At 34.6% G+C, this 57,671-nt stretch carries 51 protein-coding genes, 2 tRNA genes and 1 pseudogene (2 of these 54 running past the window's edge); 32 read left to right on the top strand and 22 right to left on the bottom strand.

Going from position 1 to position 57,671, the window contains the following annotated elements; genetic code table 11:
• Both HNQ00_RS05190 and alaS read right to left on the bottom strand, forming a co-directional pair.
• On the bottom strand, nt 1-662 hold the 5' portion of the coding sequence (locus HNQ00_RS05190) for a hypothetical protein (RefSeq protein WP_173837263.1). Its footprint begins 124 nt before the window's first position; only the first 662 of its 786 coding nucleotides appear in the window; it begins with the start codon at nt 660-662; the stop codon falls past the left edge of the window.
• Nucleotides 663-777: 115 nt separating this feature from the next.
• Nucleotides 778-3,414: an alanine--tRNA ligase gene (alaS, locus tag HNQ00_RS05195; protein WP_173837264.1), complete on the bottom strand. Its 2,637-nt coding sequence runs from the start codon at nt 3,412-3,414 to the stop codon at nt 778-780.
• 332 nt (nt 3,415-3,746) lie between these two features.
• On the opposite strand from alaS, the gene HNQ00_RS05200 reads away from it, so the two are divergent.
• The 5 genes from HNQ00_RS05200 to HNQ00_RS05220 all read left to right on the top strand — a co-directional run bounded on the left by HNQ00_RS05200 (nt 3,747) and on the right by HNQ00_RS05220 (nt 7,461).
• Entirely contained in the window at nt 3,747-4,724 is a 978-nt protein-coding gene (locus HNQ00_RS05200; RefSeq protein WP_173837265.1) for a M23 family metallopeptidase, read from the top strand.
• Nucleotides 4,725-5,107: 383 nt separating this feature from the next.
• The gene (locus HNQ00_RS05205; RefSeq protein ID WP_173837266.1) at nt 5,108-5,440 is read left to right on the top strand and encodes a MerR family transcriptional regulator; all 333 of its coding nucleotides are present in this window, start codon (nt 5,108-5,110) and stop codon (nt 5,438-5,440) included.
• A 63-nt stretch (nt 5,441-5,503) separates the two neighbouring features.
• Nucleotides 5,504-6,091, top strand: coding sequence for a LemA family protein (locus HNQ00_RS05210; RefSeq protein WP_173837267.1), 588 nt, complete (start codon nt 5,504-5,506; stop codon nt 6,089-6,091).
• A 121-nt stretch (nt 6,092-6,212) separates the two neighbouring features.
• Nucleotides 6,213-6,650 (top strand): TPM domain-containing protein, encoded by a 438-nt coding sequence (locus HNQ00_RS05215; RefSeq protein ID WP_173837268.1) that lies wholly within the window; start codon nt 6,213-6,215, stop codon nt 6,648-6,650.
• Nucleotides 6,631-7,461: a TPM domain-containing protein gene (locus HNQ00_RS05220; RefSeq protein ID WP_371738867.1), complete on the top strand. Its 831-nt coding sequence runs from the start codon at nt 6,631-6,633 to the stop codon at nt 7,459-7,461. The genes HNQ00_RS05215 and HNQ00_RS05220 overlap by 20 nt, the downstream gene beginning before the upstream one ends.
• A gap of 293 nt (nt 7,462-7,754) precedes the next feature.
• Here HNQ00_RS05220 and der read toward each other — a convergent pair whose 3' ends face one another.
• Nucleotides 7,755-9,062 (bottom strand): ribosome biogenesis GTPase Der, encoded by a 1,308-nt coding sequence (gene der, locus HNQ00_RS05225; protein ID WP_026708974.1) that lies wholly within the window; start codon nt 9,060-9,062, stop codon nt 7,755-7,757.
• A gap of 106 nt (nt 9,063-9,168) precedes the next feature.
• Here der and HNQ00_RS05230 point away from each other — a divergent pair, with 106 nt between their 5' ends.
• Nucleotides 9,169-9,666: a hypothetical protein gene (locus HNQ00_RS05230; protein ID WP_173837269.1), complete on the top strand. Its 498-nt coding sequence runs from the start codon at nt 9,169-9,171 to the stop codon at nt 9,664-9,666.
• Between the two features lie 271 nt (nt 9,667-9,937).
• On the opposite strand, the gene era is transcribed toward HNQ00_RS05230, so the two are convergent.
• Nucleotides 9,938-10,819 (bottom strand): GTPase Era, encoded by an 882-nt coding sequence (era, locus tag HNQ00_RS05235; RefSeq protein WP_173837270.1) that lies wholly within the window; start codon nt 10,817-10,819, stop codon nt 9,938-9,940.
• A 117-nt stretch (nt 10,820-10,936) separates the two neighbouring features.
• Here era and HNQ00_RS05240 point away from each other — a divergent pair.
• Both HNQ00_RS05240 and HNQ00_RS05245 read left to right on the top strand, forming a co-directional pair.
• Nucleotides 10,937-11,009: transfer RNA gene (locus tag HNQ00_RS05240), tRNA-Met, on the top strand.
• A gap of 34 nt (nt 11,010-11,043) precedes the next feature.
• A tRNA-Met gene (locus HNQ00_RS05245) sits at nt 11,044-11,116 on the top strand.
• A 157-nt stretch (nt 11,117-11,273) separates the two neighbouring features.
• On the opposite strand, the gene HNQ00_RS05250 is transcribed toward HNQ00_RS05245, so the two are convergent.
• Together HNQ00_RS05250 and HNQ00_RS05255 are read right to left on the bottom strand one after the other, a co-directional pair.
• Complete coding sequence (locus HNQ00_RS05250; RefSeq protein ID WP_173837271.1) at nt 11,274-13,289, bottom strand: M13 family metallopeptidase; 2,016 nt, start codon at nt 13,287-13,289, stop codon at nt 11,274-11,276.
• A 479-nt stretch (nt 13,290-13,768) separates the two neighbouring features.
• Nucleotides 13,769-14,623 carry a leucine-rich repeat domain-containing protein gene (locus HNQ00_RS05255; RefSeq protein ID WP_173837272.1) on the bottom strand — a complete coding sequence of 285 codons (855 nt, stop codon included), beginning with the start codon at nt 14,621-14,623 and terminating at the stop codon, nt 13,769-13,771.
• A 522-nt stretch (nt 14,624-15,145) separates the two neighbouring features.
• On the opposite strand from HNQ00_RS05255, the gene HNQ00_RS05260 reads away from it, so the two are divergent.
• Nucleotides 15,146-16,162: a GNAT family N-acetyltransferase gene (locus HNQ00_RS05260; protein ID WP_254598445.1), complete on the top strand. Its 1,017-nt coding sequence runs from the start codon at nt 15,146-15,148 to the stop codon at nt 16,160-16,162.
• Here HNQ00_RS05260 and HNQ00_RS05265 read toward each other — a convergent pair.
• A complete protein-coding gene (locus tag HNQ00_RS05265; RefSeq protein WP_217425250.1) occupies nt 16,152-17,024 on the bottom strand; it encodes a diacylglycerol/lipid kinase family protein in 873 nt (290 codons plus the stop codon). The two genes, HNQ00_RS05260 and HNQ00_RS05265, sit on opposite strands and share 11 nt — an antisense overlap.
• Nucleotides 17,025-17,084: 60 nt before the next feature.
• On the opposite strand from HNQ00_RS05265, the gene HNQ00_RS05270 reads away from it, so the two are divergent.
• Nucleotides 17,085-18,053, top strand: a complete 969-nt coding sequence (locus HNQ00_RS05270) for an App1 family protein (protein WP_173837407.1) — start codon at nt 17,085-17,087, stop codon at nt 18,051-18,053.
• Nucleotides 18,054-18,197: 144 nt separating this feature from the next.
• Here the strand turns inward: HNQ00_RS05270 and HNQ00_RS05275 are convergent, their stop codons facing one another.
• Entirely contained in the window at nt 18,198-20,105 is a 1,908-nt protein-coding gene (locus HNQ00_RS05275; protein WP_173837273.1) for an ABC transporter ATP-binding protein, read from the bottom strand.
• Between the two features lie 65 nt (nt 20,106-20,170).
• On the opposite strand from HNQ00_RS05275, the gene HNQ00_RS05280 reads away from it, so the two are divergent.
• On the top strand, nt 20,171-20,557 hold the full coding sequence (locus tag HNQ00_RS05280; RefSeq protein WP_173837274.1) for a DUF983 domain-containing protein: 387 nt from the start codon (nt 20,171-20,173) through the stop codon (nt 20,555-20,557).
• Here the strand turns inward: HNQ00_RS05280 and HNQ00_RS05285 are convergent, their stop codons facing one another.
• The 8 genes from HNQ00_RS05285 to HNQ00_RS05320 form a co-directional block, all read right to left on the bottom strand.
• Nucleotides 20,558-21,613: an NAD(P)/FAD-dependent oxidoreductase gene (locus tag HNQ00_RS05285; RefSeq protein WP_173837275.1), complete on the bottom strand. Its 1,056-nt coding sequence runs from the start codon at nt 21,611-21,613 to the stop codon at nt 20,558-20,560.
• Nucleotides 21,614-21,704: 91 nt separating this feature from the next.
• Nucleotides 21,705-22,595, bottom strand: coding sequence for a type IX secretion system ring subunit PorN/GldN (gene porN, locus HNQ00_RS05290; protein ID WP_173837408.1), 891 nt, complete (start codon nt 22,593-22,595; stop codon nt 21,705-21,707).
• 44 nt (nt 22,596-22,639) lie between these two features.
• Nucleotides 22,640-24,181, bottom strand: coding sequence for a type IX secretion system motor protein PorM/GldM (gene porM / locus HNQ00_RS05295; RefSeq protein WP_173837276.1), 1,542 nt, complete (start codon nt 24,179-24,181; stop codon nt 22,640-22,642).
• Between the two features lie 41 nt (nt 24,182-24,222).
• Nucleotides 24,223-24,870: a type IX secretion system motor protein PorL/GldL gene (gene porL / locus HNQ00_RS05300; protein WP_173837277.1), complete on the bottom strand. Its 648-nt coding sequence runs from the start codon at nt 24,868-24,870 to the stop codon at nt 24,223-24,225.
• Between the two features lie 49 nt (nt 24,871-24,919).
• Nucleotides 24,920-26,311, bottom strand: coding sequence for a T9SS ring complex lipoprotein PorK/GldK (porK, locus tag HNQ00_RS05305; RefSeq protein WP_173837278.1), 1,392 nt, complete (start codon nt 26,309-26,311; stop codon nt 24,920-24,922).
• Between the two features lie 204 nt (nt 26,312-26,515).
• Nucleotides 26,516-27,667, bottom strand: a complete 1,152-nt coding sequence (locus HNQ00_RS05310) for a formimidoylglutamase (RefSeq protein WP_173837279.1) — start codon at nt 27,665-27,667, stop codon at nt 26,516-26,518.
• A 4-nt stretch (nt 27,668-27,671) separates the two neighbouring features.
• Nucleotides 27,672-30,218, bottom strand: coding sequence for a type I DNA topoisomerase (gene topA / locus HNQ00_RS05315; RefSeq protein WP_173837280.1), 2,547 nt, complete (start codon nt 30,216-30,218; stop codon nt 27,672-27,674).
• Nucleotides 30,219-30,387: 169 nt separating this feature from the next.
• Nucleotides 30,388-31,158, bottom strand: a complete 771-nt coding sequence (locus tag HNQ00_RS05320) for a DeoR/GlpR family DNA-binding transcription regulator (protein ID WP_173837281.1) — start codon at nt 31,156-31,158, stop codon at nt 30,388-30,390.
• Between the two features lie 153 nt (nt 31,159-31,311).
• Between HNQ00_RS05320 and HNQ00_RS05325 the strand changes: the two genes are divergently transcribed.
• From HNQ00_RS05325 to groL, 11 genes and pseudogenes are all read left to right on the top strand, one after another.
• Nucleotides 31,312-32,895 carry a glycerol-3-phosphate dehydrogenase/oxidase gene (locus HNQ00_RS05325; RefSeq protein WP_173837282.1) on the top strand — a complete coding sequence of 528 codons (1,584 nt, stop codon included), beginning with the start codon at nt 31,312-31,314 and terminating at the stop codon, nt 32,893-32,895.
• Nucleotides 32,896-32,918: 23 nt separating this feature from the next.
• Complete coding sequence (glpK, locus tag HNQ00_RS05330; RefSeq protein ID WP_173837283.1) at nt 32,919-34,415, top strand: glycerol kinase GlpK; 1,497 nt, start codon at nt 32,919-32,921, stop codon at nt 34,413-34,415.
• Nucleotides 34,416-34,430: 15 nt separating this feature from the next.
• Nucleotides 34,431-35,162: pseudogene (locus HNQ00_RS05335) on the top strand (MIP/aquaporin family protein); the annotation flags it as partial.
• A gap of 28 nt (nt 35,163-35,190) precedes the next feature.
• Complete coding sequence (locus tag HNQ00_RS05340) at nt 35,191-35,982, top strand: hypothetical protein (RefSeq protein WP_173837285.1); 792 nt, start codon at nt 35,191-35,193, stop codon at nt 35,980-35,982.
• 341 nt (nt 35,983-36,323) lie between these two features.
• Nucleotides 36,324-37,769 carry a tRNA (N6-isopentenyl adenosine(37)-C2)-methylthiotransferase MiaB gene (miaB, locus tag HNQ00_RS05345; protein WP_173837286.1) on the top strand — a complete coding sequence of 482 codons (1,446 nt, stop codon included), beginning with the start codon at nt 36,324-36,326 and terminating at the stop codon, nt 37,767-37,769.
• A gap of 78 nt (nt 37,770-37,847) precedes the next feature.
• Nucleotides 37,848-39,104, top strand: coding sequence for a sigma-54 interaction domain-containing protein (locus HNQ00_RS05350; RefSeq protein WP_173837287.1), 1,257 nt, complete (start codon nt 37,848-37,850; stop codon nt 39,102-39,104).
• A gap of 59 nt (nt 39,105-39,163) precedes the next feature.
• On the top strand, nt 39,164-39,667 hold the full coding sequence (locus HNQ00_RS05355) for an LptE family protein (protein WP_173837288.1): 504 nt from the start codon (nt 39,164-39,166) through the stop codon (nt 39,665-39,667).
• Between the two features lie 23 nt (nt 39,668-39,690).
• A complete protein-coding gene (locus tag HNQ00_RS05360) occupies nt 39,691-40,548 on the top strand; it encodes a tetratricopeptide repeat protein (RefSeq protein ID WP_173837289.1) in 858 nt (285 codons plus the stop codon).
• Nucleotides 40,549-40,551: 3 nt separating this feature from the next.
• Nucleotides 40,552-40,893 carry a preprotein translocase subunit SecG gene (gene secG / locus HNQ00_RS05365; protein ID WP_173837290.1) on the top strand — a complete coding sequence of 114 codons (342 nt, stop codon included), beginning with the start codon at nt 40,552-40,554 and terminating at the stop codon, nt 40,891-40,893.
• Between the two features lie 141 nt (nt 40,894-41,034).
• Nucleotides 41,035-41,310, top strand: a complete 276-nt coding sequence (locus HNQ00_RS05370) for a co-chaperone GroES (RefSeq protein ID WP_173837291.1) — start codon at nt 41,035-41,037, stop codon at nt 41,308-41,310.
• Nucleotides 41,311-41,462: 152 nt separating this feature from the next.
• Nucleotides 41,463-43,094 carry a chaperonin GroEL gene (groL, locus tag HNQ00_RS05375; RefSeq protein ID WP_173837292.1) on the top strand — a complete coding sequence of 544 codons (1,632 nt, stop codon included), beginning with the start codon at nt 41,463-41,465 and terminating at the stop codon, nt 43,092-43,094.
• Nucleotides 43,095-43,216: 122 nt separating this feature from the next.
• On the opposite strand, the gene HNQ00_RS05380 is transcribed toward groL, so the two are convergent.
• Nucleotides 43,217-43,900, bottom strand: a complete 684-nt coding sequence (locus tag HNQ00_RS05380; RefSeq protein ID WP_173837293.1) for a DedA family protein — start codon at nt 43,898-43,900, stop codon at nt 43,217-43,219.
• 396 nt (nt 43,901-44,296) lie between these two features.
• Here HNQ00_RS05380 and HNQ00_RS05385 point away from each other — a divergent pair, with 396 nt between their 5' ends.
• From HNQ00_RS05385 to HNQ00_RS05400, 4 genes are all read left to right on the top strand, one after another.
• Nucleotides 44,297-44,761, top strand: coding sequence for a GAF domain-containing protein (locus HNQ00_RS05385; protein ID WP_173837294.1), 465 nt, complete (start codon nt 44,297-44,299; stop codon nt 44,759-44,761).
• Nucleotides 44,762-44,785: 24 nt separating this feature from the next.
• Nucleotides 44,786-45,754: an energy transducer TonB gene (locus HNQ00_RS05390; protein ID WP_173837295.1), complete on the top strand. Its 969-nt coding sequence runs from the start codon at nt 44,786-44,788 to the stop codon at nt 45,752-45,754.
• Nucleotides 45,755-45,883: 129 nt separating this feature from the next.
• A complete protein-coding gene (gene rpsO, locus HNQ00_RS05395) occupies nt 45,884-46,150 on the top strand; it encodes a 30S ribosomal protein S15 (protein ID WP_026707725.1) in 267 nt (88 codons plus the stop codon).
• A gap of 233 nt (nt 46,151-46,383) precedes the next feature.
• Complete coding sequence (locus tag HNQ00_RS05400) at nt 46,384-48,525, top strand: polyribonucleotide nucleotidyltransferase (protein WP_173837296.1); 2,142 nt, start codon at nt 46,384-46,386, stop codon at nt 48,523-48,525.
• Nucleotides 48,526-49,059: 534 nt separating this feature from the next.
• Here HNQ00_RS05400 and HNQ00_RS05405 read toward each other — a convergent pair.
• The 5 genes from HNQ00_RS05405 to HNQ00_RS05425 form a co-directional block, all read right to left on the bottom strand.
• A complete protein-coding gene (locus HNQ00_RS05405) occupies nt 49,060-49,890 on the bottom strand; it encodes a GIN domain-containing protein (protein ID WP_173837297.1) in 831 nt (276 codons plus the stop codon).
• Nucleotides 49,891-49,923: 33 nt separating this feature from the next.
• Nucleotides 49,924-50,751: a mechanosensitive ion channel family protein gene (locus HNQ00_RS05410; RefSeq protein WP_173837298.1), complete on the bottom strand. Its 828-nt coding sequence runs from the start codon at nt 50,749-50,751 to the stop codon at nt 49,924-49,926.
• A gap of 3 nt (nt 50,752-50,754) precedes the next feature.
• On the bottom strand, nt 50,755-50,958 hold the full coding sequence (locus HNQ00_RS05415; protein ID WP_173837299.1) for a hypothetical protein: 204 nt from the start codon (nt 50,956-50,958) through the stop codon (nt 50,755-50,757).
• Nucleotides 50,958-51,521, bottom strand: a complete 564-nt coding sequence (locus tag HNQ00_RS05420; RefSeq protein WP_371738876.1) for an RNA polymerase sigma factor — start codon at nt 51,519-51,521, stop codon at nt 50,958-50,960. Before HNQ00_RS05420 ends, HNQ00_RS05415 begins: the two co-directional genes overlap by 1 nt.
• Before the next feature lie 62 nt (nt 51,522-51,583).
• The gene (locus tag HNQ00_RS05425; protein ID WP_173837300.1) at nt 51,584-52,597 is read right to left on the bottom strand and encodes an OmpA family protein; all 1,014 of its coding nucleotides are present in this window, start codon (nt 52,595-52,597) and stop codon (nt 51,584-51,586) included.
• A gap of 200 nt (nt 52,598-52,797) precedes the next feature.
• On the opposite strand from HNQ00_RS05425, the gene HNQ00_RS05430 reads away from it, so the two are divergent.
• The 6 genes from HNQ00_RS05430 to HNQ00_RS05455 form a co-directional block, all read left to right on the top strand.
• Nucleotides 52,798-53,718 carry a hypothetical protein gene (locus HNQ00_RS05430; RefSeq protein ID WP_173837301.1) on the top strand — a complete coding sequence of 307 codons (921 nt, stop codon included), beginning with the start codon at nt 52,798-52,800 and terminating at the stop codon, nt 53,716-53,718.
• Between the two features lie 2 nt (nt 53,719-53,720).
• Nucleotides 53,721-54,155, top strand: a complete 435-nt coding sequence (locus tag HNQ00_RS05435) for a hypothetical protein (RefSeq protein WP_173837302.1) — start codon at nt 53,721-53,723, stop codon at nt 54,153-54,155.
• Between the two features lie 48 nt (nt 54,156-54,203).
• Complete coding sequence (locus HNQ00_RS05440) at nt 54,204-54,485, top strand: hypothetical protein (RefSeq protein WP_173837303.1); 282 nt, start codon at nt 54,204-54,206, stop codon at nt 54,483-54,485.
• 20 nt (nt 54,486-54,505) lie between these two features.
• Nucleotides 54,506-56,380 carry a TonB-dependent receptor gene (locus HNQ00_RS05445; RefSeq protein ID WP_173837304.1) on the top strand — a complete coding sequence of 625 codons (1,875 nt, stop codon included), beginning with the start codon at nt 54,506-54,508 and terminating at the stop codon, nt 56,378-56,380.
• 92 nt (nt 56,381-56,472) lie between these two features.
• Nucleotides 56,473-57,126 (top strand): hypothetical protein, encoded by a 654-nt coding sequence (locus HNQ00_RS05450; protein WP_173837305.1) that lies wholly within the window; start codon nt 56,473-56,475, stop codon nt 57,124-57,126.
• Nucleotides 57,127-57,476: 350 nt separating this feature from the next.
• Nucleotides 57,477-57,671, top strand: partial view of a sigma-70 family RNA polymerase sigma factor gene (locus HNQ00_RS05455; RefSeq protein WP_026707723.1) — the 5' portion only. 669 nt of this gene lie beyond the right edge of the window; the window shows 195 of its 864 coding nt (coding positions 1-195); it begins with the start codon at nt 57,477-57,479; its stop codon lies off the right edge, out of view.

The following is a 57,671-nucleotide window of genomic DNA, read 5'->3' on the forward strand; positions in this document are numbered from 1 at the left end:
AAATTTGCAGCAGAAATCTCTTGATCTCCCTCTTTTTTGCTATTTGTAACCGCAATAATAGTAACATTATTTGCCGAAGCTATTTCCTTATAATCTAATAAATTTACAAATCCTTTTGCTGCTGCTAATGGATTAACCTTATCATCATATTCATAGTCTACCGTTTCTTTCTCAACTGTTTTACCATCATTAGAAACCGTTGTGCGTTCCTCCTTTGCAAGATTGCCTTTTTCAAAAATCAACAATCCGGTAAACAGCACTTTTTGTTTGTTATCTGCATCAAGATCATAGTGCTCAAAACTAATAGTGTCTTTACCCTTTTGCGTATATATTACCCCATTAGATGCTGTTTTAGCCTCTAATAATTGGTCTTTATCATACGTATAGGTCGTAATTACAGTTTTTTTGCTTTTTTTATCTAGAACTGATTTTTTTGTAATTAAATCCTGTGTATAAGTAAAAGTAGTCAAAGTGGCTACCGCATCTATCGTTTTGATAAGGTCGCCCTCATAAGTGTAAACAGTAGCTGTTTCTTTCCCGTCTTCAGTAGTTTCTACCACTTTTTTAACCAAGCTAGCTTCAGATTGATTCTCTCCAGAGCAGGCAAAAATTAAACTTATGAACACGATAAACAAACCAATAACTCCTTTACTTTTCTTCATCTTTTTTTTAAATTTTTTTCATGCTTTATACCTTTATAATGCAACAACCATGCTACGCTACGCAGGCAAATTTACTTTAACTACTAAAACTATAGTGACGCAATACATTAAATTATTAGTCCAAAAAATCTTTGGCCTTAGCTAATGCTTCTGGAATCCCCTCTGCTTTTTTACCACCAGCAGTTGCAAAGAACGGTTGTCCTCCTCCTCCACCTTGAATGAATTTACCTAATTCACGAACGACAAGTCCGGCGTTTAAGTTTTTATCAGCCACTAATTCTTTAGAAATATAACAACTCAACATTGGTTTTCCTTCTTCGGCTGTAGCCAAAACTAAAAACATATTGGTTCCTAATGTTCCTAATTCGTACGCCAAATCTTTAGCCCCTTCAGGATTTAAGTCTACTTGTTTTGCTAAAAATTGCACGCCGTTGATTTCTTGGATTTCTTTAGCTAAGTCGCCTTTCATATTTTTAGCCTTGTCTTTCAACAAACTTTCTAATTGCTTTTTCAATTTTGCATTATCGTCTTGCAAAGCCACAACTGCTTTTAAAGCGTCTTGTGGATTTTTAAGCGACAATTTAATTTCGTTTAACAATACCTCTTGGTTGGCATAATGCTTTTTCACAGCATCAGAAGTTATCGCTTCAATACGACGAATTCCTGCTGCAACTGCACCTTCAGATACAATCTTGAAAGACCAAATTTCAGCGGTATTGTTTACGTGAATTCCTCCACACAATTCCATGCTGTCTCCAAATTTGATGGCACGAACAGAATCTCCATATTTTTCACCAAATAAAGCCATAGCACCTTCTGCTACCGCTTGCGCAAAAGGAATGTCTCTGCGTTCAATTAACGGTAATTGCTCTTGGATTCTTGCGTTTACAAAATCTTCGACTTGCTTTAATTCTTCATCAGTTACTTTAGCAAAATGCGAAAAGTCAAAACGCAAGTTATTTGGCGTTACCAATGATCCTTTTTGCTCAACATGCGTTCCTAAAACGGTACGTAAAGCCAAATGCATCAAGTGTGTTGCTGAGTGATTCTTAGCAGATGCTGCTCTTAAATCAGTATTTACTTTTGCTACAAAACTTGCATTTACATTTTCAGGTAACTGCTTCGCCAGTAATAATATTAAGTTATTCTCTTTTTTAGTATCTATAATTTGGATGGTCTCATTTGCCGAAACCAATGTTCCTTTATCTCCTACTTGCCCTCCTCCTTCTGGATAGAACGGACTATTATCAACAACGATTTGGTACAAAACACCATCTTTCTTAGAATCTACTTTTCTAATACGAGTAATTTTTACATCAGCTTCGGTTTGATCGTACCCTACAAATGTTTCTACATTACCAGGAACTAATACAGACCAATCTTCAGTTGAAACCTCAGATGCTGCGCGAGAACGTGCTTTTTGTTCTTGCATTGCTACATCAAATCCAGCTTCGTCTAACGCTAATCCTCTTTCTCTTAAAATTAAGGCTGTTAAATCTTTTGGAAAACCAAAAGTATCATAAAGTTCAAAAGCTTTCGCTCCGGCTACCTCTTCAGATTTTGTTTCGCTAATTACATTTTCAAGCAATTGCAATCCTTGATCTAATGTTCTTAAGAAAGAAGCTTCTTCCTCACGAATTACATTAGTCACTAAGTTTTGCTGCGATTTGATTTCTGGGAAAAATTCGCCCATTTGATCTGCTAGAACAGCAACCAACTTATAAATAAAAGGTTCTTTAGTATCTAAAAATGTGAATCCGTAACGGATGGCACGACGCAATATACGACGAATCACATAACCCGCACCAGTATTAGATGGCAATTGACCATCGGCAATGGCAAAAGCCACCGCACGTACGTGATCTACAATGACACGAATTGCAATATTGGTTTTATCTTGCTCTTCCGAAATGTTCTTAATCTCGTTTGAAGTATATTTCAGCCCTGTAATCTCCTCTACTTTAGCGATAAGCGGTGTAAAAACATCGGTATCGTAATTTGAAGTTACGTTTTGAATGGCCATACACAAACGCTCAAATCCCATTCCAGTATCTACGTGTTGTGCTGGTAATTTCTCAAGTGATCCATCTGCTTTACGGTTGAATTCCATAAATACGTTATTCCATATCTCTACAACTTGAGGATGATCAGCATTGACTAAACTGCGTCCTGAAACGGCAGCTCTTTCAGCATCTGTACGTAAATCAATATGTATTTCAGAACAAGGTCCGCATGGTCCTTGATCTCCCATTTCCCAAAAGTTGTCTTTTTTGTTTCCAAGGATAATGCGATCTTCAGGAACAAATTGTTTCCAAATATCAAATGCTTCTTGGTCAAAAGGGACATTCTCTGCTTCGTTTCCTTCGAAAACAGAAACATACAAACGGTCTTTATCTAATTTCAAAACCTCTGTTAGAAATTCCCATGCAAATGGTAGTGCTTCTTTCTTGAAATAATCTCCAAAAGACCAATTCCCCAACATTTCAAACATGGTATGGTGATAGGTATCAAAACCTACATCCTCTAGATCGTTATGTTTTCCTGAAACACGAAGACATTTTTGCGTATCGGCAATTCTATTACTTTTTGGCGTGGCATTTCCTAAAAAATACTCTTTAAACTGTGCCATTCCTGAATTGTTAAACATCAATGTAGGATCGTCTTTAAGGACAATTGGCGCAGACGGTACTATTAAATGCCCTTTGCTTTGAAAAAAATCTAGAAATTGTTTACGTACGTCTTGTGATTTCATTATTTATTTTAGTTTAAAGTTTGAGGTGTAAAGTCAATTAGACCTGAAACTATCTCATTTTACTATTACATTTCTTGCCCCAGATAGTAGTGAAAAGCTTTAAAGTTTTAAAATCTATTTTTTCTAGGGAAAGTAGCACATGTCCCGAACCTTCGGGAGAAGCTCCTACTAGCGCAGTAGAAAAAATGATTTCAAGACGAGAACTTGAAACGGATAGCTGGAATAGGCACTTTATTAATTTATTCTTAAAAAAGGACGTCCCCAAATGAAACATTTATTAAATTTGTTGTCCTAACCTTTTTATAAGGTGCAAAAATAGGGTATTTTAAAGTATGGCGAAAGTAAAATATTATTACGATTCTGAAAATCTAGCATATCGAAAAATTAAGGTAAAAAAAAGGAGGAAATTTGGCTACATCGTTTTGTTTCTGGTTGCTTCTGCCTTATTTGGTTTCTTGAGTTTTGTAGTTTTATTAAACACACCGTACTTCAAGACCCCAAAAGACCTAATTCAAGAACGAGAGATTGGGAATTTAAAATTAAATTATGCCGTTTTAAATAAAAAGATGGACCAGTTTGATAATGTCTTGAGTGCTATTGAAGATCGTGACAATAATTTATACCGTACCTATTTTAATACCGCTGCAATAACAACGGAAGCTCGCAAATCTGGTTTTGGAAAATTAGAAAGCTACGCAGCATTAGAGGGATACAACAACTCACAGTTGGTTTTAAACACAACAAAACGTGTTGATGGTTTATCAAAGGAATTGGCGATACAATCAAAATCATTAGATTACATTTTGAAATTAGCCAAAGAGAAAAACAAACTATTGGCAGCTATTCCTGCCATTCAGCCAGTAAAGAATGAAAATTTAAAACGTATGGCTTCTGGTTTTGGATACCGAACAGATCCCTTTACCAAGGCTCGTAAAATGCATGAGGGAATGGACTTTACAGCAAATACTGGCTCTCCCATTTATGCAACCGGTGATGGCGTAGTGGCACGAGCAGACAATACGGCATCGGGTTACGGAAATCATGTTGTAATTAGGCATGGTTATGGATACGAAACATTGTATGCACACATGAGCAAATACAATTGCAGAGCAGGACAAAGAGTGAAACGAGGTGACATAATAGGTTATGTAGGAAGTACAGGGAGATCTGAAGGGCCGCATTGCCATTACGAAGTACATAAAGATGGAAAAGTAGTGAATCCTTTGAATTTTTATTACGGTAATATTTCGGCTGTTGAATATGTAGCGATAGCGCAAATTGCAAATCAAGAGAATCAGTCTTTGGATTAATTTAAAGCGGGGTTTGAGTGGGCGGTCTCGGGGTGCGTTGATAGTAGGCAGTCTCTGTTTGCAGTTTTCAGGCTTTGATTGCGGGGTTTAAGTTCGCAGTCTCGGTTTGCAGTTTTCAGGGTTTGATTGCGTTGATAGTCTCAGTTGGCAGTCTCAGTTTGCGGGGTTTAAGTTTGCAGTCTCGGTTTGCAGTCTCAGTTTGCAGTTTTCAGGCTTTGATTGCGTTGATAGTCTCAGTTTGCAGTCTCAGTTTTCAGTTTGCAGGCTTTGATTGCGGGTGTTTCTCAGCAAAATATATCTTTGAATGCTAACGAATGCCAAAATTAAAAGAAGATAAAATTGGTTTTCAAAATCAGTTTTTAATATAAATTATAATAAATCATATGCATATAGAGCTTTCTAAAGATAAAAGGTATTACAGTATAGGAGAGATTGCGAAGGCTTTTAATGTGAATGCATCATTGATTCGGTTTTGGGATAGTGAATTTGATATTCTTAAACCTAAGAAGAATGCTAAGGGAAATCGTATGTTCACTCCTGAAGATGTAACCAACTTACAATTAATCTATCACTTAGTGAAAGAAAGAGGCTTTACTCTTGAGGGTGCAAAAACTCATCTCAAGGAGGGTCAGAAAAAAACTTTAGATAAGTTTGAAATTATTCGAAAATTAGAAACTATTCGAACACAATTAACTAATATAAAAAACGAACTGTAATCGTAATGGCAGTTTAAAACATTACAAACAATCAAATAACAAATCAATTTAAAAAGCACACACATGAAAAAGTTTTTACCATGGATTATTTTAGCCGTAGTTGTCATAGGAATGTACAGCTGGGTGAAAGGAATTAACAATACAGCTGTAGAATTAAATCAAAACGTAGAGCAATCTTGGGGAGATGTACAAACGGCTTATCAAAGACGTAATGACTTAATAGGAAACTTGGTTAACACTGTGAAAGGTGCAGCTGAGTTTGAAAAAAGCACTTTAACGGCAGTTATTGAGGCACGTGCAAAAGCAACTCAAGTTACTATCGATCCTACAAATATTACTCCTGAGCAATTGGCTGCCTTTAATTCAGCACAATCTGGTGTTAGTAGCTCTTTATCTCGTTTACTTGTTTCTGTAGAAAGATATCCTGAGTTGAAGGCAAATCAGAACTTCTTGAAATTACAAGATGAGCTGGCTAGTACTGAAAACCAAATTTTAACATCAAGAACTCGTTTTAACGAGTCGGTTAAACCATATAACACGCACATTAAGACTTTCCCTAATAGCCTTTTTGCAGGAATGTTTGGTTTCCAAGAAAAAGCGTATTTCAATGCAGTTGAAGGTGCCGACAAACCGGTTGAAGTAAAATTCTAAAACAATTCAACAAAAAAGGATTTAAAATAAACCATTAAGAAATTTAGATTATTAAGAAATAATGAATCTTGTTTCTTAATGGTTTATTGTTTTAAATTAATTGTAACATAAAAAGTAACTCATGTCTAAAGTAGAAGATTTTTTAACGCAAGCAGAAGAACAGGAAATTGTTGAAGCGATACGTATCGCCGAGACAAATACTTCTGGAGAAATAAGAGTCCATCTTGAACAAACAACACAGTTAGATCCTTATGATCGCGCATTAGAAGTTTTTAACGAATTGAAAATGGATGAAACACAGTTAAAAAATGGTGTTTTAATCTATCTGGCTGTAGCCGATAAGACATTTGTTATTTGTGGAGATCAAGGAATCAACGATATTGTTACCAGTGATTTCTGGGATAGCACGAGAGACATAATGGTTGCTCATTTTAAAAACGGGAATTTCAAGCAAGGTTTAATAGATGGGATTTTAAGAGCTGGAGAAGAGTTAAAAAAACATTTTCCCTGGTCTGAAGATGATACAAATGAATTATCAAATGAAATATCTAAAGGATAATATGATTTTACAAAAAAAGAATACAACGTACTTTTTGCACATACTAATTTGTCTTTTTATTACAAATTTAGGATTTGCACAATTTACAATTCCTCCCAAACCGGAATTCCAAACGAGCGTATATGATTATGCTAAGGTACTTAGTGCGTCAGAAAAGGCACAACTAGAGCAAAAATTAATTCAGTATGCTGATACTACGACGACTCAAATTGTAATTATTACTATCGAAAGTTTAAAAGGTGAAGACATAGGAATTCTAACTCCAAAATGGGGACATGAATGGGGAGTTGGTGGCACACAAAAGGACGATAATGGTGTGCTTATATTATTAGCAAAAGCGGAAAGAAAAATATGGATTTCAGCTGGGTACGGACTCGAAGATCGTTTAACAGCAGGAATTGGTGGGGAAATAACTAGAAATATAATCTTGCCCGAATTTAGAGCTGGTAGTTATTACAACGGTTTAGACAAAGGCACCGATGCGCTTTTTGATGTTTTTAAAGGAAAATACAAAGGCAAAAGAAAGGCTGCAGAAGGCAACGATTTCCCGCTCCTACCTCTTATAATTATTATCGTAATCATAATAGCACTAGCATCAAGAAATAAAGGCGGAGGAAACTCAGGCAATCGCGGTGGCGGCGGCCCTAGCTTACTTGACGTTATTATTTTAAGTAGTCTTGGCCGTGGCGGCGGAGGTGGCGGTTTCGGCGGAGGTTCATCAGGTGGTGGATTTGGCGGCGGAGGCGGTGGTTTTGGTGGCGGATTCGGTGGAGGTGGATTCTCTGGTGGAGGATCTGGCGGAGGCTGGTAAGCAAATTGAAACTTTAAAAAAAGCTGCTGTATAGCAGCTTTTTTTTAAGCACCACAAGTATCAAAATAAATTCGCTTATCTCATATAGGGAATCTTGCGAAAAGCTAAAGACAACACGCACCATAGAAGCATAACAAGCTTATTTATCTTACATGAAATAAAATGTGATAATAGAAATAGTTTTCGACTTCGCTCTAATTGAAATAAGAACTATTTTATAAAAGCTAGTAACACATTATTTTAAAAACAGCTTTAACTAAAAAAATCCCGATTCACATCGGGATTTTTCACTTTTATTTTTCTCTAATATAAATATCTATCGGAACTCCTGAGAAATCCCAGTTGTCTCTAATTTTATTTTCAAGGTAACGCTTGTACGGTTCTTTTACATATTGTGGCATGTTAGCAAAAAACACAAACTGAGGTGTTGGCGTAGGCAACTGCATACAATATTTAATTTTCACATACTTCCCTTTAGTAGCTGGCGGCGGGTAGGCTTCAATCACTTTCAACATGTATTCGTTGAATTTTGAAGTTGCAATACGTTGTTGTCTACTTTCGTATACTTTTACCGTAGCTTCTAGAGCTTTTAACAAACGTTGTTTTGTCAAAGCAGATACAAAAAGAATAGGCACATCAGTAAATGGCATTAATTCTTGTCTAATTTTCTCTTCGTAATCTCTAGTAGACATCGTCTCTTTTTCGACTAAATCCCATTTGTTTACTAAGATTACAACTCCTTTACGGTTTTTTTCAGCTAACCAAAATATACTTTGATCTTGCCCTTCAAATCCACGAGTTGCATCAATAATCAAGATACAAATATCAGCATGTTCAATAGCACGCACAGAACGCATTACCGAGTAAAACTCTAAATCTTCCTTTACCTTAGCTTTACGACGAATTCCCGCAGTATCCACTAAGTTAAATTCGAAACCAAAACGGTCAAATTTTGTATCGATAGAATCACGAGTAGTACCCGCAATATCAGTTACTATATAACGATCTTTACCAATTAATGCATTGATAAAACTTGATTTTCCAGCATTAGGACGCCCTACAACTGCAAAACGTGGCAAATCAGAAACTTCTTCTACAACTGGTTTCTCTGGGAAAGCAGTAATTAAAGCGTCTAATAAATCTCCCGTTCCACTTCCTGAAATACTTGCAAAAGTATAGTACTCCCCTAAACCAAGGTTGTAAAACTCCACTGCATCTTTCTCACGCATAGCGTTATCTACTTTATTCACAGCAAGAAGTACTGGCTTAGTTACCTTACGTAACAACTTAGCCACAGTATCATCCATAGGGGTAATTCCTTCTTCTACATCAACGACAAAAATGATTACATCAGCCTCATCAATCGCAAGTTCGACTTGCTTACGGATCTCTCCTTCAAAAACGTCATCAGATCCACGGATGTATCCACCGGTATCAATCACAGAAAACTCTTTTCCGTTCCACTCGCTTTTACCGTAGTTTCTATCTCTGGTAACTCCAGAAACCGAATCAACGATCGCTTCTCTTCTTTGTATCAGCCTATTGAAAAGGGTTGATTTCCCCACATTAGGTCTTCCTACTATCGCAACAATGTTATTCATAATTCTAATTTGAAATATTTGGCAAAGGTAGTGCAAAAAGCATGAATATCAATATTTTTGATATATTAGCACTTTCACTCATATTTAACTCTAAAAAATGGTACTTATGGAAGTCGATAATGAAATAAGATTACTGCTTCGTTTTTATAAAGACGTACCCGAAAAAACGGATTTATTATTGGCTAAATTCAAGCATTTTGCACAAATTAAAGACGATAACTACCACATTAAAGTTAGCGGAAATCATGTGTGGTTACATATTATAGGAGTACAAAAAAAATATCATTCTCCTCACCTTCACTTAGAATTACAAACCCCTACTAAAAACCAGACCCATATTCGAGGTTTGTTTGGCCCTGATCCTGTGTTGTGGAGTTTTTTTATGTTTCTACATTTTATAGTAGCAGGTGTTTTTTTAATCTTCCTAGGAATACTTTATTCTGATTACGTGTTGAAAAACGCACTCACCACAGATTTACTAGTGCTTTCATTAATGTTTGTTGCTTGGTTTTTATTATATTTTGTCGCTCGCCAAATAAGACATAACGGGAACAATCAAATGAAAGAGTTGGAAGTTTTATTCGAAAAAATCATCGCTTCATGATTCCTAAAATTAAAATCTATTGCGGTTTTGTGTAAGGGATAGCAGTGAAAATCCTTTTTTAAGGCTGTTTTTTAAGCTTTAAAAAGATTGAAACGAATAGCCCGACCCCGATAGCTATCGGTGCGGGTTACGTCCAAATACTTTTTTGCACAATCATTACTTCCTTGGCACAACACCCTATTACTATAATAGTTCAGACCATAAAAAAACAGCATTCAATTTAAGCTTGAATGCTGTTTTATTAAGATAACTAAATAGTTAACAGAAGATGTTATTGATTGTAGCCAAAACGTTTTAACATGTTGGCGTTGCTTCTCCAGTTTTTATTTACTTTCACAACTAGTTCTATGTGAATTTGTTTACCAAAGAATTTCTCTAAATCCTCACGAGCCTCAGTACCTACTTTTTTAAGAGCAGCTCCCTTATGACCTATGATAATTCCTTTTTGAGTTTCGCGTTCAACCATTATTAGGGAACGAATACGAATTATTTTTTCATCCTCAAAAAACTCCTCAGTAACGATTTCAACTGCATATGGAATTTCTTTACTGTAATTCAATAGGATTTTTTCACGAATAGTCTCATTAACAAAGAAACGCTCTGGCTTGTCTGTTAATTGATCCTTTGGGTAATATGCGGGTGATTCAGGCAAAAGCGAAATGATACGCTGAAAAACCTCAGGCACATTAAAGTTCTTCAACGCTGATATTGGGTAGATCTCTGCATTAGGCACTTTTTCTGCCCAGAAAGCCACTTGCTGCTCTAATTGTTCTTGATTAGAGTTATCGATTTTATTCAATAATAATAGAACCGGAATTTTAGAATGGATAATCTTATTAAAAAAAGCTTCATCTTTTAAATCCTGCTCCCCTATTTCGACCATGTAAATCAGAATATCAGCATCTTCAAAAGCTGACTTTACGAAATTCATCATCGATTCTTGCATTTCATACGCCGGTTTTATAATACCTGGAGTATCTGATAAGATCATTTGGAAATCCTCACCATTTACAATTCCAAGAATTCTGTGACGTGTTGTTTGTGCTTTGGACGTAATGATTGATAATCGTTCTCCAACAAAGGCATTCATTAATGTTGATTTCCCAACATTAGGATTCCCTATAATATTTACAAAACCTGCTTTATGTGACATTTAATATACTATTTATTTTGCAAAGGTAGTTATATCAACTCAATAGATAAAATAAAACATTTTTTTAAATTTTTGTTGCAAATGCCGAATTTCGTTGTATCTTTGCACCCGAAACAACGCGGGATAGAGCAGTAGGCAGCTCGTCGGGCTCATAACCCGAAGGTCACAGGTTCGAGTCCTGTTCCCGCTACTAAGTAGCCTTATTGAGATTACAAAACGCACATCGCGGGATAGAGCAGTAGGCAGCTCGTCGGGCTCATAACCCGAAGGTCACAGGTTCGAGTCCTGTTCCCGCTACTAGAAAAGCTTCAGAGAAATCTGAGGCTTTTTTTTTGTGCTATAAATGTAAATTATAAACCTTATCAAAAGTTACAATTTATAGCAAACAAAAACTGCGCAACGTATATAATTACATTTGCGCAGCGTTTAATTAAAACGTACTAATGTGTATAAATTACCAAATCGTTATTCTATCTTTTTGGGGTAAAAACATTTTATCGCCTTCCTTAACATTAAAAGCATTGTAAAAAGGAGTTGTATTCATTAGCGGCCCATTAACACGCCAGTTTGGTGGAGAATGTGGGTTATTATTTATCCATAAACGTAGGTATTCGTCTTTCATTTTTACTCTCCATATTTTTGCAAGAGAGATAAAGAAACGCTGATCTGGCGTAAAGCCATCAATTTTAGTATTTCCTTTTCCTTCCTCCGTCATCTTGAAGGCATCATAAGCAACTGCAATACCAGCAATATCAGCGGTATTTTCTCCTACGGTTAACGCACCATTAACGTGCACATCTCCTAGAACAGTAAACGTACTATATTCATCAGTAACTTGCTGTATTCTCGCTTTAAACTGTGCATAATCTTCTTTTGTCCACCAGTTTTTCAAATTACCATATTTGTCATATTGAGCGCCTTGATCATCAAACGTATGGGTTATTTCGTGACCTATAACCATTCCGATACCTCCATAGTTCAAAGCATCATCTGCATTATTATCAAAGTAAGGCGGTTGTAAAATACCTGCTGGAAAAACGATTTCGTTTGCAGTAGGATTATTATACGCAGTAACTGTTGGAGTTGTAGTATACCACTCTGATTTATCGACTCTTTTACCTAATTTATTCAATTGAAATTGATAAGCAGCTGTGGCAGCAGAAACCATATTTTCAAAATAAGTATCTCTAGCCACGCTCACATTACTGTAGTCTCTCCATTTATCAGGATAACCAATTTTTTTAGTGATAGCAAATAGCTTTTCTTTAGCTTTTTGTTTTGTTACTGGACTCATCCATTCTAAATTGTCAATTCTCTTAGCGTAGGCCTTTTGTACATTATTAACCAAAGTTAACATGCGATTTTTAGCCTCCCTTGAAAAGTATTTCTTTACATATAATTCCCCCAATGCTTCACCTAAATAACCATCGACGACGTTTGCCATTTTTTCGCCACGCGTTTTTTGAACTGCTTGACCCGACAGCACTTTGGTGTACTCAAAGGAAGCATCCACAAAAGCTTTGCTCAAATCATCAGCATATCTTTCTAAAGAATTTGCTTTTAAATAAGTTTTCCAATTAGTAATTGATGTTTTCTTCAACAATTTATCTAAAGCATCATAATATTGAGGTTGACCAACGTTGATTGAATCTGTTTTTGCTCCTACATTATTTAAGAATGCGGTCCAATCTATGTTTGGATGTCTTTTAACTAAATCCACTACAGCTATTTTATTATAATTAGCCTGTACATCCCGAAGAGCAACTTTTGTTTTATGTGCAGTAGCAAGTTGTTTATCGATGCTAAATACTACCTCTGCATTTTGTTTCGCTTCTTGAGAGCTACTGCCCGTTAGTTCAAACAATGTAGATAGATACTTTTTATAAGCTTGTTGTATAGCAATTGTTGACGCATCTGATTTGAAATAATAATCTCTATCTGGTAATCCTAGTCCCGTTTGATAAAGTTGTGCACTATTCATAGTACTATTTTTCTCGTCAGAGGAAACACCAAAACCTATCATTGTAGGGTTATCCACCGTTACCTGCTTACCAACAAAATTCATCAATGAGGGCAAATCTTTTATAGCATCAATTTGAACAAGTAATGGCTTAATAGGTGTAAATCCGCGTTTTTCTATTGTCACAGTATCCATACCTGCAGCATAAAAGTTACCCACCTTTTCTGCCACACTCCCCGACGAATTCTCACTTCGAGAAATACTATCTAAAATCCCTTGCAAGCGCATTCTCTGGGGGTAATTCATAAACATATAAGCACCAACTCCAAATTGTGAAGCAGGAATTGCTACAGAATCGTACCATTTCCCGTTTACATATTTAAAAAAATCGTTACCAGGCCTTAAAGTAGAATCAATTCCTGTTATTGCAACTGATTTTTGTTCATGGTTTTTTTTTGAGCATGCCGTGATAGCTAAAATAGCAACTACAAGTGTCAAAGATTTTTTCATAATAAATTTTTTTTCTAATAATATGGATACGGGATTATGTAAGGTTAGCGCGCAGAATACGCAAATAATTGCGCTACCCTATTTTAATAGAACAAGATACAAATATGATTTAATATCCTTGAAATTAATACTAAATAATTATAGGCAAGCTATTTAAAAGTAACAAAGAATCATTAACGACAAAATTGCATCCTACTAATAGCTAATAGCCACCACAAAATGATTAAGAAAACATCTTGTTATATTACCATTAAATCACAAAGAATTTGCTTTTAAAAAGGAATTACCCCGTAGTAATTGTGAAAAAACAACAAATAGAATTTAAAAATATAGTTTTAAAACAGCAGCGTACTAGATGCAATACTATTTTAATTTTTAAGCATAAAAAAACCCATGAAACGAAAACATGGGTTTGATTAAAAAAATTAATTTAAAACAACTACTTAAATAATTAAAAAACCAAAAAAAGTTAACCAAAACTAATCTTCAGAAACCAAAGGTCTCTCTACTTCCATTGCAACATTTAAAGTCATTGCAACGCCTTTATCGTTAATCATTGTCATGTGTAGCGTATCTAAAACCGCTAACCTACTTGATGTCAATCCGCTAAATTGATTAAAAGAGATGTTCATTTCTTTCAAGTTATTTAGTTTCTCAATGTCAAATGGAACTTGACCTTGTAATTTATTTTCGAAAAGACTTAAATTTTCTAATTTAGTTAAGTTGGCGATATCCATACTTAATCTCCCTGAAAGCTTGTTACTATTTAATAGTAATTTTTTTAAAGAAGCTAGTCTGTACAGTGATGTTGGTAATTGACCTTCTAACTGATTATTAAACGCTACAAATACTTCCAATCTAGTTAAATTTCCAATTTGCGACGGTAATTCACCAGATAAATTATTCATGTATAATTGTAAATTTCTTAAATTTTCCATTTCGCAAATGGCTGCTGGAATTGCACCTACTAATTTATTAAATGATAAATCTAATGTTCTTAAATTTTTTAAATTCCCAACAGTAGTTGGAATACTACCTTTAAGACCGTTTCTATGCAAGTTCAAAATTTGAAGATCTGTTAAAGAGGCTAAATCTGCTGGAAGTTCGCCCACAAGATTATTTGAAGACAAATTCAATGAAACAACTTTATCGCCTATTAGCTTAACACCATACCAAGTAGCTACTGGAGCATTAAGATCCCATTTGTTTGTCCAGTTTTCTCCATTTGTAGCCGAATATAAATTCAACAAAACCGTTTTATCTGATGGAGACACCTCTGCTACCATTGAAAATGTAGCAAAAACCGTTAGTAAAAGTGTGATTATATTTTTCATAGCAGAAGTATTTGATCTTAATATTAACATAAAAGTACAGCAGATTTAGTTTATCGACAAAAATAATCGACGAACTACACTATTTAATAATTTAAATGAGTATATTTCCTACGAAATATTAAGAAGCAATTAACAACTCTGATTGCAGTTAGTGAATAGTTAACTAAAAAACGATTGATTTTAAAAAGTAGAAGATATTATTAACCTGTTTTAAACTGTTTCATAATAAGACTATATTCCTACTGCTTGAATATCGCTGCAAATTTTGACCGATTTTTCACGAATGAATCGCTTATAATCTCTGGATTGCTGTATATAAAATCGTAACGCTTAATTGCTATTCTGAGTTTATATAGTATTTTTGCCCCATCAAAAATTAATTTAATTTCAACGGCTATTTACACTTTTAAAATTTATTCTGCTGTATCTGAGCTCCCTGCTAATTGGGATGCTTTAGCCGGTAACAACATATTTTTATCGCAATCCTACCTTTCAGTATTAGAAAATTCTGGACCTATAAACATGATATTCCACTTTATAGGTATTTTTAACAAAGATGACTTAGTAGGAGTTGCCGTTTCTCAATTCTTGGATCTAAGTGCGATTGCATCCTTTGGAGAAAGAGATCATCGTTTTAAAACTTATATTCGTAGTTATGTCTTTCAAAACATTAGTTCGAGAGTATTAGTTATAGGTAATAACATGCTCACCGGTCAAAATGGCTACAGCTTTAGTAAAGAATTAGATAAAGCCACTGCTTTTGTCGTTTTAAAAGATGCTACAAATACTATTCAATTGTTATTAGCTAAAAGAAACTTAAAGCCACAGCTAATAATTTTTAAAGACTACTCTAAAGAAGCCGTTTCTTTGTTTGACAAGAAAATCTTTAAATCCTATTTTACTTTCACTACACAACCCAATATGATTTTCAAAATTTCAGATAACTGGAATAGCTTTGATGATTACCTGGCTAGCTTGAGTAAAAAATACCGAGATCAATACAAAAGAAGCAGGAAAAAAGCAGAGGCTGTATCAAAGAGAAAGTTATCCTTAGATGAAATCGAAAGTGATACAGAGCGCATTCACGAATTATACTTGAATGTAGCTAGAAATGCCCCTTTTAATACGTTCTACTTGAGTGAAAATCATTTTGAAATATTCAAAAAAACACTCAAGGATAATTTCTTGTTTTATGGTTACTTTATTGACGACAAACTAATTGGATTCAATACGTTAATAAAAAACGGATCTGATATTGATACTTATTTTTTAGGCTACGACCAGGAATTTCAAAAAGAAAAAATGTTGTATTTGAATATGTTGTATGACATGATAGCCTATTCGATTAATAAAAAATATAAGAGAATCATTTTTGCACGCACGGCTTTAGAAATAAAAAGTTCAGTAGGGGCTACCGCTGTCGATACCTACGGAATGATGAAACACAGTAACCCACTGCTAAATCTTTTTATAGGCCGATTCTTCCGATACTTTGAACCAAAATCAGATTGGCAAGTGCGTAATCCATTTAAGGAATAGCAACTTTCATTTTAGCAGCCGCCAGGGCAATACTTAAATTAGATTGTGTACCACAATATTCTCCATCAATTTGAAAACTCACCGGCCGATTTGTAGTTATCATTGCCTTATCAGTTGTAATAATTTCAACATCTTCTGCTTCTATAGGCATGTTCCCAGTAATGATTTTTCCAAAAACCATAAGATCTAAATTCTTCAAAATAATTAGTTCGAATTTTCCATCATCCATCAATCCAGTTGGGTTTATCACAACACCCGTACCGTACTTTTTTGAATTTGCTATGACAATCATTTGAGCCTCGCACTCAATTGTAGTATCGTTAACTTCGATTGTAGCTATAAAAGGAGCTTCTTTCTCCACTAATGTAGTGACAGCTTGCAAGGCATAGCCTAACTTACCTCTTACGGAGCTATTCTCATAATTCTTTATTAGGTCAGCATTTAATCCCAAGTCACTAAGGTGTAAGCTTTTTTTACCATTGATCATAATCATATCGATAGCAAGATGCTTCTCACGAAATGATATTATCAAGCACTCCTGAATAGCATTAGGCAAACCCAAATCTGTAGCTAAGCCATTTGCTGAACCTGCTGGTAAGATTCCAAAAATTACATCTTCCTCTTCTAGTGCTTCTGCTACTAATTTTATTGTGCCATCGCCGCCCGCAATTAGTACACGCTCAGGATCAAACTTAGCATATAAATCTTGAATTTTTAAAATATCATTATTGCCAGACGTTTCATATAATACTAAATTCTTTTGCAAGCCGTTTACAAAATCTGTGGCTGTTTCTATAATTTCAGATTTCTCTACACCACCAGAAATAGGGTTCACGATTAACAAGACATTCTTTTTCACCATTTGCTTCGTTAAGTGGTTTTTAATAATTAAATTTCGCTTTTGTCAAAAGTATTAAATAAAATGAAACCTATTTTAAAATTATATCGCGGTTACGCAAATGAGCAGGAGTTAATTGTAATGGGACATGTTTTTAAGCCGACAAACATGAAAGATTATGATTTTCTTTCTACTAATTTTAAAAATGCTGGTTCAGTAATCAACATGTACCGCATTAAAACTGACGCTAATGCTAGTGTGTACTTAAATTACAAGGGTACCGAAATACACACGAAGACTTTACACGACGGCTATTTTAAATTTTGTATTCCCATCGAATCATCCTCAAATTATGGCTGGATGGACTATGAGGTTAGTATCATTTATAATAATGAGAGAATTGTAAGTACTGCGAGCTATATTAAACCCTATAAAGGTGATATAGGAATCATCTCAGACATAGATGATACTTTTTTAGTTTCTTACACCTTGAATCCTTTAAAAAAGCTGTACCATCTTTTGTTTAGAAATGTAAATTCGAGAAAAATTTTTGCAGATGTTACCGCACATTATCAAGCACTAAGTGAGGCTGGGCGCACCAACAGTTCTGAGAAGAATGCTTTTTTTTATGTATCGAGTAGTGAATGGAATTTGTATCGGTTTTTAGTGAAGTTTACTGAAATCCATAATCTACCTAAAGCGGTATTATTATTAAAAGACATCAAAACTAGTCTCAGCAATTTTTTATGGTCTGGAAGAGGAGAACACAATCATAAATTTGAAAAGATTAAACACATCCTTGAATTTTATCCCGACTTAGAATATGTCCTTCTAGGAGATGATTCACAACACGACACGTATTTATATGAATCAATCAGTAAGATTTTCCCTTTAACTGTAAAAGCAATATATATTAGACAAACCGGTAAAAAGAAAAAGAAAAAAGTTATCGATTCGTTAGAAAATATTGCATCCTTGAACGTGTCTGTCTGCTATTTTGAATCTAGTGCTACCGCAATTGCACATTCTAAGAAAATAGGTCTTATTAAATAAGTTAATAGCCCAGATAGCAGTGAAAATCCTTTGCATAAAAAAATCTCTTTTTACCACTCTTAAAGAGCGACTGTAAGAAGCTCCTTGAAGAGTGAAGTAAAAAAAGATTGTTTATGTAAAGATTGAAACGAATAGCTGGATTAGCTACGCATTATCAATCTCCTCTTGAACGATTTCCCAATCCAATAGCAGTTGCTCTAAATCGGCTTTTTTCTTGTTATAAGCGGTAAAAAATTTAGCATCCTCAACGTGCTTGTCGTAGTTAGTCGCTAGCATTTTGTCGTCATGCTGTATGTCTCTTTCAAGCTGCTTTATCTGACTTTCAATTTTACTTAACTTATTATTAAGCGCTTTATTTTTCTTCTGGTCTTCATAAGATGCTTTGTTACTTTCCTTAGGAGCAATTGCTTTTTCGGCATCTTTTTTCTCAACCTCACGCATGTTTTCAAGGTTGCGCTGTTCTAAGAAATAATTGATATCCCCTAAATATTCTTTTATTTTTTGGTCTTTAAATTCGTACACTAAATTAGACATACCTTGTAAAAAATCTCTATCGTGAGATACTAGAAGTAGGGTTCCTCCAAATTTTTGCAGGGCCGCTTTCAATACATTCTTAGATTTAATATCCAAGTGATTGGTAGGCTCATCCATCAATAAAACGTTGATAGGTTGCAACAGCAATTTACAAAGAGCAAGACGATTACGCTCTCCCCCTGAAAGGACCTTTACTTTTTTATCTACATCATCACCTCTAAACAAGAATGACCCTAGCATGTCACGCACTTTCATTCTATTAGTATCTGCGGCTGCATCCTCCATTGTTTGCAACAATGTGATTTCGCCATCAAGATATTCTGCTTGATTTTGTGCAAAGTAACCTAACTGTACATTATGTCCTAACTTGATTGTACCTTGATACTCAAATTCGTCAACGATCGCTTTTATAAAAGTAGATTTTCCTTGACCATTTTGACCTACAAACGCGATTTTACTTCCACGTTCTACTAGCAAATTAATGTCTTTTAAAATAGTTTTATCACCATAACTTTTAGTTACGTGCTCTGCTTCGACCACTACTCTACCAGGCTCTTTTGAAACAGGAAAAGAGATATTCATTACTGAGTTATCGTCTTCATCAACTTCGATACGTTCTACTTTATCTAATTTCTTGATTAGCGATTGTGCCATTGAGGCCTTAGAGGCTTTAGCACGGAATTTCTCAATTAACTTTTCAGTTTCTTCAATTTTCTTGCTTTGATTTTTTTGCGTCGCCAATTGCTTTTCGCGAATTTCATGACGCAACTCTAAATATTGAGAATACGGCTTATTGAAATCGTATGCTTTACCTAGGGAGATTTCGATTGTTCTATTAGTAACATTATCAAGGAACATTTTATCATGTGATACGATTACCACAACTCCTATATAATTTCGTAAAAAACTCTCTAACCAAATGATACTCTCTATATCCAAGTGATTGGTAGGCTCATCGAGTAGTAATACATCATTAGCTTGTAACAATAATTTTGCTAACTCTATACGCATCCTCCAACCTCCAGAGAAGGTTTCTGTTTGGTTATTGAAAACATCTCTTTTAAAACCTAAACCAAGTAGAATTTTTTCAGTGTCTCCTACATAATTGTATCCACCTAATAAATCAAAACGATGGGTATAGTCTGATAAATCTTCAATGATTTTAGAATATTCTTCACTTTCATAATCAGTACGGGTAACTAATTGATGATTGATTTCTTCTAATTTTTTCTCTACAATTTTTATATCAACAAATGCTTCATAAGCTTCCTCTAATACCGTTCTACCTTGCTCAAAATCGATGTCTTGACGTAAGAATCCCATGCGAACATCTTTTTCCTGAGAGATGACTCCAGAATCTGGTTTGAAATCTCCAGCTAGCATTTTTAGCATTGTTGATTTTCCTGCACCATTCTTTCCAACTAGACCAACTCGATCCCCAGCTCCCAAACGAAATGTTACTTCTTCAAATAAATAAGTACCTCCGAACGAAACGGATAAATTGTGTATATTAAGCATATTTTGTGACTAAAGTTACTTAGGCAGCAATCCTAAAATTGTACCTTTGTTAAAAATTTATGCAAATGTTAAAAAAAGGATCCAAACTAAATAGTATTTTAACAGGAACTTGTCCGAAATGTCAAAATGAGAGCATGTATGAAGACAAAAATCCTTTACATCTAACGAAAGTTTTGAAAATGAATGAAAACTGCAGTCATTGTGGTTTACATTATCAAATCGAACCATCGTTTTTTTACGGTGCCATGTATGTAAGTTACGGCTTAAATGTAGCAGTAGGAGTTGCTGCTTTTATAATCTCGTTTTTATTTATAGGGTCTACATTAAAAACAGCGTTTATAAGTATTATAGTAGCTTTAATTGTTTCGTTTCCATTTGTATTGCGATTGGCTCGAAACATCTACATAAATATGTTTGTTTCTTACGACCCTAATTTTAAAGAGAAAAAATAATTAGTATCTATAATTTTTAGGTTTAACACGATTGATGTTAATCTCTTTATCAATTATTTTACCATTTTCTATTTTGTCGAATAGTTCTTTTGCCATAGCAGGACCAAGCATAACTCCACGAGTTCCTAGGCCGTTTAAGACATGCATATTATTGTAATCAAAATGAGTGCCTATTAACGGGCGACGATCGTAAACAGTAGGTCTGACGCCTGCAAAATGCGCTACGATTTTAAAATCGCAATCGATTATTTCTCTAATACGCTCAAGCAATTCTTGCTTACCTTCTTCGGTAGGCAAATCTGTCTTATCTTTCCAGTTGTACGTTGCACCTACTTTGTAGCGATTCCATCCTAGTGGTAAGATAAAAACGCTTGTATTGAGTATAACGTTTAAATCAAGTTCGTCAGATTCAATAATAAACAATTCCCCTTTTGTACCGTCTACAGGTAAATAACCAAAGAAAGGATTTTGATGAATACCAAATCCCTCTGCAAACACGATGTGCTTCGCTACTATACCTTTGTAAGAGATCGTATCAGACTCCAATAGTAAAGCACCATAGTCAAATGATTCATACCTGATACTATTAATAGATTCTAAATACTTACGATACGAAAATAGCAATAGCTCAGTATCCACATAACCAGTGTGTAAAACTTCACCATAATTATAAGCCGACGTTATACCTGAATATTTTTTAGTAATAAGAACAGGAGATAAAAAAGGCGCTAATCCCTTTTTATCAGAAGCAGCAAACCAATTATTCTGTTCTTCAATCGAAAAAAACTTACGCAGTATAGGCTTAGGAAAATCAAATTGCGAAGCTAACTTTGCCTCCAGCTTTTTGTAAAATTCTTTCATTTCGACTAGCTGCTCTTCGGCCTTCCAAACCTCACTAAACCTTTTTAAAATAACTGGGTTATATAAGCCACCTGCAATTAGTGATGATTTTTGAGAATCATTATCAAAGACTGCAATCGTTTTATCATTGTTTAAAGCTTGTTCAGCAAATGAAATCCCTGCAAGTCCGCAGCCTACAATTATGTAATCAACCATAAGGTAATAAAATAAATTTAGTATACTATGCTAATAAAAAAGACTCTTAACGTTGCGATAAGAGTCTTCTTTTTATAGGTAATAATTGTAATTAGTAGTTCCACATATCTGATTCAAAATCACGAATCTTTTCTTTGATACGCATAGATTCTAACAATTGATTTTGTGAATTATCTTTCATGTAATCATCAATCGCTCTATCTCCATAAACGTTTTCTTCCTTGTAAATTACACTATTAAAACGTCGTGAATTAAGGATTTGATCGAATGAAATAGGCATAGCAGAGTTGTTGTCATTAAATGCCTTTGCTTTATGCAACACCTCTCTAGCTGATGGAAAGAAAATCCAGAATAACTCAATATAATCTTTTTGCTCACTATTCATAGAATACACATCTGGAGTGATTGGACAAATTCCAAGTAAACGATATTTCATTTCGCTTTGTCTCTTGTCAAAATACCAGTATCCCTTGATGTAATATTTAGCAACATCTTGAGCTGTCAAATCTGACCTTAAGATATACTCTTCAGATACTCTTTGTCCAGCATTAACTTGTTCTCTACCTACATCAGTGGTATCCACTCTACTTAAAGATGATTCGATATCATTGTAAGATTTTTTAGTATTAAAATAACTATCAGAATACACCTCAGTAATTTCTCCACTTCTAATTGCTGCTGTTAAAACATCATACAAAGATCTTCTATCAGGTCCTATATTAGCTGCATCGATAGGAAAATATAAAGGAAAATTGATTTTTTCATTCAAATCAATAACCTCCCATACCGTTTTCCCCATCAAGATATCCCTATCGTGAACGTAACCATACGACAAAGGCTTATCATTGTCCGCAATAAGTTGCGCTGCACTTTTAAGGCCTATTTCCTCAGGTGTTTTTGCGTTAAGCAAATTAGATTGTGCAGAAGAAGCAAAACTTCCACCAACAGAAATAACAACAATTAAAAAATTTCTTAAATTCATCATGGTATAATATAAAATATTGACTGCTATATTAGCAATTGGTATTATTGTATTTCAAAAATTACTGGAGCAGTTCTAGGTAATAAATAACTACCAGCACCCACTAATTTAGTTCTAATCTCTGAAATGGTAACTTGGTCACCTCTACCTGCTTTTGACAGGACAGCTTTACATTGTGCATTTAATCTATTACCAGAAACTACAACGGTAGCTTGACCTGATATTTTTAAATTAAATCCAACAACATCTAAACCTACTTCAAAATCAAAATCTTCTAATTTGGCTCCAATTGTTGCAATTTCTAAATTCGATTTAGGACCTTTTACAATACCTGTTTCTCCTCTAATTGTACCTGTTGGACCAGGGATTCCTTTAATTCTAAATACTTTTCTATCTGAAGCTACTTTACCATCGCTCATTTTTCCTGAAACGTTGATTACAACTTCTGATCCACCACCAGGAGTCATAACGTATCTTCCATTTCCTACCTTAGACAAACCAGGTGCCGAAGCATTAACTTGATTATCTGCGATACCTGCAAAGGAAATTGTCATTGGGTTTTGAACACCTCTATAAACAACATTCATTTTATCAGCAGAAATAGTAGCTGAATTAGGTCTAGGAACAACCACATACTTTCCAGTAAAAGGCAATGGAATTGTTTTACCATCTTCTAGAAATGTAAACTTTCCATTAAAACTTTGCTCACCTACATTACCAGCAGTCATACCAATTACGGCTTGACCATTAATAATTTTACCAGGACCCGAGAAAGAAGTTGGTGTTGTGTTAGCATCATAACGTCCTAAAACAACCTTCCCTGTAACTTGCTCCCCTTGAAAATAAGCATTTTTATTTAAAACTACGATAGCTTCATAATTACTGTAAGATGCAGCAGCTACAGCCGCTTTCCCTAGTAAAGTATTATAGATATCCGTTTCTGTTTTCTTAACATCATTTTGCCATGCTGATAATTTTGCTAATGAAGCAACAGCAGGAAATCCTTTGAAATGATAATCTAAATAAGGAATATTGATTCCGTCTTTATTTTTAACATCTGTTAAATCAAACTTTGTAGTAATTTCAGATACGATAGGTGCTAATTTCTTGTTATCACCTAAAGCAGCTTTCATATCTGCTTTATACTTTTCGACAGTACTAATAACTTCTTGCCCTTTTTGAGAATATCCCGAAGAATTAAACCAAGCATTATCTAAGTTATCTGCCTTGTCCATTTCCTCATAAGGAAGTTTACCAGTTTCAGGATCAACTTCAATTCCAGCAACCACCTCAGATTTTAAACCTCCAATATATGCGTAAAATGTTTTTGTAATTCCTTCCACCTTATGAGCGGTAACTGAAGCTGCATTAAATTCTCCTCCTGCCTCAGCAGCTTTAGCATCTAACCCCATCAACATTTGGTTATTAGATTGCTCAGCAGATATATTTGATCCTTCAAATTTTTCATTCATTAATCCAAAAGCTGATAAAACTTCTTTGGACATATTAAGTGCTAACATCGCGATAAAAACCAAGTACATTAGGTTTATCATCTTCTGTCTAGGTGTTTGTTTTCCTCCAGCCATATTCTTTAAATTAGTTTATTAATGATAGTTTAAGAAACCAATTATTTAGTACCCATTGCTGATAACATACCACCGTAAACATTGTTCAATGAAGACAAGTTAGTTGTAAGTGATTGCATTTGCTCTTTTAACTTCAAGTTGTTTTCAGCAACTTCCTCATTAATTTGAGCATTTTTAGCTGCAGATTGTAACTGTATTTTATATAAGCTATTTAAAGACTCCATTTGAGCTGCTGCCAATGTCAATTCTTCACTATATTTTTTAGTAGAAGCAATTGAATCAACTGTAGGTGCAATTCCTTTAGCTGCAGATTCGAAATTTTTAATACTATTTCCTAGACTTGCCATTAATGCGCCATCAATTTTAGCATCTTTCAACATTGCGTCTAATTTTTGAGAAAGCATCCCTTGCGTTTCTGCAGGTGCTGCTTCCACTTTTACAACTTGTTTTCTAGCTTGACCATTTTTTAATTCAGGGTAAACTAAAGCCCAGTCATACTCTTCATCTACTGGCTCAAATGCTGATAATGCAAAGATAAGTGCTTCAACTACTAGGCCAATTGTTAACATTCTGTTCCCTGTAATAGGACCAAACTCAATATGTGTAATTTTGAATAACGCTCCAATGATTACAACCGCTGCACCCATTCCGTATGCGAAATTCATTGCTTTTTTGCCTAGTACTGCCATAATTCGAATTTTAAGGTTTTGATAAAAATTTTATAGATTTGGATTAATTTTATTTTCTTTTTGATGTTGATTGAACTGACATATAATCTTGTACTGTTCTAAAACCGATAAAGCTTCTAGCAGAATCAGCATATTCAAAATCTCTTGTACTCACCTGTAAAAAGTAAGCAACATCTTTCCAAGATCCACCACGTACAACTTTACGTTTATTTGATGCATCTAAGACATTTGGATTCATTGAGGATACATATTCGTAAGCATTAGGATTATAAGAAGAGTCCGTCCACTCTGCTACGTTTCCTGCCATGTTATATAAGTTATAGCCATTAGGAGCATACGATTTTGCTTCTACAGTGTACAGAGCGTCATCTGCAGCATAATCTCCTCTATTAGGTTTAAAATTAGCTAAGAAACAACCTTTATCATCTCTTGTATATGGACCACCCCAAGGATAAGATGCTGATTCCAGCCCTCCTCTTGCAGAATATTCCCACTCTGCTTCAGTAGGTAATCTAAATGAGTTGATTTGATCGCGACCTTTTTTCTTAGATTTAATATATGAGTTTTTATACAACGTTCTCCAAGCACAAAATGCTTTAGCCTGTGTCCATTTTACACCAACTACTGGATAATCTCCATACGCCTTATGCCAGAAATAATCATTATGCATAGGTTCATTATACGAGTAGGTAAAATCTTTTATCCATACCGTCGTATCAGGATAAATCTTAACCTCTTCATTTCTAACAAAATCTCTTCTTTCTCCTATTTTAGCTTTAGCTGCAGCTTGAATATCCATCCAAGAATAACGAAATTTCAATTTATTAACGTCAATAGTTCTCAAACCATTGTATGAAGACTCTATAGGTAGGTACATTGAATCCATAACCTCAGTGTAATATTCGTCTGGGTATTGCTGCGGATCTTTGATTAATTTAATTTTTTTATTCAATCTTCTACCAGCATAAGGATCATCATCTGTCCCTAAACTATAATAGTTATCATTCATGTACTTATCGTACACACTCATTTTATCAGGATTTGAATCATCAAAAGCATAGTCACCTATACTACCACCTTTGCTACCTTTACCACTAGAAGCAGTTAAACCATAACTATCCGCTAGAACAGCTAATTTAACGCGTATTGTAGAATCCTTAACCCAGTCAACAAATTGACGGTATTCACTATTTGTAATTTCCGTTTCATCCATGTAAAATGAACGTACAGTAACCGTTTTTGTTGGCGCATCTTGAACATTAGCAATATCTTGATCAGATTTACCCATAATGTAAGATCCCCCAGGAACTAAAGTCATTCCATAAGGTTTCTCAGGGTGCCATTTACCACCGTTAGTTCCTACTAACTCCCCTCTGTCTCCTGCATTACCACAGCTATTTAATAATGTCAAAATTGCAACAAACGCAACGAGATTCTTCATATAATTCAGATTATAAATTCATTATAATTATAGGATTAAAACTACTATAGCAATCTTCTATTCCTATTTCAAAAAAATATTTTGCAAAGGTTATTTAACAAAATATTAGTTCTTTCGTACAAACGTAAATAATTATTTCAAATAAAAAAAACATTTTATCCTAGCAACATTAAGTAAATTGTACTTATACCTAAAATAACAACGCTATAGAATGTTTTTTCTTTGTGCTTTCCACCATCGCTCTGGTAGTTCCTGATTACAGGCCGCTAAATATTCTTCATGTGAACAAGGTAATAACGTATTTCTTTTTAACTTATTGTTGCTATTAGAAACAAATGGTATTTCAATCCACCATCTCTCCGTTTTATCGCTTTTAAAAAATATTAACACTTCTTCGTCGATTGGCACGATATATTTAATGTAGTTATCTCGGGTCCCAAAAGGATATTCATTAGATCGATAATGAAAACCTTCGATAAAATACCATACAATTTGAGCAATTAGCGCCGATTCTTGAACAGTGCTATTGTGATTAAAAATCCCAAACATAGAAACCTTATCACTAATTCCCGCATAGCGTGCTAAAGAACAAATTTCCTTACCATTAAAACCGTTTGGTGCAAAATTCACGAAATTACCCGAATCAGATGATTTTACTGCTGTTAGATCCAGACTTACAATATCAGCATCTCTAAAAACTGGTTCAGCTAAAGCGATATTATGAGAAACCTCTCCTAATCGATAGGCATCGAAGAATAATTTTTCGATTAAATCTATTTCCTCTTGAGAATTATAATAGGTTTGGTATCCTATGTTACAGTAATTAAATAAATTATTTGGTTCGTCAATGATCATTTTCGTCAGATAGGAACCCGCAAGTGCACCACCATCTTCTTTTCCAAAATCAAATTTACTATCTACCGCTACTAAATTGACCATCTGCTCTAATTCATCATAGGCTCTATACAAAGCATAAGTCAAATCTTGAGAACCTCCAATAACGATAGGAACTACTTTATTTTTAATTAATGTCGCAGCCACTTTTCGAAGTGCATAATAAGTATCAGTGGTTGCATCACCAGCTACAATATCACCAAGATCTGCAATTGATGCATCCCAATTTCCTGGAAACATGCTATACAGTTCTTTCCTTATTGCAACTAAATCCGCATCTGTACTAACTGTTTCTGCACCTCTATTTTCCAATACACCAATTACTGCAATAGTAATTTTACTTAAATCTGGAAACTGATCTGCCGTATGAAAAACCACTTTACTACCAAATTGTTGTGAAGAAAACGTTGCTAACGTTTCTAAAACATCTTCTTGAATAGGTCTTAAAAAATCAAATTCCATTTTATTACTTTTTAGCCGCTGGTTTTTTTACCGCTGCTTTTTTTGTTGTAGTTGCTTTTTTTGCTACTGCCTTTTTTACTGGTGCTTTTTTTGCTGCAGTTTTCTTAGCAGGCGTTTTTGCTGCAATCATTTCTTGAACTTGCTCCAGTGTAAGCTTAGCCGCTTCAACATCTTTACCTAATTCAATTTTGATTTTTCCTTTTGTAATTGTCGAGCGTCCCCATCTGGCTTTTTCCACAAGAATACCTTCCTCTTCCCAATTGTGAATCACTTTATCAATGTTTTTTTGGATCTTATCTTCGATTAAAGTTTCGATATCAGTTTGAGAAAGATTATCAAAATCATATTTTTTATTCACATTGATAAACATCCCATCCCACTTGATAAAAGGACCAAAACGCCCTGTACCTTTTTGAACTCCTTCGCCTTTATAAACAGCTATAGGAGCATCTGCAAGCGCTTTCTCATCAATAAGTTCTTTAGCTCTATCAAAGTCAACATCTAATGGATTCTCCCCTTTAGGCAAGGAAACAAATGCTGCACCGTGACGTATATACGGACCATAGCGACCGTTACTAACCTCAACTTCTTCTTCTTTATAAACTCCCAAATTTTTAGGAAGTAAAAAAAGATTAAGCGCTTCTTCTAGATTGATATTCCCTATGTTTTGATCTGCCATTAAACTAGCAAATTTCTTATCCTCGTCATCTGCAGCACCAATTTGTGCCATAGGTCCAAATTTACCCAAACGTACAGAAACAGGTTTACCAGTATTAGGATCTGTTCCTAGAATACGTTCTCCACTTTCTCTTTCAGCGTTTGCTTCAACATCTTTTACTGTAGGATGAAATTGGTCATAGAACTCTTTCATCATAATGGCCCAATCAACATTTCCTTCAGCGATTTCGTCAAAATCCTGCTCCACCTTTGCTGTAAAATTGTAATCTAATATATTTCCAAAATTCTTAACTAAGAAATCAGTTACGATTGTTCCAATATCCGTAGGTACTAACTTCCCTTTATCAGACCCAGTATTTTCTTTTAGTAATTTTTCGTCTACTTTATTTGCTTGTAAAATCAATTGTGTATAATTACGCTCTTGACCGTCTAAATTTCCTTTTTCGACATAATTTCTGTTGATAATTGTCGAAATTGTAGGCGCATAAGTAGAAGGACGCCCAATACCTAACTCCTCTAATTTCTTCACTAAAGAAGCCTCTGTATAGCGAGCTGGCGGCCTTGTATATCTCTCTGTAGCAGTAATATAATTATTAAGTAACTTCTCGTTCACCTTCATCGCAGGAAGCATTCCTTCTTGCTCCTCTTCGTCATCATCGTGACCTTCTAAGTATACTTTTAAGAAACCTTCAAAAAGCAATACTTCACCAGAAGCTGTAAATAACTCTCCGTGATTATTAGCTTCAATCTTCACATTAGTTCTTTCTAATTGCGCATCGCTCATTTGAGAAGCTAATGTTCTTTTCCAGATTAAATCGTACAAACGCGCTTGATCCCTATCGATATTCACGGTATGTCGCGACATATCTGTAGGGCGAATTGCCTCGTGCGCCTCTTGAGCACCTTTACTTTTATTAGTAAATGTTCTAGGTTTAGAAAATTCCTTACCATACGACTTGATAATTTCTGCCTGAGCAGCATCCATCGCATCTTTTGATAAGTTCACACTATCTGTTCTCATGTACGTTATCAATCCCGCCTCGTATAATCGCTGCGCTAATTGCATGGTAATCCCTACTGGTAAATACAATTTACGCGCCGCTTCTTGCTGTAGAGTCGAAGTCGTAAATGGCCCTGTAGGTGATTTTTTTGTAGGCTTTGTTTCTAAGTCAGAAACCTTATATGTAGACCCAATGTTCTTACTTAAAAAATCTTCAGCTTCTTTTTTAGTTGTAAAATTTTTAGGCAATTTTGCTTTAAATGATTTTCCTGCTTCATTAGTAAACTCAGCAACAACTGAGTAACTAGCGACAGCATTAAAATTTTGGATATCGCGTTCCCTTTCAACAATCAACCGCACAGATACTGACTGTACACGCCCTGCCGAAAGTCCGCCCTTGATTTTCCTCCATAATACTGGAGATAATTCATACCCTACAAGTCTGTCTAATACACGACGTGCTTGCTGTGCATTAACTAAGTTATAATCAATTTCTCTAGGATTATCTATCGCTTTTAAAATCGCGGTTTTTGTAATCTCATGAAAAACGATACGTTTTGTTTTTTTAACGTCTAATTTTAATTCTTCAAATAAATGCCAAGAAATAGCCTCACCCTCGCGATCCTCATCACTTGCTAACCAAACCATTTCGGCTTTCTTAGCTAGACCTTTCAATTTGGTAACTAAAGCTTTTTTATCAGGTGAAACTTCGTACTTAGGTTTAAAATCATTTTCGACGTCTACACCTATTTCTTTCGAAGGTAAGTCGGCTATGTGACCATAACTTGACTCTACTTGATAATCACTACCAAGAAATTTCTCGATTGTTTTTGCTTTTGCCGGGGACTCAACTATTACTAAATTCTTTGCCATTGCTCTATTTTTCTCGGACAAAAGTAGAAGTTTTTTTTAAATATTGTGCTTTTGAAAAATTTTAAAATATTTTTAGAACAAAAAATCAATTAATAAAGAGAGGAAATATCATTTTCGAAAATAATAAAACAGCAATATCACAAGGCATATATATTAAGGTATAGCAGTATTATATTGCAGCTACAATTACATCAATGCCCAGTTCCTCTAATTTTAATTTTGTATCACTATCAATACCGCTATCAGTAATTAGAATATCAATTTTAGTCAATTCGCAAATTTTTCCAAAACCTCTAACATTCATTTTTGTAGAGTCTGCTAGCACGATCACCATTTCTGCAACGTCAATCATTGCCTTATTTAAATGTGCTTCTAAAGCATTTGAAGTACTTAAACCAAACTCCAAATCAACTCCATCTGCACCTAAAAATAATTTATTACAAGAAAACTGACCTAAAGTAGCCTCAGCGATAGGCCCAACTGCCGATGTAGAACTGTTTCGAATATCTCCACCCAATTGAATAGTATCTACATTAAGTTCTTTACACAATTCTAGAGAAACCTTTAAAGAAGGCGTTAAGACAGTCAATTTTTGGAATCCTTTAATAATTCGAGATAAGTAATGAATATTTGACCCTGAGCCTAAAATAATATAATCATTATTAGAAATATACTTTAAAGCTTCACTTGCTATTTCTTTCTTTTGTTCCACCTGCAAGGTTTCTTTATCATTTACATCTCTTTCGTAAGCATATATTGGCTGCTGACTAGCCCCACCATGCGTGCGATGCAGTAACTTTTGGCTTTCTAAAAAATTCAAATCCTTTCGAATGGTTACGGTTGAAACATTATGAGTTTCACATAAATCAACAACATTAACGTATCCCTTTTGGTTTAACTCTTTTAGTATATCTTCCTGTCTTCTATTGATTATAGCCATATTGTTGCCTAAGTATTAATTTTGCTTGGATTTAAAGGTACAAAAATAAATTTCAATAAATTATTTCATTTTATTTTATTTGGTTTCGTTTTATTTCATTATGTTTGTTATTCGAAAGAGAATGAAGGCATTAAACACATTATACAACACACAATGAAACTATCTGAACAATTATCAAAACTAAAACAAACTCCAGAATGGGATGTAATCATTATTGGTGGAGGCGCTAGTGGTCTTGGAACCGCATTAGATGCAGCTAGTAGAGGATACAAAACAATTTTGGTTGAAGCAGTAGATTTCGCAAAAGGAACCTCTAGCCGAAGCACAAAATTAGTACACGGAGGCGTGCGCTATTTAGAGCAAGGTGATGTTTCACTTGTTAGAGAAGCATTAAAAGAAAGAGGTTTGCTAGCAGAAAATGCCGGCCACCTGGTTAAAAACCAATCTTTTGTTATTCCTAACTACAATTGGTGGGGTGGTTACTTCTACACTGTCGGACTAACAATCTACGACATGCTAGCAGGTAGATTAAGTTTAGGAAAATCTAAATATATTTCGAAAAAGAAAACAATAGAATTACTACCTACAGTAGAACCTAAAGGCTTAGTAAGCGGTGTAGTATATCAAGACGGACAATTTGACGATTCTCGTTTAGCAATCAACATCGCACAAACAGCTGTTGAAAAAGGTGCATGTTTACTAAACTACACTAAGGTTGTGAATCTACTAAAAGACAATAACAACCAAGTTACAGGTGTCCAGATTAAAGATCAAGAAACCGGAGAATTACATGACTTAAAAGGAAAAGTAATCATTAACGCTACTGGAGTATTCACCAATGCAATAATGAAACTAAACGATACCGTTTATAAAAAATACATTGTACCAAGTCAAGGTATCCACTTGGTATTTGACAAATCATTTTTACCTAGCGATCATGCTTTAATGATTCCTAAAACAAGTGATGGACGTGTATTGTTTGCTGTGCCGTGGCACGATAAAATTGTAGTGGGAACAACAGATACTTTGATAAAAAGCCACAGTCTTGAACCTATTGCATTAGAAAAAGAAATAGAATTTGTACTAGAAACAGCGCAAAGATTCTTAGCTAAAAAACCAACACGTGCAGATGTTTTATCTGTTTTTGCAGGGCTAAGACCTCTTGCAGCACCAGAAAAAGAAGGCAAAAGCACTAAAGAAGTTTCTAGAAGCCATAAAATTATAGTTTCGGATACTGGTTTGATTACGATTACTGGAGGAAAATGGACGACTTATAGAAAAATTGCTGAAGACATTATTGACAAAGCGATATCAGAGAAAAAATTACCGAAAAAAGAATGCAAGACAGAACACATTGCCATTCACGGTAACCAACCTACAACAACACTTGATCGTGAAAACCACTTATATATTTATGGAACTGATATTCCTAAAATTGTGGCATTGCAAAATGAAAGTCCTGCAATGAAAGAAAAGCTTCATCCTGACTACGATTATACTGTTGCAGAAGTAGTATGGGCAGTACGTCATGAAATGGCAAGAACAATCGATGACGTACTATCTAGAAGAGTACGTTTACTATTTTTAGATGCACGTGCTGCGGTGTCTAGTGCCGAAAAAGTAGCTAAAATCATAGCTCAAGAATTAGGACATGAGGATACATGGGTTCAAAATCAAGTAGCAGAATTTAAAGCTTTAGCCAACGGGTTTTTATTAACCGAATTCAAATTAAATTAATTAACCACCACATATACTAAATCATGAAAGACAAATTAATCTTAGCACTTGATCAAGGTACGACTTCATCAAGAGCCATTGTGTTTAATCACAAAGGAGAAATTGTAAAAATTTCTCAAAAACCGTTTGAACAAATTTTTCCTAAACCAGGATGGGTAGAACATGATCCTAACGAAATCTGGTCTTCACAAATTAGTGTTGCAGCAGAGGTTATTGCTAAAACCGGAATCAATGGTAAAGAGATTGCTGCTATAGGGATTACTAATCAGAGAGAAACAACAATCGTTTGGGATAGAGAAACAAGCGAACCTATATACAACGCTATCGTGTGGCAAGACCGCAGAACGGCTAAATATTGTGACGAACTTAAAGCACAAGGACATGCTGAGATGATCCAAAAGAAGACAGGTTTAATTCTTGACGCCTATTTTTCTGGAACTAAAGTGAAATGGATTCTTGACAATGTTCCTGGAGCTCGTGAAAAAGCAGAACAAGGAAAATTATGTTTTGGAACTGTAGATACTTGGTTGATTTGGAAACTTACACGTGGAGCTATGTTCATGACAGATGTTTCTAACGCAAGTAGAACTTTATTATTGAACATACATACACTTGAGTGGGACGAAGAGCTATTGCAGTTATTTGATATCCCTAGAGCAATGCTACCAGAAGTAAAACAAAGTAGTGAAATATATGGGGAAACATGTACAACACTTTTTGCAACTAAAATTCCAATTGCAGGTGTAGCTGGAGACCAGCAAGCAGCACTTTTTGGACAATTATGCACAGAGCCAGGAATGGTTAAAAACACTTACGGAACAGGATGTTTTATGTTAATGAACACAGGAGACAAACCTGTTTATTCTAAAAACAACTTACTTACAACAGTAGCTTGGAAAATCAACGGTAAAACCACATACGCACTTGAAGGAAGTGTATTTGTAGGTGGTGCAGCAGTACAATGGTTGCGTGACGGAGCTAAAATGATTGAAAAATCAGAAGATGTAGAAAAATTAGCACTACAAGTACCTGATAACGGCGGAGTCTACTTTGTTCCAGCTTTAACAGGTTTAGGAGCACCGCACTGGGATCAATATGCCAGAGGAGCCATTGTAGGAATCACTAGAGGAACTACAAACGCACATATTGCACGTGCTACACTAGAAGGAATCGCTTACCAAGTTTATGATTTAGTAAAAGCAATGGAAGGTGATTTTGGAAAAAAAGGAAAAGAGCTACGCGTAGATGGAGGAGCTGTTTCAAATGATTTACTAATGCAATTTCAGTCAGATTTGTTTGACTTCAATGTAATTAGACCTAAAACACTGGAGACAACTGCACTAGGAGCTGCTTATTTAGCTGGTTTAGCTATAGGATACTGGGACAGCATTGACGACTTACAGCAACAATGGTCAGTTGACCGCGAGTTTAAACCTGAAATGTCTCGCGAAGATGTTGATAAACTAGTGCACAATTGGGACAGAGCTGTAGGACGTGCATCAAACTGGATCGAAGATTAACTAACCAAATATAAAAATATGACACCATTTATTGCAGAGATTATAGGTACAATGTTAATGATTTTACTAGGTAACGGAGTCGTTGCCAATGTTGTACTAACGGGTACAAAAGGACACAATTCAGGATGGATTGTAATTACCTCAGCTTGGGCTTTTGCCGTATTTGTAGGAGTAGTCGTTGCCGGACCAGTAAGTGGTGCCCACTTAAACCCTATCGTAACTCTAGGACTAGCTTTAGTTGGAAAATTTGCTTGGAGCCAAGTAGCATCTTACATATTAGCGCAAATGATTGGAGCTATGATAGGAGCGTTTTTAGTATGGCTTTCACATAAAGATCATTTTGCCGCAACTGAAGATGAAGGCGGAATACTAGCTTGTTTTAGTACCGGTCCTGCTATTCGTAATTACAGTTCGAATTTGATAAGTGAAATTATTGGGACTTTTGTTTTAATATTTGTGATTTTTTACCTTTCAGGTCCAGATTTAAGTATTGCAGCCGCTGCAGATGCTAAAATAGGATTAGGATCTATAGGAGCGCTACCAGTAGCAGTGCTTGTATGGGCAGTAGGATTAAGCTTAGGTGGAACGACAGGGTATGCAATTAATCCTGCTAGGGATTTAGGACCCCGTCTTGTACACAGTATTTTATTTAAATCTAGCAGTGACTGGAGCTATGCTTGGGTACCTATTGTAGGACCTATCATAGGATCTTCATTAGCTGCACTTTGCTACATATTGCTAACCTAAAACCCCCAATAACTAACATACCTAAATCATGAAAAATCAAATTATTGCCGCTGTAATGCTACTTACAGGGTTAACAAACTACGCTCAAAGCTCAACTGCTATAGACACCGTGTCTGTGGTTGGTAAAGAAATAAAACCGTCAAGATTAGACTTTAATGTAGGTCTAGAAACTAGCCATTTATGGAGAGGACTTGTAATAAACGACGGGATGACAGCAACAGGAAATATACACTACGCCTTAAATGAAAGCCAAACATTTAAAGTTGGTTTCTGGGGCGGTGCTGGATTTGATGGTAACTACCGCGAAATCAATTATTATGTGCAGTATTCAAAAAACAACCTAACAATTGGGATTTGGGACTTATTCAATACGACTGGAATTGCAACTCCGAAGGTTTTTAACTACGACAAGTTAACCACCACACATATTATTGATTTAAGGACTTCGTATCGTTTTCCAGAATCTTTCCCGTTAAGGATTGAAGCAGATGTATTGTTGTACAGCGGCTTAAACGATCGCGATTTAAATAGTGATAGCGATTTTCAAAGTCGCCACTCTACTTATGTTGAGTTAAGCTACCCATTAATTAGAGATCAAAAGGTCAACTTGAATGCTTTTATAGGAGCTGCTTTCCCATTAAATGGAAGCAAACACTTATTTACAAACAAGGTTGCTAGCGACTTTGATGTTGTAAACACAGGAATCAAAGCGACAAAAGACATTGAAATATTTAATTACCATTTGCCTGTTTCGGCAACCGCAATGTGGAATCCGTCTAACAAAATTGCAAGAATCCAACTCGATGTGAGTTTGTTCTAACACTTAGTTATTTTAATTTGTTATTTGAAAGCACCCTACATTCTAGGGTGCTTTTTTATGTTATCACAGCACTACCCTAGCCTGGATAGTAGAGAAAAGCTCGCAGCGATAGCAACTTGTGTTTTAATCACTATAAAAGCGACCAGCGGAAGCTCTTTATACTGCTTTAAAAACACAGTTTATAGCGTGAGAACTTGAAACGAATAGCCAGAAACAGCTCCTGATATGACCGATTTTAAAAAAAATAAAACAATGTTAAATCTTCGGCTGACATCTTGTCATAATGTTTCAAATAATTGTACCTTTGCGCCCTTATTAAAATACACTTTTGAAAGTGACTTATGGAAAAGATTATTGAAGAAAGCAAACAAGGGGAAGCACTTGTTTTAGAAAATAAATCAGGAAATACTAAAAAATTATTCATTGAAAGTTATGGCTGCGCTATGAATTTCTCTGATAGTGAGATTGTTGCTTCTATTTTATCAGAGAACGGATACAACACCACTCAAAAATTAGAAGAAGCCGATTTAGTATTGGTTAACACTTGCTCAATTCGTGATAAAGCGGAGCAAACAGTTCGTAAAAGATTAGAAAAATATAACGCTGTAAAGCGCATCAACCCTAAAATGAAGGTGGGTGTTTTGGGCTGTATGGCAGAGCGATTGAAGAGTCAATTTCTTGAAGAAGAAAAAATTGTTGACTTAGTTGTAGGTCCAGATGCATACAAAGATTTACCTAATTTATTAAGTGAAGTAGAAGAAGGTCGTGATGCTATCAATGTAATCTTATCAAAAGATGAAACCTATGGTGATATTTCGCCTGTGCGATTAATGAGCAACGGAATCACTGCCCTAGTATCGATAACTCGTGGTTGTGATAATATGTGTACTTTTTGCGTAGTTCCTTTTACAAGAGGTCGTGAGCGCAGCCGTGAGCCGCAAAGCATCATGAAAGAAATACAAGATTTATGGGATAAAGGTTTTAAGGAAATCACGCTCTTAGGTCAAAATGTAGACAGTTACTTGTGGTATGGTGGTGGACTGAAAAAAGATTTTGCTACCGCTTCAGAAATGCAAAAAGCTACCGCAGTAGATTTTGATCAACTACTAGAGATGGTTGCTGTAGGATTCCCTAAAATGCGCATTCGTTTTTCGACTTCAAATCCGCAGGACATGCACGAGAGTGTTTTACATGTTATTGCCAAACATAATAATATTTGTAAGCACATTCATTTGCCTGTACAATCAGGAAGCAACCGTATTTTGAAAGAAATGAATCGTTTGCACACTCGTGAAGAATACATGACGCTAATTGATAAAATAAGATCGATTATTCCTAATAGCTCTATCTCACAGGATATGATTGCAGGCTTCCCCACAGAAACAGAGCAAGATCATCAAGACACGTTGAGCTTAATGGAGTATGTAAAATATAATTTTGGTTACATGTACTCTTACTCTGAACGCCCAGGAACACTGGCAGGAAGAAAAATGGAAGATGATGTTACTGATGAAACTAAAGCAAGACGTCTACAAGAAATTGTAGACTTGCAACAAAAACATGCTTGGGCAAGATCAGAAGAGTTTATAGGTCAAACGGTAGAGGTTTTGGTCGAAAAAGTGTCTAAAAAGTCTACTGAAGAATTCTCAGGAAGAAATTCTCAAAGTATTACTGTCGTTTTCCCGAAAGAAGACTATAAGATAGGTGATTTTGTAAACGTAAAAATCACAAGTTGTACTAGCGGAACGTTAAAAGGGGAAGCTGTGGGATATTCTAGTATGAACTAAAAATGTTTAAAGTTTAAGATTTGAAGTTATCATAAGCGCTTTAAACCTTAAACAAGACAAACTTTAAACTAAAAGACAATGGAGTCTATTCAAAATATAAAACAACGATTTGAGATCATTGGGAATGACCCAAAACTAAATCGCGCCATTGAAAAAGCAATTCAGGTTGCTCCTACAGATATATCTGTATTAGTTGTAGGAGAAAGTGGTGTGGGTAAAGAAAGTATTCCTAAGATCATACACTCTTTATCGCATAGAAAACACGGAAAGTACATTGCCGTTAACTGTGGTGCGATTCCAGAAGGGACAATCGATAGCGAACTTTTTGGTCATGAAAAAGGGGCTTTTACAGGAGCTACAAGCACACGTGAAGGCTATTTTGAAGTAGCTGATGGCGGAACTATTTTTCTTGACGAAGTAGGTGAACTACCCTTAACGACACAAGTAAGATTATTGCGTGTACTAGAAAATGGTGAGTTCATTAAAGTAGGTTCGTCGCAGGTTCAAAAAACAGATGTTCGTATTGTTGCCGCAACCAATGTGAATTTATTTGATGCCATCGAAAAAGGAAAGTTCCGTGAGGATTTGTACTATCGTTTAAGCACTGTAGATATTTTACTTCCCCCTTTAAGAGATAGAAAAGAGGATATTCATTTATTATTTAGAAAATTTGCTGCTGATTTTGCACACAAATACAAGATGCCTCCTTTAAAATTAGACGATGGTGCAGTTCAGGTTTTGCAAAAATTTAGATGGAGTGGAAACATTCGTCAATTACGAAATGTAGCCGAGCAATTATCAGTATTAGAAACTAGTAGAGATATAACTGCTGCTGCTTTACTATCTTACTTGCCTACAGAAGGAAGCAATTTACCTTCTGTAATAAAAGATAAGAAAGCAGAAAGTGATTTTAGTACCGAACGCGATATATTATACAAAGTACTTTTTGATATGAAAAGTGATTTGAATGATCTAAAAAAATTAACACTAGAGTTAATGAAGAATGGATCGAATAAGGCACAAGACATAAATCCGAATTTGATTCAGAAAATTTATGGTTCTAAGGATGAAGACACCGAGTTTGATTTTGAGGACGAACCACGTACACCTCTATTATCATCTGCTAAAAAAGAAGAAAACTTCACTGAAAATGAGGAAAACTATCTTTTTGCCGAAACCATAGAAGAGGAAGAGGTACTGCGCTTAGAACAGAAAGAAATTGAAATGATCAAAAAATCATTGGAAAAAAATAAAGGAAAACGGAAGGCTGCTGCTGACGAATTAGGAATTTCAGAACGCACCTTATATAGAAAGATTAAGCAATTTGATTTGTAAAAAGCTAACTATATAGCCCTCGCCTATTTACTTTTAAATTTATTCGATAAAAAAACAACATGAAAAAAATATACCTACTTCTTACAATTGCTATAACCTTTACTTTTAGTAGCTGTGGTGTTTATAACTTTACTGGAACCGGTAAAATCGACGCAGAGACTTTTCAAGTTAATTTTTTCCAGAATAACGCGCCGTTAGTCGAACCTGGTATTGATAGAACATTTACATTAGCATTGCAAGACTTAATACAGAACCAGACCAATCTAAACCTGGTAAAAACTGGAGGAGATCTTACATATGAAGGGGAAATAGTAGACTATAGAATAAGCCCTATGACTGCCACTGCTGATCAGCAAGCATCTCAAAACAGACTAACTATTCGTATTAATGTTCGTTTTACTAACCGCAAGAAGGAAGCTGATGATTTTGAAAAAACATTTGAATTTTTCTATGACTACCCTGCCCAAACACAACTTACCGGAGCCGTGTTAACAACAGCATTAGATGAAATATTTGATAGAATCACACAAGACATTTTTAATGATTCATTAGCCAAGTGGTAAACCCTTAAAACAAATACATCCTTATGAATGTAAACGATTATACCAGTTTATTAAGCAAATCAAGCACTATTACCGAACAGGATAGCCAAGCGCTTGCTGCGGTAGTGGAGCAATTTCCTTATTTGCAAAGTGCGCGCGCCTTGCAATTGAAAGGGCTATATAATCACAACAGTTTTAAATATAACTTTGCACTAAAGGTAACTGCCGCACATACTACAGATCGAGCAGCTTTATTTGAGTTCATAACGGCAACCAGTTTCAATTCACATCAAAAAGTTGTTCTCACAAAAAGCGACTTAGATATTATGAATATTACTGTTGTAGGTAGTGAATTAATTGAAGGAGAAAAGCAAGTAAGTGTAAAAGAACAAGGAATTGAACAGTCAATCCTTAGTTCGATTGCAACAGCAACCAGCGAAGCAAACGATCCTGAAGAAGTAACCGAAAAATTGCATATAGGAGAACCATTAGATTTTACTGCTAATGAAACACATTCTTTTCAAGAATGGTTGCAGTTATCAAAGGCTACTCCTATAGATCGAGAAAACGAACAACTTGAAAACGAAGTAAGCGAAGAATATTCTCCTGAGGAATTAGAGGAGAAAAAGAAAAAAGCATCTATAATTGATCGCTTTATAAAAACGAGTCCAAAGATTTCACCGGTTAAAAGTGGCGCTACACCAGTCATCCAAATTGACATTAATAAAGACGAGCATTCGTACTTAATGACCGAGACTTTAGCCAAAGTATATTTAGAACAAAAAAAATATCAGAAAGCGATTCAAGCATATGATATATTAATTTTGAAATATCCAGAAAAAAGTAGTTTCTTTGCAGACCGTATCTCGGATATTAAGATTTTACAACAAAATAATAATTAAACAATGAGCACATTTTCAATTTTTTTAGTTTTGATTACAATAGTTTGTTTTCTATTAATAGTAGTCATTATGGTTCAAAATCCTAAAGGTGGTGGATTATCATCTTCATTAGGTGGTTCAACTCAAATGGGAGGTGTACAAAAAACATCTGATTTCTTAGACAAGAGCACTTGGACATTAGCTACTGTTTTAATAGCGTTAATCTTATTATCTACTTTAAGCTTCACAGGAAATTTAAGTGATACAGATTCAAAAATTATCGAAAACACTTCTACTGCAGCCCCTGCTACTCCAGCAGCAGCTCCAGTTCAAGCTGAGCAAGCACCAGCTACTCCAGCTAAATAATAATATATCACATATATTTAAAAATGCCAGCTTGTCAAAGCTGGCATTTTTTTTAAGTAAATATGGCAGATTAACTAGCATGGCACAGTTTCTGAATCTTAAAAAACATCATTACAACAAAACAATTTAAAAGATATAATTATGGCTTTAAACATCAAACCACTTTCAGACAGAGTTCTTATTGAACCAGTTGCTGTAGAAACTAAAACTGCATCAGGGATCTTTATTCCAGATACAGCCAAAGAGAAACCGCAAAAAGGAACAGTAGTTGCTGTAGGAAACGGTTCAAAAGACCACACGATGACAGTGAAAGTTGGAGACACAGTACTTTACGGAAAATATGCAGGTACTGAACTTAAATTAGAAGGTACAGATTATTTAATTATGCGCGAAGACGATATTCTTGCAATAATCTAAAATCCCCTTCCCGGCCCTCCCTGAAGGTGAGAGAGACTAAACGGATAAAAATAGTCTTTGTACTGATAAATTCAAACAAGACGCCTTAGAAGAATCCAAAGCTTAAAACCTTTTTAAGACTTTGACAACTTTAAACTTTTAAACAAAAAAAAATGGCAAAAGATATAAAATTTGATATTGAAGCACGTGACGGATTAAAACGTGGTGTAGACGCATTAGCAAATGCAGTAAAAGTAACCCTAGGACCAAAAGGTCGTAATGTAATCATTGGAAAATCATTTGGTGGACCAAACGTTACTAAAGATGGTGTTACCGTAGCTAAAGAGATTGAACTAAAAGATCCTTTAGAAAACATGGGAGCTCAAATGGTTAAAGAAGTAGCTTCAAAAACAAATGATTTAGCAGGAGACGGAACAACTACTGCAACAGTTTTAGCACAAGCTATCGTTAAAGAAGGTTTGAAAAACGTTGCTGCAGGTGCTAACCCAATGGATTTAAAGCGTGGAATCGACAAAGCAGTAGAAGCAATTGTTGCCGACTTAGCAAAACAATCTAAAGTGGTAGGTTCTGACTCTGATAAAATCAAACAAATTGCATCTATCTCTGCTAATAACGACGAAGTTATAGGTGAGTTGATTGCTATGGCTTTCGCCAAAGTTGGAAAAGAAGGAGTAATCACAGTTGAAGAAGCTAAAGGTACAGATACTTACGTAGACGTAGTTGAAGGTATGCAATTTGACAGAGGATACCTTTCTCCATACTTCGTTACAAATTCAGAAAAAATGGAAGTAGAACTAGAGTCTCCTTACATTTTATTATATGACAAAAAAGTATCTTCATTAAAAGAATTACTTCCAGTATTAGAGCCAGTTGCTCAATCAGGAAAACCATTATTAATTATCGCTGAAGATGTTGATGGTGAAGCGTTATCTACATTAGTAGTAAACAAATTACGTGGTGCATTAAAAATCGCTGCTGTAAAAGCACCTGGTTTTGGAGATAGAAGAAAAGCAATGCTTGAAGATATTGCTATTTTAACTGGAGGAACTGTAATTTCTGAAGAAAGAGGATACACGCTTGAGAACACAACTTTAGAAATGTTAGGTACTGCTAAAAAAGTAACTATCGACAAAGACAACTCTACAATTGTAAGTGGTGCTGGTGAGGCTGACATGATCAAAAATCGTGTGAACCAAATTAAAGGTCAAATGGAAGCAACGACTTCTGATTATGACAAAGAAAAATTACAAGAGCGTTTAGCTAAATTAGCTGGTGGTGTTGCTGTACTTTACGTAGGAGCTGCATCTGAAGTTGAAATGAAAGAGAAAAAAGACCGTGTAGATGATGCACTTCACGCAACTCGTGCGGCTGTAGAAGAAGGTATTGTTGCTGGTGGTGGTGTTGCTTTATTAAGAGCAAAAGCGGCATTAGCTAACTTAATCGCTGAGAACGCTGATGAGGCTACCGGAATCCAGATTATCTCTCGCGCTATTGAAGCTCCATTAAGAACTATTGTTGAGAACGCAGGTCTAGAAGGTTCTGTAGTAGTTTCAAAAGTTGCTGAAGGAACCGGAGATTTTGGCTACAATGCAAAAACTAATGAATATGTAGACATGTTATCAGCAGGTATTATCGATCCTAAAAAAGTGACTCGTGTTGCATTAGAAAACGCAGCATCTGTTTCAGGAATGATTTTAACAACTGAATGTGCTTTGATTGACATTAAAGAAGAAGGAGCTGCTGGCGGAATGCCAATGGGTGGCGGTATGCCAGGAATGATGTAATTCATCCCTCTTAAACATAAAAAAGGCGCTTCAAATTTGAAGCGCCTTTTTCTATATATGCTATTCTAATATCTTAAGTTCATTTTATAATAAGCTGAAATAATCATTAGTTAATCTAACATCTATTCTTCTATCTTAGTAGATTTCCTAGAAAATTTTATGATTACAGGCAGTAGCGTTATCGCAACCAATGCTAGTACTATTAATTCGATATGTTCTTTTAAATTGATATCGTAATTATCTAGTAAAAACCCGTAAAGATAATGACCTGCAAAAATTAATGTGAACGACCATAGGAACGAACTCACAACATTATAAAACATGAACTTTTTCTTATCCATGGTTACAATTCCTGCTACGATAGGAGCAAAAGTTCTAAAAATAGGAAGGAATCTAGCGAAGATGATTGCTCTACCTCCATGTTTTTCAAAGAAGTCTTTAGATTGTACCAAGTATTTCTTTTTAAACCAAAAAGAATCTTCCTTGTTATATAAGTAGTACCCGCTTTTTGATCCAAACCAGTATCCAACAATATTCCCCAATATACCTGACAAAGCGACAAGCGTGGAAAGAAGAACAACGTTAACAAAATCACTTTCGATAAAAAGGATATTTTCGATCAATTCACGACTATAAATACCCGCAAGGAAAAGCAAACTATCCCCTGGAAGGAAAAAGCCAGCAAAAAGTCCTGTCTCTGCAAATACTATAAAGAGTACGATATAAATACCCAACTTGATTCCATTCACATCAAAGTGAATATAAAATAAAGGGTCAATTAAATTCTTCCAATCAAAACTGTTCATTCTTAGGTGTTTTTGTGCTAAAATATTTTGAGCGTGAAAGTAAGTATTATTTAGCTCAAGTACAATTTATTAATTCAATTTAAACATAAATTAACGATTAAAAATAAGCTTCTCTCTACCTACAAAAGCAATACTGAAAAATTAATACTGTAAATACGTTTAATAATCACTTACCAGAATAAAATTCAAGTTTTCAAAATTCGATTTTCATTCGAAAAAAAAGCTACAATTACATTATCTAAAACCGCATTTAAAACGTGATTTACAAGAGCTATGGCATGAGGTGACTTTTTTGAAAAACACTTTCTAATTACAAAAAACAACCAGACTTTATATTTAACAAAATTATGCACTATATAAACCGCATATTAAATACTTTTGCATAAAAATACTATTATGACATTTCAGGAATTACAACCAAGAGTAACAGAAATTACTACGGCAAGTGCTCTTTCGAGAGATGAAAAACTGCTAGCAATTTGCCAATTATTAAACGAAAATATAGAATACTATAATTGGGTTGGCTTTTATTTTGCCAACCATGAAACGCAAACATTACACCTAGGTCCATATATAGGTGCAGAAACCGATCATACGGTAATTCCGTTTGGAAAAGGGATTTGCGGACAAGTTGCAGTATCGAATGATAATTTTGTAGTACCAGATGTTGCTGCTCAAGACAACTATATCGCATGTAGCTTCACAGTAAAATCAGAGATAGTAGTACCGTTATTTGTAGACGGAAAAAATATAGGACAAATTGATATTGATAGTCATGTAATCGATCCCTTCACAGCAGAAGACGAACGCTTTTTAGAGTTTGTTAATGCAGAAGTTTCTAAATTGTATGAAAAATATTAGTTTTGTTTTAATATAAAACACTGTATGAAAAACAAAATATTTTTACTTACGATCATACTATTAAGCAGCTTCTCTTTCTCGCAAACAAAAAAAGCAGTTAGTCAAATCATTTACCTTGATTCACTCTGGCACAATACAACTAAGGGTAATCATCAGTACTATAGAATAGTTAATGAATATTACTCTGATAGAGATTTCTACATCATTAACGACTTCTATAAATCTGGAGTATTACAAATGATCGGAAAATCTAAAGATAAAGACCAAGTTAGATTAGAAGGACAAACCATCTTTTATTATGAAAATGGTAATAAAAAATCGACATGTAATTACGAAGCTGATAAAAAATCAGGCAAAGAATTTGCTTGGTATGAAAGCGGAGCGATAAAACTTGAGGCTGAACATATTATTGCCGAGGATAAAAAAACAAACGATTATAGACTGTTACAATTTTGGGATACTAATAGCAAACAAACTGTGATTGATGGTAATGGAATTTATGAAAACGCAGAGGATTTAGAAGCTAATGATACCTCAGCTTCTTTTTCTGAAAAAGGAGAAATAAAGAATGGAAAGAGGAATGGGATTTGGACAGGTAAGTCAACAAAATTTAATACTACCTATACTGAAAGCTACGTTAATGGAAAGTTCATTAATGGTACAAGTACTCTAGGAGATTACACTAAACACCATTATACCGAACTAAAACAAGCAGCGGCTCCCAAAAATGGGATGCAAGATTTTTATAGGTATATAGGTAAACAATTTAGAACTCCTAAAATAGAAGGGCTTCAAGGAAAAATATACATGACTTTCGAAATAGATAAAGAAGGTAACTTAACTAATCCAAAGGTGCTTCGTGACCTAGGATATCAAACAGGAGAAGAAGCAGTTAGGGTAATAAACGCAGCAAAAAACTGGAATCCTGCAAGGTTAAAAGGAATAGCTATAAGTTCTTTTTATGCCCTCCCCATTACCATTACGGCAAGATAAAAGCAGGAACCGATAATTATTTACATAAATTTTAAAAGTTTAATTCTCGTTTTCAAAAATAAGTATTACTTTTGCACGGTCTAACAATAGATGCTAGACATACATAAAAATCATTAAACAAATATTGGAATGTATTTAACTAAAGAGATTAAAGAAGACATCTTCGCACAACACGGAGAAAAAACAAACACTGGAAAAGCTGAAGCACAAATCGCTTTATTCACATTCAGAATTAGCCATTTGACTGAGCACTTGAAAAAAAATCGTCATGATTACAATACAGAGCGTTCACTAGTATTACTAGTAGGTAAAAGAAGATCTTTGTTAGACTACTTGAAAAAGAAAGAAATTAACAGATATCGTGAGATTATCAAAGTATTGAATATCAGAAAATAATCAATATAAAAAAGAGGTGCGCAAGTGCCTCTTTTTGTTTTTATAAGTCATAATTTTACTGAATAAGTAAGTCCTTTATTAAAAGGCATTAGAGAGAGTAAAATAACATAAAGTTAGTACACGAAGTACTAGCAAATAAAAAAGTTTGGTTTTTCATTGGGTTTTAGGCATTAACTACGCAAACAACAACTACAACACAACTAGAACCCATGTTTAACTAATAAATTAAATTTATGATTCCACAATTATTTGTAGAAAGTATCGATTTAGGTGATGGAAGAAACATCACAATCGAAACAGGTCGCTTAGCTAAACAAGCTGATGGATCTGTAGTAATAAGAATTGGTAAAACTGTAATCTTAGGAACAGTTGTATCATCAAGAAAAGCAAGTCCTGGTATTGACTTTTTACCTTTAACGGTAGATTACCGTGAAAAATTTGCTGCCGCAGGACGTTTCCCTGGAGGTTTTTTCAAGAGAGAAGCAAGACCAAGCGACAGCGAAGTATTAACAATGCGTTTAGTAGACCGTGTTTTACGTCCGCTTTTTCCAGATGATTACCATGCTGAAGTACAGGTAATGATTCAATTAATGTCTCATGACGATGACGTTATGCCAGATGCACTTGCAGGTCTTGCAGCATCAGCAGCATTAGCTTTGTCTGACATTCCTTTTGAAACATTAATCTCTGAAGCTAGAGTTGGTAGAGTTGATGGAAAATTCATTATTAACCCAAGCCGTGCTCAATTAGAATTATCTGACATCGATATGATGATTGGTGCTTCTATGGATTCTATCGCAATGGTAGAAGGTGAAATGAAAGAAATTTCAGAAGCAGAAATGCTTGAAGCAATTAAATTTGCTCACGAACATATCAAAAAGCAAATTTCGGCTCAATTACGTTTGCAAGCTGCTTTTGGTAAAAAAGAAGTTCGTACATATGAAGGAGAAAGAGAAGACGAAGCTATTTACGCTAAAGTAAAGGCAGCATCTTACGATAAAATTTATGCTATTGCTAGCAAAGGTTCTTCTAAACAAGAACGTACAGCTGCCTTTGAAGAAGTAAAAGACGAAGTAAAAGCGTTATTTACTGAAGAAGAATTAGCAGCAGATGGAGATTTAGTTTCTAAATACTTCAAGAAAACAAACAAAGAAGCGGTTCGTAACGTTACCTTAGATTTAGGAACTCGTTTAGACGGAAGAAAAACTACAGAAATTAGAGATATCTGGTGTGAAGTAGATTACTTACCATCTGTACACGGATCTGCATTGTTCACACGTGGAGAAACTCAAGCTTTGGCAACAGCAACTTTAGGAACTTCTAGAGAAGCAAATCAAATCGATTCTCCATCACAACAAGGTGAAGAGAAATTCTACTTACACTATAACTTCCCTCCTTTCTCAACAGGTGAAGCACGTCCTTTAAGAGGAACTTCAAGAAGAGAAGTAGGTCACGGAAACTTAGCTCAAAGAGCTTTGAAAAACATGATTCCTACTGATTGTCCTTACACTATTCGTGTAGTATCTGAAGTATTAGAATCTAACGGTTCATCTTCTATGGCAACTGTTTGTGCTGGAACATTATCATTAATGGATGCAGGTATTCAAATGATTCGTCCCGTTTCTGGAATTGCAATGGGATTGATTACTGATGGTGATCGTTACGCTGTATTGTCTGATATTCTTGGTGATGAAGATCACTTAGGAGATATGGACTTTAAAGTAACTGGAACTTCTGAAGGAATCACTGCTTGTCAAATGGACATCAAAATTGATGGATTGAAATACGAAATTATGGAAGCTGCACTTGCTCAAGCACGTGACGGTCGTTTGCATATTCTTGGTAAATTAATCGATACTCTAGCAGCTCCAAAAGAGGATGTTAAAGCATACGCTCCAAAAATCATCACAAGAAGAATTCCTAATGCTTTCATTGGTGCCTTAATCGGACCTGGTGGTAAAGTAATTCAAGAATTACAAAAAACTACAGGAACTACAATTGTTATCAATGAAGATCCTACTACTGAAGAAGGAGTTATTGAAATCTTAGGAACTGATCCTGCTGGAATTGAAGCAGTATTAGCTAAGATTAAATCAATCACTTTCAAACCTCAAATGAATGAGTCTTACGAAGTGAAAGTAATCAAAATGTTAGATTTTGGTGCCGTTGTAGAATATACATCAGCTCCAGGAAACGAAGTTTTATTACACGTATCTGAGTTAGCATGGGAACGAACAGAAAATGTTTCTGATGTAGTGAACATGGGTGACGTTTTTGAAGTGAAATACTTAGGTATGGATCCAAAAACTAGAAAAGAAAAAGTGTCAAGAAAAGCACTTTTACCAAGACCTCCACGTGAGGAGAAAAAAGAGTAATCAGATCTTAAGTTTACTAAAGGTTTATTTATAAGGAGTCCCGTTTCATTTATTTGAAACGGGATTTTTGTTTTATTGGAGCATGCCGCAAGTTCATAGTTTATAAAACGCATTCTTATTCTCCCCAAAGTTTGTCATGCTGAAAGCATCTCAAACAAGCCGTGAACGTTCTATTTACGACTCCAAATAAATCAAACTACTACCTGTTAACAATTAGCGACTACTGCTGAATAACAACGCTTGCTTTGATTTACAAAACATATATCGAGATTTATAATCACCTAACGATATCACTCGGAAAGACTCCAAGATAGCTAAGCATTTTAACGTGACGCTTTCAGCGTGACAAACTGTTACTTGTGATTGTTAATAAAACCTTATTGGACTACAAAGCAAACATATTGACATTACTAAAAATTTACCCTCAAAAAAAACCCAGAACAGCGTCTAGGTTTAAAGTACTTTTATTTAACATAAAAATCAAACTAAATCACGCATTGATAGAGTCTAAATTTCAACATTTGATGTAGCAAATTATCGTTTCAATAACTCCGACTTCCCTTTTATTCCATTCATTATTACATTTGGAGTATTATGTAAATAAAGTTTTGATTTCCCTTCCAGAAAAACAGCAATTTCTTTAGAACAATTTAGCGTAGCTTCTGAGTCATCATGTTGCATTACATCTGCATTACGAACCATTAACTTTTCTGCTCTTAAAATTGGTTTTCCTACTAAACTCATCCTTAATTTCTCAGCGTCACCACTTGCAGACAGCTCTGCATCTTTATACATTTGCAAATCGAGTGATTCTGTTTTTAGTATTGCTTCTGCATCAATTTTATCACTTAAGATCATTTTTATTGATTCGGCTTGTAAGTCCACTTCTGCATCTGCATCATTACTTAGACTGAAATTAATATTTCTAGCTGTAATATTCAATTTCATTTTTGAATCATCTTGACCCATAATATCAAAATCGTCGGTGACAACTACAGATCCTAGTTGCTTTATTTGTGCGTCATTATACAGCTTTATAGCATGAATAGTAGTAACATTTAAAGTAATCTCCATTTTTTTACTTGAAGTAATTCTTGCCGAACTTCTTATTTTAAGAATACTATCTACAACTTCAAACTTTATAACATCTTGTAGATTAGCATCTGTTCTAAGAAAGTAATTATTACTAAGATTTCCGGCTGTAAATGTCACTTCAAGATCATCATATATTTCAACTGTATCAAAACCATTAAGTGTATATGTCCTTTCAATTACATTTTTATCTCCTTTTATTTTGGCTTTTTTCTGCGCATAGGAATTCGCAAAACAACCAAACAAGAATGCTATAAGTAGTATTTTTTTCATTTTATATATTTTAAATCTTATTAATTTTGAATTTTATTCTTTAACCTCAACTGTACTTTCTATAATCTGCAGTATGGGGATAACTACCTTTCCTGATGCCGTTTTTAGTGTTAAACTGATATTATCTATCGCGATAATTTCACCTTCATTGCCATTAACTTTTATATGCTCACCTACAGTGTAGTTTTTTCTAGCATAAAAAGTAAACAACAAATTAGTAATTACATCTTTGGATCCTAATCCAAATGCCAAAGCAAAAGTTAGTAAAAAAGCACCTAAAATTATCGTAATATTATTTGTAACAATGGTCGTATCTACACCTGCTTGATTAAGTGCCGTAATGGTTACTAAAATTGCAATGCCGTAAAACACGATACTACTAATCATTTTTGCGCCACTCATATTTAAGGATGTAAACAATCCATGTATTGCTTTTCTAACAAAATTAGCGATGTATATCCCAATCATAAACAACGCGATAGCACTAAATAATCTTGGTAAATAACGTAACAAGTTACTTATTTCAACAGATATTATTGTCCACTGCATCACATCGGCAGCGATAATCATAAACACTAAAATTAAAATCCACCGCACAAAACCTATTATGATCTCAGAAATATTTATTTGGAAATCTGATTTCCCAAATAAATCAGATTCATTTATTTTATCACCCACTTTATCAATATTAGATACTGTGAGTGCTTTACGCAAAATAAAGATAACTGCTTTTGAAATTACCCAACCTATAACTAATACAAGTAATGCGTAGATAAAACTGATTAGCCCCTCACCTATTTTAAAGAAAAGTGTATTTACCGTATTTAAAGTATCTGATCTCAACTGGTCTAAAACTTCCATATCTTATTTCTTTGTATCGTTATTATTATTATCATTTTTTGTCTTAAACATTCCTTCTATTGCTGACGCATAGTTTGACGAAAACAAACTAGTTACTTCCATAATGAATTTTACTGCGTTAACATCATCCATTACCTTTTGTTTTAATTCTTTAGGGACTTCTTGTAATGGAAGCCCTATTTTTTTGAAAGGATTCTCGTTTTCCATTATATAGCTAATTTATTGTACACTTCGGCGATTTTTACTTTTGCTCTTGATAGCCGCATCTTAACGGCACTTTCAGATAATTCTAATACTTCTTGAAGCTCCTTTATAGGCACATCATCTTGGTATTTCATTTGTAAAATCATGCGGTCCTCAGGAGGAATCAGCGTTAGTGCTTTTTCCAGTTTATGTACTTGCATTTGATACAAAGTAGAGTCATTTACTTCGATAGCCAAGTCATACTGTTCTTCTACTTGATTTGAATGAGATGAAATCTTGCGCTCTTTATCACGATTGAGATAATTAACACAAAAATTATAAGTAACAGAATACAACCATGTAGAAAACTTAGACTTCCCGTTAAAACCTGAAATCTTTACAAAAACATGTAGAAATACATCTTGAGTTAAATCTTTGGCTTCATCTATAGATCGAACAAAACTGTAGCATTTATTATAAACTAAATGTTCGTATCGATCATATAAAACTCCAAACATAACTGTATCGTTAGTCTCTCCAATTTTTGATGCCAATTCTTCGTCAGTTACATCTTTGTATTTCTCCACTTTGTATATCCTTTATATAAGTTAGACACAACTATTATTACAAAGTCACTATTAAAACACAGTTAATTTTTAACTACAAAACTTACATCAACCCTACGAGCCATAGTTTCAGTACTACTGTTTGTATCTACTCCATGATGTTGAGATAGTATTCTTTTTGGTGAGATTCCGTTCTCTATTAAAAACTGTTTTACCGCATCATTTCGAAGTAAAGATAATTTATTATTGTAATCAATATTTCCTTTTTTACTACTATAGCCTTCTAAAAACACTAATAAGTTTGGATTGCCATCTAAATCTAGAGCTACCTCTCCCAAACGTATAGCATCACCTTGTTCTATTTTTGTAGCATTATTATCAAAAAAGACTTGCGCTTGTACCTTTTCATACTTCTCTTTCAAGATCTCTTGTACTGAAACAAATTTAGCCGATGGCTTTATAGCAACATCAGCTTGCTCTAAAGCTAGAGAATCTGTAACTACAACCAAATTATCTACGCGGTTTACATTTGCAACTGTTTCTATTTTTTCAGCAGCCTTAGTACTGGTCGCAGCAACAACCGCCACTGCAGCTGGAACTGCAATCGTATTCACTTTTTGGAGCATCAATAATCGTTCTTGATTACGCAGTAAAGCGTCATATTTATTATTTAACAAGTTCAACTGTCGCTCATAGCTTTTATTTCTATCTTCTACATAGAGGGGTTTTTGAGTATTATTTACTACAGTATTATAAATGGTATCTCTTATAACCGTTATTTTTTTTGATGATGTAAAAACAGTATCAAGTATCACTCTTTGTTTCAATATAGTATCTCTATTCATACGTAGAGTAGCTAATCGATTCTCTAACAGATTCATTCTTTGCGTCAAGCTATCGTTGTTAACCGTATTATATTCTGAAATAAGTTCACTCGTGATTTCATTTTTAGGCGCAACTGCAGTCTTTTGATTTTTAAACTTTTGCAAGATCGAAATTAAATGAGGCTTTGAAATCACTATCTCTCCCTCTTGGTGGTTTTGTCCAAAGAAAAGTGTTGTAAAAAGTAATAGGATAAGGGTCGTTTTTGTTTTCATACTATATTATTTATTGAATGTTGTCAAAATAGAAATTAGTTCTCAATTTAGAACTGATTGTATTATATCGTGCTCTTATGTTAAATAAGCAACTTATAATTAAGACACTTAATAAATAGAAAAGTCACTTTTTTTTAAAATAATTGTGACCTATCAGTTTTTTATGTGTCTTAACTATAAATCATTTAAATAGTAACAACATGAAAAAAATAACTTTAGTAGCATTAACAATACTCTCACTAAGTTCTTGCGTTAAGAAACAAGATGGCGAAAATCCAGAAATCAAAAAAGAAATTATTCAAACCAACTCACAATTAAATAAGACCCTTGAAGAGCAAGAAGAAGCAAAGCAACAAATTGTTGCCCTTTCAAGAAAAAAAGATTCGTTGCTAAACGTGTTAAAAAGCACAAAAGAATCTATGGCGAGAATGAACGATTCAAAAATTGACAAAGGAATACAAGGAGTTAATTTAAAACTGAACGAACTAAAAGGTCAAAAAGAAAACATAGAAGAGCAAGTTACCTTACAAAAACAAGAAATGGAACTAGCTACTAAAAAAATTGATCTATTAAATCAAGAAAAAGTGGTTTATGATGCACAACACAAAGCATTATATGATAAAGGTGCTGCGCCAAAAGATTTTGCAAAAATAGACACTTTATTAGGAGCAATCAATGGAAAAATAAATGATCAAAAACGAAAAGTAAAAGCCTTAACTAGAAACATCTCTGATGTAGAAGACCAAGTATTATCGATTGATGGTCAACGTGATTTTCTAAGTAAAAAAATAAGAGAAGATTATAATGCTCAAGACATTTTTGGAGAATTTGCAAAAGAAGAAGAGTCTAAAGTAACCGATCAAATTACCGCTATTGACACGCAAATATCAAGCCTTACTGGTAACGTAAACAGCATCAACACATCTGTAGCGTCATTAAATGATAGCATAACTGTAAAAACAGAGCAACACGATTTAAATTCTCAAAACCAAGCTGATGCTAATAAAACTCAAAACAGATTATACTATGCATTGATTGCAGTAGGAATTGTAATTATACTTTTTGCAGTATTTTATATCATCGGAAAAAGAAAAAAACAACAAAATAAAAAAACTAAATAATCATGGCAAATAAAAAAACTTCAGATAAAAAGACTTCAGATAAAAAATCCATTTCAGCACTTGATTCAATTAAAAATTTCATTGGTAATGTTACTGATAATGTAATTGAAGGGACTACGGTAGTTACCGAGAAGCTAAAAGACTCCAGTGCTAAAGCTTACGTTGCAAGTTCAGAAATAGTTGAAGAAGCAAACCAACGTATCCATTTGTACACTGATAAAATTTCGCTTCAGAAAGAAGAGAAAATTATTACCGAAAGACAACAAGAAATTATAATGAGCTTTGGTACAAAATCGTTAAGCCACTATGTAAAAACGGACACTTTACACAAACCATTTTTAACTGGTAATGAAATAGCGCCATTAGTTGAAGAATATAAAGGGAATATAAAAAACCTTATTTCTATCGAAAAAAAATTAAAAAAACTTAACAATTAAACTATGAGAAATATTTTACTCCTTGGGTATTTAATTCTGAATGTTTTTTTGTATACCCTCAACTTTGAGATCTTCCACACTCCTCAAGCCATTGATCTAGGATTTGGAATCTTCACGACATTCCCACTGCTTATTACTATGGCATTTGGATTGATCTTTTGCTTATTTTTCTTTCTTATGGATAAGAACAAGCAAATGAAAAATGAAGCGATTATCGAGAATCTAAAAAATGAAATTACCATTAATAAAAAAGATTTTGAAATTGCTACTCTTAAAATGAATTCTTCGGCTATAGAACCTCAAGTTGTGGTTGCTGAAGAGATCATATAAACAATTAATACTATTTTCACATGAAAAAAACGATATACCTCCTATTATTATTCCTCTCAACTTTTGGATTTGCACAAGTAAAAGACATTAGCTTTACCGCTTCACCTTTTGTAGATTACACTTTTTACGACAAACAATCTGGTCTAGATAACGCAACCTCTATTGGAGGGAAAATCGGGTTTGGTTTTGGAGAATATGTTGAAATCCGTGCCGTTTACATGCAATCTTTAGGTTTAAAAACTAGATTTTCTGATTTTGGGATTATAGGTTACGATGAAGGTACGTTTCAATCACAAGATGTTGATCTAACCCGTTGGGGAGGAGAATTCAAAACTAACCTAGGTAAAGGGCGCTTTATTCCTTACCTAACATTAGGTTCTGGAGTGCAAAACATTGCGATCAAAGACGGAGCAGATTTTGACCAAATATATACCAGTCTTGGTCTTGGCTTTAAAACCAAATTAACTGACCGTATCGTTTTTACTATTGAAGGAAAACACAATAATTATAACTTTAACGCTGGTGAAAATTTACTTACGGAACAGAACAAAAATGATTTTGGTGTGACCAATGCCGATTTTGAAACTAATGGATTGACAAATTGGTCTGCACAAGCATCCTTACAATTTTACTTAGGAGGAAGAAAGCCTGGTGCAATGAGCGAACTAGACAAGGCCTATTATAGTAAATTTAGTAATGGTTTCAAAGGTATACAGTGGATTATTGAACCTAGTATCAACTACATTAAATTTGATGATAAATCACTTTTCAAAGACACCTATTTAATGGGATTGTATGCTGGATTTGATTTTAACCAGTACACTGGTATTCGTGCTTTTTACCTTCAATCAACAGAAAACGAACAAATCTCGACCTCGTTTGACCACCTATCTATGTACGGTTTGGAGTTTAGAGCAAGATTGAATGATGGAAACGGCGTTACTCCTTACTTAATATTAGGTGGAGGTATTTTAAACACACAAAGTGATTATTTAGGAAAAACAAATGCAGTAGTAGGTAGTGAAGAGTTTGCTGCGGCAGGTTTAGGATTAAACATCCCGTTAAGTAAAAGCATCTTGATTACTGGTGGCGTTAGAGGAATGATTACTTCTGGCGCAGATATAGATGATTTAACAAGTCCTGATTATTTACAAACACACATTATGTACAATGCAGGAATTAAATTGAGTTTTGGTGGTAAAAAAGCAAATCCAAATGAGGTGTACAATGCGCAACTGAATGAGCAATTGGAAATCAAAGACAAGGAGACGCAAGTATATATCAATGAGAAAATTGCGCAAAACAACGCAGATAACTCGGATAAAATCGCCAATTTAAAACAAGAATACCAAGATAAACTTAATGGACTTGAAGCTGATCTAGAAAAAGCGAAAGCCAATAATGATATCGACAAAGCGGTAGTAATATTAGAACAAAAGAAAAATGCACAAAATGCACTGGAAGAAGTCGCTCTAATCGAAAAGAAAGCAGCTAAAAATCAAGAAGCACAGCAAATTAAAGCAATTGCAGCAACTAAAGAAGTGGTACAACCAGTTGCAAAGGATAGTATTGTGATTGTTCCTGTAGCTAAAGTTGTTACCGACAGCGTGGTTACGACAAAAGTAGTTGCTCCTACTGTTGTGGTTGTAAAAGATACTACTGCTGCAAAAGTGGTTGCTCAAAAAGCTGCCGTAGCAAAAACTACAACTAATACAGAAGTGGTAGAATACATTAAACTGTCGCCAGCAGAATTGGAGAGCTTGATTGACAAAGTAATGGAAACCAACAAAACCAATTATAACAATGCTCTTGAAAATGAAAAACTTAAAAAGAGAGTTGAAACGATAGAAAAAGCATTATTAGAGAAATCTAAGCCAGCGGTTAAAAAAAAATAACATTCAAATCCTTTACGCATAAGGGTGAAATGGAGTATGATTTTTTCAAATTATACTCCATTTTTTAGTTAACTTCATAAAAAACAAACAACATGAAATATCAAGTTACGATCGACAACATTCAAACAATTGATGAATCGAATACCTATTGGTCTGTTGAAGATTATGTAAACCTTTTGAGTTTATACGGTTTTCCGGATGCAAAGAGCAAGGACATAGTAGAATTGCGCGAATTGCTGTTTATGGCGATTAGTGACTATGAGCCAAATGAAGCTGCTGTAATTATCTTGACCTACAAATTATCGGATGAATTGACTGAAGGACAAATTGACCAAATATCAAATGATATGCTATTGGACAAGGTTTGCGAGGAATATCCTGTGATCAAACTACATGCTCGTTTGTTTCATTGCAACCAAATGTTGCACCATGCTTTCAACGGGAAATTTCCGAATGCGAAAGCTCTTGTGGTAAAATGTAAAATTACCGGCCAAGAAAAAGAAGTTTTGACCAAAGAGCAATTCTTAAAAATCATGAACAATGGTTTGGCAGAGGCCACACTTATTAAACGTCTTTTTGACGAACCAATGACTACCGAGGCTCCGTTTCCTGATGCGGAAGGAATTGTATGGGAATTAAACACGGTAGACAATGAAAATTACGAAATGATGACCTCTGAATATTGGATGGAGCGCAATGACATTATCGCTGGAGAGTTTGAAGGTGAAGTGTTAGAAGAAGCATAATATCGTTTTAAAATTCCATTTTGGACTTTTACATTTCAGCCACAGTTTGCTAACGTTTTCACTCAATTGTGAAAATGATTGTAAACTGTGGCTGATTTTTTTTGGGGTTAACTTTCCTATTTAAATAAAAATATTCTGGCCGGACGGGTTTTGCATTAGGGATAGCAGCGGTATCCTTTGATGAAATGAAATGGAATCAAAGATATAGCGGATAGCCCGACCGTAGGGAATGCCCACATTTGATTTTGCTATGAAATAAACTAAAAAAAATTATTTTCATATTTTTTGTAACATTAAATGTACTTAGTACGTATAACTATATGTACACTTAAAATTGAGGAGACAACACCATGAGACAACTTAAAATTACCAAGCAGGTAACGAATCGTGAAACTGCATCGTTAGACAAATATTTACAAGAAATAGGTAAAGTTGACCTTATTACTGCTGATGAAGAAGTAGAATTGGCACAAAAGATCAAGGCGGGAGACCAACGTGCTCTTGAGAAATTGACAAAAGCAAATTTACGTTTTGTGGTTTCGGTT

It is taken from the genome of Flavobacterium aeripolare (assembly GCF_013294025.1).
GTDB lineage: Bacteria > Bacteroidota > Bacteroidia > Flavobacteriales > Flavobacteriaceae > Flavobacterium.

What these genes read in the sequence shown, in the direction of transcription:
- HNQ00_RS05425 (WP_173837300.1), bottom strand. Translation starts at nt 52,597, where the DNA reads ATGAAAACAAAAACGACCCTTATCCTATTACTTTTTACAACACTTTTC.
- HNQ00_RS05410 (WP_173837298.1), bottom strand. Translation starts at nt 50,751, where the DNA reads ATGGAAGTTTTAGACCAGTTGAGATCAGATACTTTAAATACGGTAAAT.
- HNQ00_RS05210 (WP_173837267.1), top strand. Translation starts at nt 5,504, where the DNA reads ATGAAAAAGTTTTTACCATGGATTATTTTAGCCGTAGTTGTCATAGGA.
- HNQ00_RS05260 (WP_254598445.1), top strand. Translation starts at nt 15,146, where the DNA reads ATGATATTCCACTTTATAGGTATTTTTAACAAAGATGACTTAGTAGGA.
- HNQ00_RS05215 (WP_173837268.1), top strand. Translation starts at nt 6,213, where the DNA reads ATGTCTAAAGTAGAAGATTTTTTAACGCAAGCAGAAGAACAGGAAATT.
- HNQ00_RS05270 (WP_173837407.1), top strand. Translation starts at nt 17,085, where the DNA reads ATGAAACCTATTTTAAAATTATATCGCGGTTACGCAAATGAGCAGGAG.
- HNQ00_RS05405 (WP_173837297.1), bottom strand. Translation starts at nt 49,890, where the DNA reads ATGAAAAAAATACTACTTATAGCATTCTTGTTTGGTTGTTTTGCGAAT.
- glpK (WP_173837283.1), top strand. Translation starts at nt 32,919, where the DNA reads ATGAAAGACAAATTAATCTTAGCACTTGATCAAGGTACGACTTCATCA.
- HNQ00_RS05385 (WP_173837294.1), top strand. Translation starts at nt 44,297, where the DNA reads ATGACATTTCAGGAATTACAACCAAGAGTAACAGAAATTACTACGGCA.
- der (WP_026708974.1), bottom strand. Translation starts at nt 9,062, where the DNA reads ATGAATAACATTGTTGCGATAGTAGGAAGACCTAATGTGGGGAAATCA.
- HNQ00_RS05390 (WP_173837295.1), top strand. Translation starts at nt 44,786, where the DNA reads ATGAAAAACAAAATATTTTTACTTACGATCATACTATTAAGCAGCTTC.
- HNQ00_RS05265 (WP_217425250.1), bottom strand. Translation starts at nt 17,024, where the DNA reads ATGGTGAAAAAGAATGTCTTGTTAATCGTGAACCCTATTTCTGGTGGT.
- HNQ00_RS05370 (WP_173837291.1), top strand. Translation starts at nt 41,035, where the DNA reads ATGGCTTTAAACATCAAACCACTTTCAGACAGAGTTCTTATTGAACCA.
- HNQ00_RS05360 (WP_173837289.1), top strand. Translation starts at nt 39,691, where the DNA reads ATGAATGTAAACGATTATACCAGTTTATTAAGCAAATCAAGCACTATT.
- HNQ00_RS05430 (WP_173837301.1), top strand. Translation starts at nt 52,798, where the DNA reads ATGAAAAAAATAACTTTAGTAGCATTAACAATACTCTCACTAAGTTCT.
- porN (WP_173837408.1), bottom strand. Translation starts at nt 22,595, where the DNA reads ATGAATTTAAGAAATTTTTTAATTGTTGTTATTTCTGTTGGTGGAAGT.
- HNQ00_RS05230 (WP_173837269.1), top strand. Translation starts at nt 9,169, where the DNA reads ATGGAAGTCGATAATGAAATAAGATTACTGCTTCGTTTTTATAAAGAC.
- rpsO (WP_026707725.1), top strand. Translation starts at nt 45,884, where the DNA reads ATGTATTTAACTAAAGAGATTAAAGAAGACATCTTCGCACAACACGGA.
- HNQ00_RS05250 (WP_173837271.1), bottom strand. Translation starts at nt 13,289, where the DNA reads ATGAAAAAATCTTTGACACTTGTAGTTGCTATTTTAGCTATCACGGCA.
- HNQ00_RS05415 (WP_173837299.1), bottom strand. Translation starts at nt 50,958, where the DNA reads ATGGAAAACGAGAATCCTTTCAAAAAAATAGGGCTTCCATTACAAGAA.
- HNQ00_RS05380 (WP_173837293.1), bottom strand. Translation starts at nt 43,900, where the DNA reads ATGAACAGTTTTGATTGGAAGAATTTAATTGACCCTTTATTTTATATT.
- topA (WP_173837280.1), bottom strand. Translation starts at nt 30,218, where the DNA reads ATGGCAAAGAATTTAGTAATAGTTGAGTCCCCGGCAAAAGCAAAAACA.
- HNQ00_RS05325 (WP_173837282.1), top strand. Translation starts at nt 31,312, where the DNA reads ATGAAACTATCTGAACAATTATCAAAACTAAAACAAACTCCAGAATGG.
- porL (WP_173837277.1), bottom strand. Translation starts at nt 24,870, where the DNA reads ATGGCAGTACTAGGCAAAAAAGCAATGAATTTCGCATACGGAATGGGT.
- alaS (WP_173837264.1), bottom strand. Translation starts at nt 3,414, where the DNA reads ATGAAATCACAAGACGTACGTAAACAATTTCTAGATTTTTTTCAAAGC.
- HNQ00_RS05445 (WP_173837304.1), top strand. Translation starts at nt 54,506, where the DNA reads ATGAAAAAAACGATATACCTCCTATTATTATTCCTCTCAACTTTTGGA.
- HNQ00_RS05320 (WP_173837281.1), bottom strand. Translation starts at nt 31,158, where the DNA reads ATGGCTATAATCAATAGAAGACAGGAAGATATACTAAAAGAGTTAAAC.
- HNQ00_RS05350 (WP_173837287.1), top strand. Translation starts at nt 37,848, where the DNA reads ATGGAGTCTATTCAAAATATAAAACAACGATTTGAGATCATTGGGAAT.
- secG (WP_173837290.1), top strand. Translation starts at nt 40,552, where the DNA reads ATGAGCACATTTTCAATTTTTTTAGTTTTGATTACAATAGTTTGTTTT.
- HNQ00_RS05310 (WP_173837279.1), bottom strand. Translation starts at nt 27,667, where the DNA reads ATGGAATTTGATTTTTTAAGACCTATTCAAGAAGATGTTTTAGAAACG.
- HNQ00_RS05400 (WP_173837296.1), top strand. Translation starts at nt 46,384, where the DNA reads ATGATTCCACAATTATTTGTAGAAAGTATCGATTTAGGTGATGGAAGA.
- groL (WP_173837292.1), top strand. Translation starts at nt 41,463, where the DNA reads ATGGCAAAAGATATAAAATTTGATATTGAAGCACGTGACGGATTAAAA.
- miaB (WP_173837286.1), top strand. Translation starts at nt 36,324, where the DNA reads ATGGAAAAGATTATTGAAGAAAGCAAACAAGGGGAAGCACTTGTTTTA.
- era (WP_173837270.1), bottom strand. Translation starts at nt 10,819, where the DNA reads ATGTCACATAAAGCAGGTTTTGTAAATATTATAGGGAATCCTAATGTT.
- HNQ00_RS05220 (WP_371738867.1), top strand. Translation starts at nt 6,631, where the DNA reads ATGAAATATCTAAAGGATAATATGATTTTACAAAAAAAGAATACAACG.
- HNQ00_RS05275 (WP_173837273.1), bottom strand. Translation starts at nt 20,105, where the DNA reads ATGCTTAATATACACAATTTATCCGTTTCGTTCGGAGGTACTTATTTA.
- porM (WP_173837276.1), bottom strand. Translation starts at nt 24,181, where the DNA reads ATGGCTGGAGGAAAACAAACACCTAGACAGAAGATGATAAACCTAATG.
- HNQ00_RS05435 (WP_173837302.1), top strand. Translation starts at nt 53,721, where the DNA reads ATGGCAAATAAAAAAACTTCAGATAAAAAGACTTCAGATAAAAAATCC.
- HNQ00_RS05285 (WP_173837275.1), bottom strand. Translation starts at nt 21,613, where the DNA reads ATGGTTGATTACATAATTGTAGGCTGCGGACTTGCAGGGATTTCATTT.
- HNQ00_RS05280 (WP_173837274.1), top strand. Translation starts at nt 20,171, where the DNA reads ATGTTAAAAAAAGGATCCAAACTAAATAGTATTTTAACAGGAACTTGT.
- HNQ00_RS05450 (WP_173837305.1), top strand. Translation starts at nt 56,473, where the DNA reads ATGAAATATCAAGTTACGATCGACAACATTCAAACAATTGATGAATCG.
- HNQ00_RS05200 (WP_173837265.1), top strand. Translation starts at nt 3,747, where the DNA reads ATGGCGAAAGTAAAATATTATTACGATTCTGAAAATCTAGCATATCGA.
- HNQ00_RS05355 (WP_173837288.1), top strand. Translation starts at nt 39,164, where the DNA reads ATGAAAAAAATATACCTACTTCTTACAATTGCTATAACCTTTACTTTT.
- HNQ00_RS05340 (WP_173837285.1), top strand. Translation starts at nt 35,191, where the DNA reads ATGAAAAATCAAATTATTGCCGCTGTAATGCTACTTACAGGGTTAACA.
- HNQ00_RS05255 (WP_173837272.1), bottom strand. Translation starts at nt 14,623, where the DNA reads ATGAAAAATATAATCACACTTTTACTAACGGTTTTTGCTACATTTTCA.
- porK (WP_173837278.1), bottom strand. Translation starts at nt 26,311, where the DNA reads ATGAAGAATCTCGTTGCGTTTGTTGCAATTTTGACATTATTAAATAGC.
- HNQ00_RS05205 (WP_173837266.1), top strand. Translation starts at nt 5,108, where the DNA reads ATGCATATAGAGCTTTCTAAAGATAAAAGGTATTACAGTATAGGAGAG.